Origin of the sequence: Sphingomonas sp. J344 (assembly GCF_024700005.1) — a bacterium.
In the GTDB taxonomy this organism is placed as follows: Bacteria; Pseudomonadota; Alphaproteobacteria; order Sphingomonadales; family Sphingomonadaceae; genus Sphingomonas.
Genome location: NZ_JAJONB010000001.1, coordinates 2,209,297 through 2,266,349 on the forward strand (window position 1 = coordinate 2,209,297; position 57,053 = coordinate 2,266,349).

53 protein-coding genes (2 of these 53 only partly in view) are annotated in these 57,053 nt (G+C 65.3%); 23 read left to right on the top strand and 30 right to left on the bottom strand.

What is annotated here, in order from left to right:
- The 3 genes from LRS12_RS11125 to LRS12_RS11135 form a co-directional block, all read left to right on the top strand.
- A protein-coding gene (locus tag LRS12_RS11125) for a TonB-dependent receptor domain-containing protein (protein ID WP_374580819.1) crosses the window boundary here: on the top strand, window positions 1-597 show its 3' portion. The gene continues 609 nt to the left of window position 1, outside the view; the window shows 597 of its 1,206 coding nt (coding positions 610-1,206); the start codon falls outside the window, past its left edge; it ends in the stop codon at window positions 595-597.
- A 124-nt stretch (window positions 598-721) separates the two neighbouring features.
- Entirely contained in the window at window positions 722-1,570 is an 849-nt protein-coding gene (locus LRS12_RS11130; RefSeq protein WP_257844633.1) for a dienelactone hydrolase family protein, read from the top strand.
- A 156-nt stretch (window positions 1,571-1,726) separates the two neighbouring features.
- Window positions 1,727-3,664 (top strand): DUF5060 domain-containing protein, encoded by a 1,938-nt coding sequence (locus tag LRS12_RS11135; RefSeq protein WP_257844634.1) that lies wholly within the window; start codon window positions 1,727-1,729, stop codon window positions 3,662-3,664.
- A 108-nt stretch (window positions 3,665-3,772) separates the two neighbouring features.
- On the opposite strand, the gene paoC is transcribed toward LRS12_RS11135, so the two are convergent.
- The 14 genes from paoC to LRS12_RS11200 form a co-directional block, all read right to left on the bottom strand.
- Window positions 3,773-5,989, bottom strand: coding sequence for an aldehyde oxidoreductase molybdenum-binding subunit PaoC (gene paoC, locus LRS12_RS11140; protein ID WP_257844635.1), 2,217 nt, complete (start codon window positions 5,987-5,989; stop codon window positions 3,773-3,775).
- Window positions 5,986-6,939 (bottom strand): xanthine dehydrogenase family protein subunit M, encoded by a 954-nt coding sequence (locus tag LRS12_RS11145; RefSeq protein WP_257844636.1) that lies wholly within the window; start codon window positions 6,937-6,939, stop codon window positions 5,986-5,988. Before LRS12_RS11145 ends, paoC begins: the two co-directional genes overlap by 4 nt.
- Entirely contained in the window at window positions 6,936-7,565 is a 630-nt protein-coding gene (gene paoA, locus LRS12_RS11150) for an aldehyde dehydrogenase iron-sulfur subunit PaoA (RefSeq protein ID WP_257844637.1), read from the bottom strand. Before paoA ends, LRS12_RS11145 begins: the two co-directional genes overlap by 4 nt.
- Before the next feature lie 49 nt (window positions 7,566-7,614).
- Window positions 7,615-8,196 carry an MFS transporter gene (locus LRS12_RS11155; protein ID WP_257844638.1) on the bottom strand — a complete coding sequence of 194 codons (582 nt, stop codon included), beginning with the start codon at window positions 8,194-8,196 and terminating at the stop codon, window positions 7,615-7,617.
- Window positions 8,193-8,828 (bottom strand): MFS transporter, encoded by a 636-nt coding sequence (locus LRS12_RS11160; protein WP_257844639.1) that lies wholly within the window; start codon window positions 8,826-8,828, stop codon window positions 8,193-8,195. The genes LRS12_RS11155 and LRS12_RS11160 overlap by 4 nt, the downstream gene beginning before the upstream one ends.
- Window positions 8,829-8,969: 141 nt before the next feature.
- Window positions 8,970-9,518, bottom strand: coding sequence for a 3-dehydroquinate dehydratase (locus tag LRS12_RS11165; RefSeq protein WP_257844640.1), 549 nt, complete (start codon window positions 9,516-9,518; stop codon window positions 8,970-8,972).
- 38 nt (window positions 9,519-9,556) lie between these two features.
- On the bottom strand, window positions 9,557-10,333 hold the full coding sequence (locus tag LRS12_RS11170; RefSeq protein WP_257844641.1) for an SDR family NAD(P)-dependent oxidoreductase: 777 nt from the start codon (window positions 10,331-10,333) through the stop codon (window positions 9,557-9,559).
- Window positions 10,330-11,139, bottom strand: a complete 810-nt coding sequence (locus LRS12_RS11175) for an alpha/beta fold hydrolase (protein ID WP_257844642.1) — start codon at window positions 11,137-11,139, stop codon at window positions 10,330-10,332. The genes LRS12_RS11170 and LRS12_RS11175 overlap by 4 nt, the downstream gene beginning before the upstream one ends.
- On the bottom strand, window positions 11,126-11,932 hold the full coding sequence (locus LRS12_RS11180) for an alpha/beta fold hydrolase (protein WP_257844643.1): 807 nt from the start codon (window positions 11,930-11,932) through the stop codon (window positions 11,126-11,128). The genes LRS12_RS11175 and LRS12_RS11180 overlap by 14 nt, the downstream gene beginning before the upstream one ends.
- On the bottom strand, window positions 11,929-13,143 hold the full coding sequence (locus tag LRS12_RS11185) for a CaiB/BaiF CoA-transferase family protein (RefSeq protein WP_257844644.1): 1,215 nt from the start codon (window positions 13,141-13,143) through the stop codon (window positions 11,929-11,931). The genes LRS12_RS11180 and LRS12_RS11185 overlap by 4 nt, the downstream gene beginning before the upstream one ends.
- Window positions 13,140-13,919 (bottom strand): IclR family transcriptional regulator, encoded by a 780-nt coding sequence (locus LRS12_RS11190; protein WP_257844645.1) that lies wholly within the window; start codon window positions 13,917-13,919, stop codon window positions 13,140-13,142. Before LRS12_RS11190 ends, LRS12_RS11185 begins: the two co-directional genes overlap by 4 nt.
- Window positions 13,916-15,067, bottom strand: coding sequence for a thiolase family protein (locus LRS12_RS11195; RefSeq protein ID WP_257844646.1), 1,152 nt, complete (start codon window positions 15,065-15,067; stop codon window positions 13,916-13,918). The genes LRS12_RS11190 and LRS12_RS11195 overlap by 4 nt, the downstream gene beginning before the upstream one ends.
- A complete protein-coding gene (locus LRS12_RS20365; RefSeq protein ID WP_374580827.1) occupies window positions 15,064-15,351 on the bottom strand; it encodes an OB-fold domain-containing protein in 288 nt (95 codons plus the stop codon). The genes LRS12_RS11195 and LRS12_RS20365 overlap by 4 nt, the downstream gene beginning before the upstream one ends.
- 523 nt (window positions 15,352-15,874) lie before the next feature.
- The gene (locus LRS12_RS11200) at window positions 15,875-17,239 is read right to left on the bottom strand and encodes a sensor histidine kinase KdpD (RefSeq protein WP_257844647.1); all 1,365 of its coding nucleotides are present in this window, start codon (window positions 17,237-17,239) and stop codon (window positions 15,875-15,877) included.
- Between the two features lie 133 nt (window positions 17,240-17,372).
- Between LRS12_RS11200 and LRS12_RS11205 the strand changes: the two genes are divergently transcribed.
- The 5 genes from LRS12_RS11205 to LRS12_RS11225 all read left to right on the top strand — a co-directional run bounded on the left by LRS12_RS11205 (window position 17,373) and on the right by LRS12_RS11225 (window position 21,866).
- On the top strand, window positions 17,373-18,281 hold the full coding sequence (locus LRS12_RS11205) for an Ig-like domain-containing protein (RefSeq protein ID WP_257844648.1): 909 nt from the start codon (window positions 17,373-17,375) through the stop codon (window positions 18,279-18,281).
- A 266-nt stretch (window positions 18,282-18,547) separates the two neighbouring features.
- Window positions 18,548-20,215, top strand: coding sequence for a tetratricopeptide repeat protein (locus tag LRS12_RS11210; protein ID WP_257844649.1), 1,668 nt, complete (start codon window positions 18,548-18,550; stop codon window positions 20,213-20,215).
- A 25-nt stretch (window positions 20,216-20,240) separates the two neighbouring features.
- Window positions 20,241-20,534 carry a hypothetical protein gene (locus LRS12_RS11215; protein ID WP_257844650.1) on the top strand — a complete coding sequence of 98 codons (294 nt, stop codon included), beginning with the start codon at window positions 20,241-20,243 and terminating at the stop codon, window positions 20,532-20,534.
- A complete protein-coding gene (locus LRS12_RS11220) occupies window positions 20,531-20,746 on the top strand; it encodes a hypothetical protein (RefSeq protein WP_257844651.1) in 216 nt (71 codons plus the stop codon). Before LRS12_RS11215 ends, LRS12_RS11220 begins: the two co-directional genes overlap by 4 nt.
- A 28-nt stretch (window positions 20,747-20,774) precedes the next feature.
- Window positions 20,775-21,866, top strand: coding sequence for a hypothetical protein (locus tag LRS12_RS11225; RefSeq protein ID WP_257844652.1), 1,092 nt, complete (start codon window positions 20,775-20,777; stop codon window positions 21,864-21,866).
- A gap of 88 nt (window positions 21,867-21,954) precedes the next feature.
- Here LRS12_RS11225 and LRS12_RS11230 read toward each other — a convergent pair whose 3' ends face one another.
- From LRS12_RS11230 to LRS12_RS11240, 3 genes are all read right to left on the bottom strand, one after another.
- The gene (locus LRS12_RS11230; protein WP_257844653.1) at window positions 21,955-22,608 is read right to left on the bottom strand and encodes a response regulator transcription factor; all 654 of its coding nucleotides are present in this window, start codon (window positions 22,606-22,608) and stop codon (window positions 21,955-21,957) included.
- Between the two features lie 84 nt (window positions 22,609-22,692).
- Window positions 22,693-23,874, bottom strand: coding sequence for a carbohydrate porin (locus LRS12_RS11235; RefSeq protein WP_257844654.1), 1,182 nt, complete (start codon window positions 23,872-23,874; stop codon window positions 22,693-22,695).
- A gap of 29 nt (window positions 23,875-23,903) precedes the next feature.
- On the bottom strand, window positions 23,904-24,980 hold the full coding sequence (locus tag LRS12_RS11240) for a PepSY domain-containing protein (protein WP_257844655.1): 1,077 nt from the start codon (window positions 24,978-24,980) through the stop codon (window positions 23,904-23,906).
- Between the two features lie 163 nt (window positions 24,981-25,143).
- Here LRS12_RS11240 and LRS12_RS11245 point away from each other — a divergent pair, with 163 nt between their 5' ends.
- On the top strand, window positions 25,144-26,337 hold the full coding sequence (locus LRS12_RS11245; RefSeq protein WP_257844656.1) for a CaiB/BaiF CoA-transferase family protein: 1,194 nt from the start codon (window positions 25,144-25,146) through the stop codon (window positions 26,335-26,337).
- Between the two features lie 79 nt (window positions 26,338-26,416).
- Here the strand turns inward: LRS12_RS11245 and LRS12_RS11250 are convergent, their stop codons facing one another.
- From LRS12_RS11250 to LRS12_RS11280, 7 genes are all read right to left on the bottom strand, one after another.
- Window positions 26,417-27,229: an alpha/beta hydrolase fold domain-containing protein gene (locus LRS12_RS11250; RefSeq protein WP_308223007.1), complete on the bottom strand. Its 813-nt coding sequence runs from the start codon at window positions 27,227-27,229 to the stop codon at window positions 26,417-26,419.
- A 132-nt stretch (window positions 27,230-27,361) separates the two neighbouring features.
- Window positions 27,362-30,523: an amidohydrolase family protein gene (locus LRS12_RS11255; RefSeq protein WP_257844658.1), complete on the bottom strand. Its 3,162-nt coding sequence runs from the start codon at window positions 30,521-30,523 to the stop codon at window positions 27,362-27,364.
- A 107-nt stretch (window positions 30,524-30,630) separates the two neighbouring features.
- Window positions 30,631-31,968 carry an MFS transporter gene (locus LRS12_RS11260; protein ID WP_257844659.1) on the bottom strand — a complete coding sequence of 446 codons (1,338 nt, stop codon included), beginning with the start codon at window positions 31,966-31,968 and terminating at the stop codon, window positions 30,631-30,633.
- A 50-nt stretch (window positions 31,969-32,018) separates the two neighbouring features.
- Window positions 32,019-32,795 carry a pyrroline-5-carboxylate reductase gene (proC, locus tag LRS12_RS11265; protein WP_257844660.1) on the bottom strand — a complete coding sequence of 259 codons (777 nt, stop codon included), beginning with the start codon at window positions 32,793-32,795 and terminating at the stop codon, window positions 32,019-32,021.
- Window positions 32,795-34,048: an amidohydrolase family protein gene (locus LRS12_RS11270; RefSeq protein ID WP_257844661.1), complete on the bottom strand. Its 1,254-nt coding sequence runs from the start codon at window positions 34,046-34,048 to the stop codon at window positions 32,795-32,797. Before LRS12_RS11270 ends, proC begins: the two co-directional genes overlap by 1 nt.
- Window positions 34,045-35,373 (bottom strand): amidohydrolase family protein, encoded by a 1,329-nt coding sequence (locus tag LRS12_RS11275; protein ID WP_257844662.1) that lies wholly within the window; start codon window positions 35,371-35,373, stop codon window positions 34,045-34,047. Before LRS12_RS11275 ends, LRS12_RS11270 begins: the two co-directional genes overlap by 4 nt.
- Before the next feature lie 42 nt (window positions 35,374-35,415).
- Complete coding sequence (locus LRS12_RS11280; RefSeq protein ID WP_257844663.1) at window positions 35,416-36,045, bottom strand: FMN-binding negative transcriptional regulator; 630 nt, start codon at window positions 36,043-36,045, stop codon at window positions 35,416-35,418.
- Between the two features lie 167 nt (window positions 36,046-36,212).
- Here LRS12_RS11280 and LRS12_RS11285 point away from each other — a divergent pair, with 167 nt between their 5' ends.
- The 6 genes from LRS12_RS11285 to LRS12_RS11315 all read left to right on the top strand — a co-directional run bounded on the left by LRS12_RS11285 (window position 36,213) and on the right by LRS12_RS11315 (window position 45,529).
- The gene (locus tag LRS12_RS11285) at window positions 36,213-37,676 is read left to right on the top strand and encodes a PLP-dependent aminotransferase family protein (protein WP_257844664.1); all 1,464 of its coding nucleotides are present in this window, start codon (window positions 36,213-36,215) and stop codon (window positions 37,674-37,676) included.
- An 88-nt stretch (window positions 37,677-37,764) separates the two neighbouring features.
- The gene (locus LRS12_RS11290; protein ID WP_257844665.1) at window positions 37,765-38,244 is read left to right on the top strand and encodes a hypothetical protein; all 480 of its coding nucleotides are present in this window, start codon (window positions 37,765-37,767) and stop codon (window positions 38,242-38,244) included.
- Window positions 38,244-39,911 (top strand): amidohydrolase, encoded by a 1,668-nt coding sequence (locus tag LRS12_RS11295; protein WP_257844666.1) that lies wholly within the window; start codon window positions 38,244-38,246, stop codon window positions 39,909-39,911. The genes LRS12_RS11290 and LRS12_RS11295 overlap by 1 nt, the downstream gene beginning before the upstream one ends.
- Before the next feature lie 167 nt (window positions 39,912-40,078).
- The gene (locus LRS12_RS11300) at window positions 40,079-42,277 is read left to right on the top strand and encodes a TonB-dependent siderophore receptor (RefSeq protein ID WP_257844667.1); all 2,199 of its coding nucleotides are present in this window, start codon (window positions 40,079-40,081) and stop codon (window positions 42,275-42,277) included.
- A 331-nt stretch (window positions 42,278-42,608) separates the two neighbouring features.
- Complete coding sequence (locus LRS12_RS11310) at window positions 42,609-44,090, top strand: UxaA family hydrolase (RefSeq protein WP_257844668.1); 1,482 nt, start codon at window positions 42,609-42,611, stop codon at window positions 44,088-44,090.
- Complete coding sequence (locus LRS12_RS11315; RefSeq protein ID WP_257844669.1) at window positions 44,087-45,529, top strand: mannitol dehydrogenase family protein; 1,443 nt, start codon at window positions 44,087-44,089, stop codon at window positions 45,527-45,529. The genes LRS12_RS11310 and LRS12_RS11315 overlap by 4 nt, the downstream gene beginning before the upstream one ends.
- Window positions 45,530-45,985: 456 nt before the next feature.
- Here LRS12_RS11315 and LRS12_RS11320 read toward each other — a convergent pair whose 3' ends face one another.
- Genes LRS12_RS11320 through copC form a run of 6 tightly spaced genes read right to left on the bottom strand, consistent with a single transcriptional unit; the run spans window position 45,986 to window position 50,732 of the window.
- Window positions 45,986-46,159: a hypothetical protein gene (locus LRS12_RS11320; protein WP_257844670.1), complete on the bottom strand. Its 174-nt coding sequence runs from the start codon at window positions 46,157-46,159 to the stop codon at window positions 45,986-45,988.
- Window positions 46,160-46,202: 43 nt separating this feature from the next.
- Complete coding sequence (gene cueR, locus LRS12_RS11325; protein ID WP_257844671.1) at window positions 46,203-46,595, bottom strand: Cu(I)-responsive transcriptional regulator; 393 nt, start codon at window positions 46,593-46,595, stop codon at window positions 46,203-46,205.
- Complete coding sequence (locus LRS12_RS11330) at window positions 46,592-48,943, bottom strand: heavy metal translocating P-type ATPase (protein ID WP_257845491.1); 2,352 nt, start codon at window positions 48,941-48,943, stop codon at window positions 46,592-46,594. Before LRS12_RS11330 ends, cueR begins: the two co-directional genes overlap by 4 nt.
- A gap of 57 nt (window positions 48,944-49,000) precedes the next feature.
- Window positions 49,001-49,405: a DUF305 domain-containing protein gene (locus LRS12_RS11335; protein WP_257844672.1), complete on the bottom strand. Its 405-nt coding sequence runs from the start codon at window positions 49,403-49,405 to the stop codon at window positions 49,001-49,003.
- A gap of 50 nt (window positions 49,406-49,455) precedes the next feature.
- Window positions 49,456-50,343 carry a copper homeostasis membrane protein CopD gene (gene copD, locus LRS12_RS11340; RefSeq protein ID WP_257844673.1) on the bottom strand — a complete coding sequence of 296 codons (888 nt, stop codon included), beginning with the start codon at window positions 50,341-50,343 and terminating at the stop codon, window positions 49,456-49,458.
- 2 nt (window positions 50,344-50,345) lie between these two features.
- Window positions 50,346-50,732, bottom strand: coding sequence for a copper homeostasis periplasmic binding protein CopC (copC, locus tag LRS12_RS11345; RefSeq protein WP_257844674.1), 387 nt, complete (start codon window positions 50,730-50,732; stop codon window positions 50,346-50,348).
- 117 nt (window positions 50,733-50,849) lie between these two features.
- On the opposite strand from copC, the gene LRS12_RS11350 reads away from it, so the two are divergent.
- The 8 genes from LRS12_RS11350 to LRS12_RS11385 all read left to right on the top strand — a co-directional run.
- A complete protein-coding gene (locus LRS12_RS11350; RefSeq protein WP_224921278.1) occupies window positions 50,850-51,128 on the top strand; it encodes a hypothetical protein in 279 nt (92 codons plus the stop codon).
- The gene (locus tag LRS12_RS11355) at window positions 51,125-51,562 is read left to right on the top strand and encodes a periplasmic heavy metal sensor (RefSeq protein ID WP_257844675.1); all 438 of its coding nucleotides are present in this window, start codon (window positions 51,125-51,127) and stop codon (window positions 51,560-51,562) included. Before LRS12_RS11350 ends, LRS12_RS11355 begins: the two co-directional genes overlap by 4 nt.
- Complete coding sequence (locus LRS12_RS11360) at window positions 51,559-52,119, top strand: RNA polymerase sigma factor (RefSeq protein ID WP_257844676.1); 561 nt, start codon at window positions 51,559-51,561, stop codon at window positions 52,117-52,119. Before LRS12_RS11355 ends, LRS12_RS11360 begins: the two co-directional genes overlap by 4 nt.
- Before the next feature lie 154 nt (window positions 52,120-52,273).
- On the top strand, window positions 52,274-53,347 hold the full coding sequence (locus LRS12_RS11365) for an acyltransferase (protein WP_257844677.1): 1,074 nt from the start codon (window positions 52,274-52,276) through the stop codon (window positions 53,345-53,347).
- Window positions 53,348-53,443: 96 nt separating this feature from the next.
- Window positions 53,444-55,255 carry a copper resistance system multicopper oxidase gene (locus tag LRS12_RS11370; RefSeq protein WP_257844678.1) on the top strand — a complete coding sequence of 604 codons (1,812 nt, stop codon included), beginning with the start codon at window positions 53,444-53,446 and terminating at the stop codon, window positions 55,253-55,255.
- Window positions 55,252-56,349: a copper resistance protein B gene (locus LRS12_RS11375; protein WP_257844679.1), complete on the top strand. Its 1,098-nt coding sequence runs from the start codon at window positions 55,252-55,254 to the stop codon at window positions 56,347-56,349. Before LRS12_RS11370 ends, LRS12_RS11375 begins: the two co-directional genes overlap by 4 nt.
- 37 nt (window positions 56,350-56,386) lie before the next feature.
- Window positions 56,387-56,824, top strand: coding sequence for a DUF305 domain-containing protein (locus LRS12_RS11380; RefSeq protein WP_257844680.1), 438 nt, complete (start codon window positions 56,387-56,389; stop codon window positions 56,822-56,824).
- A gap of 12 nt (window positions 56,825-56,836) precedes the next feature.
- Window positions 56,837-57,053, top strand: the 5' end (the start) of a protein-coding gene (locus tag LRS12_RS11385; protein ID WP_257844681.1) for a DUF411 domain-containing protein. The gene runs 218 nt beyond the window's last position; the window shows 217 of its 435 coding nt (coding positions 1-217); it begins with the start codon at window positions 56,837-56,839; the stop codon falls past the right edge of the window.

Here is a 57,053-nt window from a genome sequence, read left to right on the forward strand (position 1 = left end):
ACGCCGCCGGCCATAACCTACTTCATGAATAACAACGATTTTGCCAATGTGCTCAACTTGGACGTCCAGGGGATCGACGCGAGCTTCAACTATCAGCTCAGAACCAAGGATATCGGCAAATTCACGTTCGGCGCGACGGGAACATACTATACCCGCTTTGACCAGAATACCGGCGGCGAGGCGTTCGACATACTCAACACTTCTGGCTTCAATTCCGGCTTCCCCTCGATTCAGACGCGGTTGCGGTTCCAGCTTGGCTGGGATCTGGGCGGTCTCTCGGTCGACGGGTTCGTCACTCATACCGGCTCGTATTTGAACTGGGGTAACGCCGCTGTAACGCCGCTGATCCTTGATTCGAACAACCGGCCGATCGGCGGGGGCGACGTGGTCGAGGCGGATACCAGGCTGGATCTGAACGTCGCATACCGCATGAAAATCGCCAAGGCTGACGCCAGGCTTTTCCTGAACGTCAACAACGTGTTCGACAGTGCGCCCCCGTTCTTCAGCGGCACAATGGGCCGAACCCACGGCATCAACCGCTATGTTTCGAACCCATATGGTCGGACGGTCTCGCTGGGCTTCAGCGTGGAATACTGAGTCCGCGAGGTAGGCATGCCGCCGACACATTGCTGGACATCGTGTCGGCGGCAGGTTGCCCCGCACGCCGGATCTTGAGCAATCGGCGTGGCGCGGCGTGGATACGGCAACGAATGGAAACTCGATGCGCCACCTGATCGCTACAGCCCTCGTCACAATCGCGGCCCCCGCCGTCGCACAGCAAGTGAAGGTTGAGGACGTCACCTTCCTCAGCCGCGACGGAAAGACGCAGGTGAAAGGCTATCTGTTCAAGCCAGCCAAAGCCCGTGCCAAACTCCCTGCGGTGGTGATGATGCATGGTGGTGCGGGCGCTTACTCGTCTATGGCGAAGGGCAAATATGACGCCTCCACCCTGTCCAGCCGCCACAGGGCGTGGGGCGAGCTGCTGGCACGCAACGGTTATGCCGCCCTCATGGTCGATGATTTCGGCGCGATCGGATTCCCTGCCGGGTTTGCCGGCACCCATATCGAGCGCCCCGCAGCCATCGACCCGATCGATTTCCGCCCCCAGCACGCCTATGGCGCGCTCCAATTCTTGCAGTCGCGGGCCGACGTCACCGCAACCCGCGTCGCGCTGTTCGGCTGGTCCCACGGCGCGATCGCCACACTCGCCGCGATGGCCGACGACAAGCCCGGCGACATGCGCAAGACCGGCTTCACGGCGGGCGTCGCAATCTACCCCGGCTGCGCCTTTAAGAAGCGGTTCGAGAAGGACGGCTACAAACCCTATAACCCCATCCGCGTCTTCATGGGAACGGCGGACGAGAAGGTCTCGCCCAAGCTGTGCCAGACCTTGGTCGATCGCAGCAAGGCCGCCGGCAACGACATCGCGATCCGCATGTTCGAAGGTGCCACCCACAGCTACGACACCCCTGCGGAATCCCGCCAGTCGGTCGCGGCCAATGCCGCCGCCAAGGCGGCGACAGAGGCCGATGTGCTGGCGTTTCTGGCAGCGCGATTGAAGGAACAGTAACGCTCCCCGGAGGGGAGGTCGCATCGTACAGCGCGAGAGGATATGGCATGAATTATCTCGGATACTTGTTGTCGGGTCGCACGCTCGGGGGCCTGACGCTGGTCGCCCTGGCCTTTGGCACAACGCTGACGGCACATGCCAATGTCACCGCACGGCATGCGGGGGGGGATTTACGATCCCGTGACGCTCGACATGGAGGGACCGGCGCTCGATCAGGCGTCGGGTCCGAACCCGTTCGCCGATTACCGGATCGACGTTACGTTCAGCCGATCGGGTCGCGACTATACGGTGCCGGGCTATTTCACCGCGTGCGCAGACGCAGCGGATCGCGGATGCACGAGCGGGAAGCTGTGGCGCGCGCATTTCGTGCCCATGGAAGCCGGTGAGTGGACCTATCGCGTCAGCTTCCGCACCGGCAAGGATATCGTGGCGAGCGACGGTGCCGGCGAAGCTGTGGCCGGGATCGACGGAGCGACCGGCAGATTCAAAGTGTCCGCGACACCCAGAAACGATGTCCGCGCGCGCGGGCTGTTGCAGTATCGGAATGCGCAATATTATCGCTGGTCCGGCACCGGCAAACCGTTCTTCAAGTTTGGTGTGGATTCACCGGAGAACATGCTGGCCTATATCGATTTTGACCGCACGCCGAATGCCAGAGGGATGCGGCACGATTGGCAGCCGCATGTCAGGGACTATGCCGCGTCGGCGCAGTCGTTTACCTGGGGCGGCGGACGCGGCAAGGGATTGCTGGGCCGCTTCGCTTATCTGCAAGGGGCCGGCGCGAACAGCGTCAGCATGCTCTTGTTCAACGTGGGCGGCGACGATCAGAACGTCATTCCCCAGGTCATGCGCGTGTCTGCGGACAGCTATGCAAAACTCTCGCCCGCCGACCAGTGGGCAAAGGGCGTGGAACACGACCGCTACGACGTCGTGAAGCTGGCCCAGTGGCAGCGTGCGCTATCCTACGCTGACGAGCTTGGTCTCCAGGTGCATTTCAAGATGCAGGAGGTCGAGAACAACCTGTTCATGGACGGCGGCAAGCTGGGCCGCCAGCGGAAGATTTACATCAGGGAGATGGTTGCGCGCTTCAACCACTTCCTCGCCGTGTCCTGGAACATGGGGGAGGAGAACACGCAGGAGCCGGATGTTGTCCGTGAGCAAGCGAAATATATCGACTCCCTTGATCCCTATGATCATCCGCTCGTGATGGCGACCTATCCGCGCCAGAAGGAGCGCTTCCGGCCCCATCTGGCGAGCGGATCCTCCATGAACGGCCTGGCGATGCAGGGGAACACGATCGATTTCTCCGACATGCGCCCCGATATCGTCAAATGGACCAACGCCGCCATCAAGGCAGGGCGCCGTGTCGTGATCGGCTATGACGAGTCGGGCACGGCGGGTCCCGGTGCGCCGATCGACGCGGGGTTCGACCTGGACACCCTGCCCACCAAGGGCGTCCTGTCGTTCAGCCCGGGCGATATCGCGCCCGGCCAGCCCGGCGCGGAGCCGATGCTGTCCAAAGATGCGCTGGCGGGAACGCCTCCCAAGATTCAGCCCGAGATTGCCCCTACCCGGGAAACGTACCGTCGGCACTCGATCTGGAATGCGCTGCTCGCGGGGGCAGCGGGGATGGAAATGTACTATGGTTGGACCAACAAGTGCCACGATCTGGGGTGCGAGAACGACCGCACGCGCGCGCTGAAGTTCAGCGACGGCAGGAACGCCATCGCATTCTTTAACGAACATGTCGGGGAGCGCGCCTTTGGGATGGTGGCTGATGACGACCTGACACTGACCAGGACCGAATATGTGTTCGCCGATCACGGCAAGACCTATATCGTCTATACCCGCGCCGGGACGCCTGCCGCGCTATCGCTACTCGGCGAGAGCGGACGCTACAGCGTCGACTGGTACGACGCCGTTGCTGGCGGTCCGTTGCGCAAGGGAAGTGTGGTCGAGATCGCGGGCGGTCCAGCCCCGCTGGAAGAGGGCGCCGACCGCGCCATTCGCAACTCGCGCTTCGCCTCGCTCGGGACGCCGCCGTCCGGCGGTTCGGACGATTGGGTCGCGCTGGTTCGCAGGATTGCCGACTAGGATCTCCGGGAAGGCGAGTCAGCGTGCTCGCCTTCACAGTTGCCCCGGTTGATGGAGCGGGAAGGGGGGCGGCCGGTGTTAAATCAGCGAAGCTGAAAACAACTCTGGTCACGCGAGCGGCGGCAGCCGATCCAAATATTTGTCGAGCGTGATCGGGTAATCGCGTACCCGCACCCCGCACGCATTGTAAACCGCATTGGCAACGGCAGCACCAACACCAGTGATGCCGAGCTCGCCCACACCTTTCGCCTTCATCGGATTGGCCATCTCGTCCGCCTCGTCGAGGAACACGACCTCCTGATGCGGGATGTCAGCGTGTACCGGCACCTCGTAACCGGCGAGGTCGTGGTTCACGAAGAATCCAAACCGCTTGTCCACCGCCATCTCTTCCATCAGCGCCGCGCCAACGCCCATCGTCATCGCCCCGATCACCTGGCTGCGCGCCGATACTGGGTTGATGATCCGCCCCGCCGCGCAGACCGCGAGCATTCGGCGCACCCGGATCTCGCCCGTGTAGGCGTGGACCGCAGCCTCCACGAAGTGCGCCCCGAACGTGGCGAGATGGACACTTCTGCTCATGTCGCCGTACTCGATGGCGTCCTCGCCGGAAAGTGCGCCAGCCCGGGAAACGTCTGCGAGCCTGACCCTGCGACCGTCAGCAACGACGTACCCGCTCTCGAACCTGGCTCCGTCAACCGACATGCCCAGCTGCCGAGCTACCGCTTCACGCAGCTTCACGCATGCTGCGTACACGCCAGAGGTCGCGTTCGCCGCTCCGAATTGCCCGCCGGAACCGGCGGCGACCGGGAAGCGTGAGTCGCCGAGCCGCACGTCGATCATGTCGAGCGGTAGGCCCAACATCTCCGCAGCGGTCTGTGCAATGATCGTGTAGCTGCCTGTGCCGATGTCGGTCATATCGGTCTCGACCAGGATGCGGCCCGACGGCTCCAGCCGCACCCGTGCCGCCGACTTCATCGCCGGGCTGTTGTGGAAGGCCGAGGATACACCCAGGCCGACCCACCAATTGCCATCGCGCCGCTGGGCAGGTCGCACTGCGCGTCGGCTCCACCCGAACGTCTTCGCGCCCTCGCGGAGACACCGCACGAGCTGGCGCTCGGAGAAGCGTTTCTCCGGCTTCTCAGGGTCCACCTGGGTGTCGTTGCGGATACGGAACTCGACCGGATCGAGCCGTAGCTTCTCTGCCATCTCGTCCATGGCGATCTCGAGCGCCATCATGCCACCCGCCGCGCCAGGCGCGCGCATCGAATTGCCCTCAGGCAGATCGAGCACCGCCTGCCGCATCGATGTGAGCCGATTGGCACCGGCATAGAGGAGGCGCGTCTGGGCCGTCACGGTCGCCGGCCGTCCGCCCTCCAGATCGCCCCCGACGCTTTCATGGGCGATCGCCGTGATCCGCCCATCCCGATCGCAGCCGATCCGGATGCGCTGAATGGTCGCCGGACGATGTACCGAGTTGTTCATCGTCTGCGGACGAGTGATCGCCAGCTTTACCGGGCGTCCGACCGCACGTGCGCCCAACGCCGCGAGCACGGCGTCGGCGCGGATGCGCAGCTTTGCACCAAACCCGCCGCCGACATAGGGCGACAGCACCTGGATGTTCGACTGCGGGATCAGGAAGGTCTGTGAGAGATCACGAACCGCCCAGGCAACCATCTGGGTAGAGGTCCAGAGGGTGAGTTCATCGCCCGACCATGCCGCGATGGAAGCGTGCGGCTCCATCATCTGGTGGCTCTGGTCCGGTGTCGTGTAGGTTGCGTCCAGTCTGACCGGCGCAGCGGCGAACGCTCCTTCGAAGTCGCCGGTGCGCAATTCGCCGGAGTCGCGTTCCTCGCCGTTGCTCCCGCCGACCAGCGGCGCGCTATCCTCTTGCGCCGCAAGGTCATAGCGCCCTTCCGCGCGGGCGTAGTCAACGCGGATCAGCGCAGCCGCAGCCCGCGCCTGTTCAAAGGTTTCGGCGACGACCAGCGCGATTGCCTGATGGTAATGCTGTATCTCGGGACCGGCCAGCAACCTTGCAGTATTGCTCCGCGAGGTCGCGAATGGTCCTGCGTTGGCGGCGGTCACCACCTTGATCACGCCCGGTGCCCGCTCGGCATCGACGGTATCGATGCGCTTGATCCGCCCTTTCGCGATCGCAGATCCAAGCATGTAGCCATATGCCTGATTCGCCACCACGTCGTGGCGCTCGTAAGCGTATGGCGCAGCGCCCGTGATTTTCAGGGGGCCGTCGATCCTGCGAGCGGCACGGCCAACCACTTTCATGCGGTCTATCGGGTTGGGACCAGCTGGCGTGTCGAACTTCATGCGGCTCTCGCTTCGGCCATGACCGCGGCGAGCGTGCGTTCGACCAGTGGCACCTTGAATGCGTTGTGCTCGGTGGGTCGCGCGTCGGCCATCAGCCTGGCGGCAACTGCGCCGGCGCCATCCGGTATGGCGGCATCGGCTGCAGGAACCCGCCAGGGTTTTGGGGCGACTCCGCCGACCGCAACACGCCCGTTCCCATCGCGCTGGATGACTGCGGCGACGGATATGAGCGCGAAGGCGTAAGACGCGCGGTCGCGTACCTTCTGGTAGATGTGCCGCCCGCCCAGCGGAGGCGGGAGGGTGACCGCAGTGACCAGTTCGCCGGACTTCAGCTCGGTCTCGATGTGAGGGGTGTCGCCCCATAGACGGTGAAAATCGGCAATCGGTATGGCTCGGGTGCTGCCCTGTGGATCGACCGTCTCGATGGTAGCATCGAGTACGCGCAGAGCTACGGCCATGTCGCCCGGATATGTCGCGATGCACGCATTGGAGGTGCCGATCACGCCGAGCTGGCGCGAGAAGCCGCCAATCGCCGCGCACCCGGAACCGGGCCGCCGCTTGTTGCACGGCTGGTTGGGATCATAAAAATATGGACAGCGGGTCCGCTGGAGCAGGTTCCCAGCTGTCGTCGCCTTGTTCCGGAGCTGACCCGATGCGCCAGCAACGATTGCGCGCGCGAGCACGGCGTAGTCGCCGCGGATGCGGGGATCAGATGCGAGCGCGGTGTTCGTCACGAGCGCACCGACCCGCAACCCTCCCGTCGGCGTCTTCTCGATCCGGTCTAGCCCAAGATCCTGCAGGTCGACCAGATGCGTCGGGGTCTCGATCTGGAGCTTCATAAGGTCAAGAAGGTTGGTGCCGCCCGCGAGGAATTTGGCACCCGGCGTGCCGGAGACCGCGGCAGCAGCTTCCGACGGCGACTTGGCACGCTCGTATGTAAATGCCTTCATGAGCGTGCTCCCGCGACTTCCGTCATTGCCTCGGCGATGTTGGAATAGGCACCGCAGCGACAGATATTGCCGCTCATGCGTTCGCGTAACTCAGCATTGCTGGGGCCGAGCTGCGCCGAGATATCGACCTGCGCTTGGCTCGGGATGCCGCGTTTGATCTCGTCGAGCACTGCTATTGCCGAGCAGATCTGCCCAGGGGTGCAGTAACCGCACTGGTAGGCATCGTGCTTGATGAAGGCGGCCTGCATCGGATGCAGATTTTCGATCGTGCCGAGACCCTCGATCGTGGTGACCTTGTCGCCGATATGCTGAATCGCCAGACTGAGGCAGGCGTTGATCCGGTCGCCGTTCACCAGGACGGTGCAGGCTCCGCACTGGCCATGGTCGCAGCCCTTCTTGGTGCCGGTAAGCTTCAGGTGCTCGCACAGCGCATCGAGGAGCGTCGTGCGTGTATCGAGATCCAGTTCGTGATGCGCCCCATTGACCTCGAACGACACCGGCATTGTGACGGGGTTCGTCCGCGTCGCTTGGGCATCGGCACTTGGCAGGCCCGTGGCTGCTGCCGCCGCGGCACCGCCGACTAGTAGCCCCCGCCGCGAAACTTCCAGCTTCCTGTCGTCGCCCATGTTCAATCATCCCTGCGGCACTGAGAGCCCGAGTCGGGAATACCCTGCTCTACGCTGGGCTGGTGGAATCTGTGGGTTCGGCCCGCTTGGCGCGCGGCACGAACGCCCAAAGCGTCGCTGCGCCGAGGTTCAGCGCAACGGCGGTGAGGAAGAACGGGGTCACCGAATTGAAGGCGCTGTACAGATATGGAAAGGCAAGACCGGTCGCAAATGCGCCGAAAGCGCCGACCATGTTCATCTGACCGGTCACAGTCCCTGCCCGCTCGCCGCCCACGTCGATGCAGAATGCCCAGGATGGCGGAAGGGTCATGTCGGCACCGAACACCGTGAGGCTGAGGAACAGCACTGCGACGATTGCGGTATCCGCATTGAGGCTTCCGACAAGCCCGATCGCCGCCAAGGCGAAGCCAAGCATCGCCACATAGCGCAGCGATGCGATGCTCCCTGTCCTGCGTACCGCGAAATCCGAACCCACTCCGCCCAGCCAGTTGCCCGCTGCACCCGCCGCCAAGGGAATGGCGGTCATGAATCCGGTTTCGACGGTGGTTAGGCCATAGGTTTTTTGGAGGTAGGGGAAGAGCCAGGACAGGGCGAAGAAAAAGGTGAAACACGACGCGAAATACTGCGTCACGACGAGCCACAGGCCCCCTGACGCGACGCGCCCTGCTTCGACGTATCGGCCTTCGGAGTGGAAAGTGTTCGCCCGGCGATGATCTGCTGAACTTCCGCCTCGGGCATCCCCCAATGGTCTTCAGGCCGATCCCGGAACAGCGCGTACCAGGCAATGACCCATAGCAAGCCGACCGCGCCCATGATCACAAAGGTCTGCCGCCATCCGAAGGTCGAGAGCATCCAGGCGAGGCCGGGAAGCGCCAGCGCGGCACCGACCCGGGTTCCGGACAGGTTGATGCCGTTGGCGATGCCGCGTTCGGCGGTGGGAAGCCAGCTGTACACCGCCTTGGCACAAGCTGGCATCGCGCCGGCCTCCGCCGCGCCGAACAGGAAGCGGAACAGCAGCAGCGAGAGAAAGCCCCAGGCTGCCCCGGTCAGAGCGGTGAAGCCGGACCAGATGATGACGATTGCGGCGAGCGTCTTGCGCGGCCCGATGCGATCGGCAAGCTGGCCGGACGGCACCTGAAACAGCGCGTAGCCGAGCGCGAACGCGGAGATCACCCAGCCGAACTGCGTGTCGCTAAGCACAAGCTCACCGGTGATCTGCTCCTTCGCCGCTGAGATCACGACGCGGTCCACGTACAGAAGCATAGTGAGGAGAAACGTCCCCACCAACAGGAAATGTCGCCGTCCCATAGTTCAGATACCCCTACCGTTCGCGCGTTGTGGCTGTTCCGGTCGAAGCCCTCGATCGGAGCTATGGGCCGGCATTGGACTGCTCATGCGCAGGACTCAGGCCGTTTCTGCGTCCGCGAGTTCGCCCCCGAGAAAGCCCTTGTCGTCAAGCGCCATCACCAGGCCCACCAGCGCGGCGATGTAGCTGTACTGGCGCAGCCCCATGCACAGGCCGGTCGCCGTGTGGGTGAAGGTCGAAATCAGTTTGCCGCTGGCCAGACCGCGCGGCGTTCCCGGCGCGCCGGAGATGTTTGCGAAATGCACCTCAATGGCCGGCTTGGTCGTATCCTCGAGCGCGTGCCGGACTGCCTCGCCCATCGTCGTCAGGCCCGCCGGGTTGATGATATAGCCATCGACCCGACTGGCCGACCCGTGGATAAACTCAAGAATCTCGCCCATGTGGTTGGAGGAGAATGTCTCGACCTCCACACCGATGTCCGCGCCCGCCGAGGTCACAAATGCCTTGAGGTCGTCCAGCGACCGTATCGTCCCGTAAACCTGCTTGCTGCGGGCACCCAGGCTGGACATGTTCGGCCCGTCGATCAGGGCGATCCGGTGGCGTCGGGAACCGGTGCGGTTCAGGGTGAACGGATGCTGGGTTGTCATCTTGGTCCTCTCGTTTTTTGTCGTTTTGAATTCGTCGGTTAACTCCGCAACGTGCGTAGTGAGGCGAGCCCGCCATCCACCACGACGAATGATCCGGTGACGGAGCCACATGCAGGGTTGATCAGGAACGAAACGGCGTGAGCGACCTCGACCGGATCGACCATCTTTGCAGTGGGTTGCCGCCGCTCATACGCACGACGCTGCGCGGCCGGGTCGCTCGCCCGCTCGATCAGCGCATGCATGAAGGGCGTTTCGACCGTGCCGGGGACGACGCCGTTCACGCGGATGCCTTCGTGCACCAGGTCGGCTGCGATGCTGAGCGTCATGCTGTGGATCGCACCTTTGGATGCCGAATAGGCAGCCCGTTCCGTGATGCCGGAGGTCGCCGAGCATGAAGAGATGTTGACGATTGCGGGGGAGGGCGAAGTTCGCAGCAACGGTAACGCGCAGACCGTGGCCCGCCGGTAGCCCATGAGGTTCACGTTGAGCAGCTCGAGCCATTCTTCGTCGCTGCCGTCCTCGACACCGCCGACGAACGCGATGCCGGCGTTGTTCACCAACGCATCGAGTCCCGCCGCAGCTTGCCCGATCGTCTCAAACGCCTGCCGAACGCTGTCGGACGAGCGCAGATCGGTCTGGATATAGGTTTCGGCACCGTCTGCTGATCCCTGTTTCAGGTCCAGATTGAAGACCGTCGCGCCCTGAGCATTCAGCAGATTGCAGATCGCCTGCCCGATCCCGGCGCTGCCGCCCGTAACTGCGACGCGCAGGCCGCGAGGCAGTGATCCGGTCGGCGCTGTGGCTGAGGCGTTCATGCTTCGCGCACCTTCCAATGTTGTTTGAGATGCCGCGCCAGCGGCTCCGGCCCGGTCAACGGCAACATGTGCCCGCCACGCGGCAGCACTTCGAGTTTCAGGTCCTTGCGCGCCGTCGCGCCGCCGGGGAGCAGGCCATCGAAGGACGAAGCCGGGACCGAGACATCGTCGGCCGCAGCGACGCAGAGCGTTGGCGGCAGTTCGGCGGAATCCAGCGGGAGGCGGCCGAACCCCGCCAGCGATCGCCAGCCATCGGCATATCCATTGGCGGAAATCGCCGAGATCGCTTCTCGCCCATAGGCCAATGCGCTGCGGTAGTCAGGCAGGTCCTGGAGGCCACTGAACCACCGTTTCAGCGATTGCTCGACGGTGTCCGCCATACCGCCCGCTTCGATCTGTCGCGCCCGATCGGCAAAGCTCGGCATGGATTCGAGCGGGGTCGTGACGAGGGTGAGGCTTCGCACTTCACTGCGAAGGGACTTCGCTGCAAGCGTCGCGACGACCCCGCCAAGAGCATGGCCCAGCAGGTGAACCGGACGGTCGATCCAGCGGATCATGTCGAGCGCATCATCGATCAGCGTCTGGAGGGTGAATCCTGCGTCGCTTGCGCGGCTGCCATGGCCGCGATGGTCATAGGAAATCACGTCCAGCGACCCGCCAAGCACATGGCGAAGCGGGTCGAACGCACGCCGGTCCAGCCCCAAAGCGTGGAGGAGCAACACGGCCGGTCCCTCGGGCAGGCCGGATCTGCGAACCACCAGGCTTCGCCCGCCGATACGAACCGTGCGGTCCTCAACGCCGCTCATATACGCCCCTGGCCCGTAGGAGGTTTGCACCTTCAACGGCGACCCAATGCGCCTCGAGCAGGCGGGCGGTGCCGGGTGCCATTGTCAGGGGGAAGAGGTGCCCACCCGCTGGCAGCGTCTCGAGCATGACGCCCGGCCCGGTCGCGCGGCCACTGATCGCAGCGACGATCGCCGACATCGCCGAGGGCGGTGTCGACAGGTCGTCAGCAGCGGCGATGCACAATGTTGCCAGCGGAAAATCTCCGCCGGAGAAGTCGCCGAATGCAGCGAGCGCCCGCCAGGTCGATGCGATGGCGTCCGCGGACAGGGACGTCAGCGCGCGCGATGCATAGTCGATATGCGTCCGCCATTGCGGCGGTGGCGCAACGCCGAACCAGCGCGCGAGGGTCGTTTCCCTGAACTTTTCGATACCGTTGAGGCGCGTCGCATCGGCGCGATCGGCGTAGAGCTTTCCACCCGCCGATGGCGTCGCAAGAAGTGCCAGCGACGCGATACCATGGCCATCCCTGCGAACCCGCTGACACGCCAGCGCCGCGACCACGCCGCCGAACGAGTGTCCCAACACATGTACCGGGCCGTCCGCCACCTGCCGGATATGCGCGGCTGCGTGGGTGACATGATCCTCCAGGCGATCGCTAGCATGGTCGCGCATGCTTCCATGGCCGAGAAGATCGACCGCAACCAGTTGCCGGTCGTCCGTCAGGCTCCCCCTAAGTGGCTCGAACGAATGGCGGTCGATACCCAATGCGTGGAACGCAACCACCGGGATCTTTGGTTGCGCTCCTCCGCTCATGCCGAGCCCTTCCCCAGCACGCCATCGGCTAGCAATTCGTCTGCGGCTGACCGGGGCATGCCCAGCCATGCCGACAGGACAGAGGCATTGTCCTGACCAAGGGCAGGCGGATAGGTCGGGTCCGGGTCCGGGCCACCGGCGAATTTGATGGGATTGCCCACCACCTCGATGCGTCTGCCCCCGGGGGCCTGCATCCCGACGATCATGTCGCGACCCGCGACGCGCGCGTCGTCCAGCGCCTCCGGGACGCGCTTGATCAGTGCGGCAGGGACGTCGTTGGCCTGCAGGCTCTCGACATGTTCGGCCGCGTCTTTCTCAAGAAAGGCGCCCTCCAGCAACCGCCACAGTTGCACGCGATTGGTCAGCCGGTCGGATGCGGTCGCAAAGCGCGCATCGTTCGCCAGCTCCGCCAGGCCGAGGGAATTGCACAGCCCCCGCCACATCTTTTCAGTATTCGCCGTCACGACCAGTTCACGGCCATCCCGCGCCTTGAACGACCGATAGGTGGGGATCGAATCGTGCCGCGCGCCCTGAGGCCCCGGTTCGGTCCCCGCGACGAGCGAATAGGTACCCTGGTAGGAAAGCATCGCGAGCTGGCAATCGAGCATCGCGACGTCGATGATGTCGGCACGGTCGGTTGAATTGCGACGATGCAGCGCCGCGCAAATGGCGATGCAGGCATAGAGGCCCGCAACCGTGTCCCCCGCCGGGATGCCGAGCCGGACGGCTGGCCGGTCAACCTCCCCGGTTATGCTCATCACGCCCGACAGCGCCTGCACGATCATGTCATAGGCGGGCTTTGTGCTGTCCGGTCCGGTCTGCCCGAAACCGCTGATCGACGCCCAGATCAGCCGCGGATGGCTGGCAGCGATCTGCTCAATGTCCAGCCCGATCTTGCGCGCGACGCCGGGCCGGAAATTCTCCACGACAACATCTGCCTTGGCGATCAGTTCCAGCAGCAGCTCCCGTCCGCGATCAGTCTTCAGGTCAATCGAGACGCTGCGCTTGTTACGGTTGATGCCGAGGAAATACAGACTCTGCCCGTCCAGGAAATGCGGGGGAATGTGCCGGCTCGAATCGCCGCCAGGCGGCTCGACCTTGATCACCTCGGCACCCAGGTCCGCAAGAATTTGCGTACAAAAGGGTCCGGACAGAAATGTGGTGAGGTCCAGTACACGTACACCGTGCAGCGGCTGGCCAGGCGAGCTCATCTGGCTGCCCCGAGGAACCGCGAAATCTCGTCGCTCCTTTCCACGATATCCTTCACAATTGCATCGATACTGGCGCTGGGCATCCGCTCCTGCGGGGAGGTCATGCAAAGGCAGCCGAAAACGCCCTTTGAGTCGAAGATCGGAGCGGCGACGCCTCGCGCGCCCGGGAGTTTTTGCCCTTCGCTGATCGCATATCCCCGCTCGCGCACTTCGCGCAGTTCTGCCATTCTCGCACGCATAGACGGGGGCTTTTCTCCCGACGCTGACGCGGTTGCTTCGCGAAGCAGGGTTTGTTCGATTTCATTGTCTGGCAGGAACGCGAGGATCGCCTTGCCCGACGCACCCCAGTACAAAGACAGCGGCCGGTGAAGATTGATCTGGTAGGTCAGCATTTGGCTGCCGTCGGCACGGTACACGAAGTGCATCGTCCGGTCAGCGGCGACATGCCGCCCGAGAAGAACGGTCTCATTGTACTTGGCTGCCAATGCGTCGACGATGGGCTGCGCGATTGTCACCTGGGACATGCCCTGGATCACCCGTGCCGAGATCCGGTAGAAGCGCGGCCCGATGCGATAGATGCCGCTGCCCGACGCGACGACGAACCCTTCCGCGACCAGCGCATTGAGCAGCCGGTGCGCGGTAGACGGAGGCACCTTGAGATCGGCGCTGACCTGCTTGACCGTCACCGGTCCCGGCGCGTCAGCCAGATGTGCCAACAGGTAGAGCGCGCGGCTGATGATGCTTGTGCCCGGCCCTTCGTCATTCCCGTCCGTCATATTTCGTCCAGCACCTTCAAGATGTGGATGGCGCATGCGCCATGATCCAGTTGAGCTATGCCTCCGCCGGTGACGTGCGTCATGCCGATGCGTGCATCGGGTACCTGGCGTCTGCCCGCCTGGCCCGTCAGCTGCCAATATAGTTCGACAATCTGTGCGACACCGCTGCAGCCAACCGGATGTCCCTTGGACAGCAGGCCGCCGCTCGGATTGACGACGACGCTCCCGCCGAACGTACTGTGGCCCGAGGCAAGAAAGGATGCGGATTCCCCATCTTCGCACAGCCCCAATGCCTCGTAGTAGACAAGTTCCGCGATGGAGAATGCGTCGTGAAGTTCGACGACATCCACATCCTGCGGCCCAATTCCCGCTTGCTCGAATGCTTCCCGCGCGGAGTGCCGGGTAATCTCGGGCCGCAGCATGTTGCGAAAGCCGGATGTGGGCGTCCCGGAGTGCAGCACCGACCCGCAAATCTCCACCGTCGGCAGGGCCAGTCGCTTGCGGAGCTTGTCGTTCACCACGATGACGGCAGCCGCGCCGTCGCCGGTCGGACAGCATTGCAGCAGCGTCAGTGGGTCGGAAATCATCCGGGAAGCGAGGACCTCTTCGACACTGGTCAGCTTTTGCAACTGTGCGAACGGATTCATCGCGCCATGCCGCCGGGCCTTTACGCTGACCTGGGCCAGCAATTCGACCGGCTCGCCTCGCTCGTGCAAGTATCGCCGCGCCCGCATCGCATATAGGGCAGGCATCACCATGCCGTTGCGTACCTCGATATCTTCCGCGACGAGCGGCAAAGTGCCGCCACCGAACTGGGTCAGCTTGTCGACTCCGATGACCAGTGCCGCGACATGTTCCCCGCTGCACACGCTCTTCCAGGCGAGGTGCAGCGCGCTGGCCCCGCCCGAGCATGCGTTGTCGACGTTGATGACCGGAACGCCTCCGATCCCTACCTCTTTGACAATACGTTGGCCGGTCAGCATTCCGCCAAAGGCATGACCGCAATACACGGCTTCGATTTCGCTCGGCTCAAGCCCGGCGTCGCGAATTGCCTTGCGGACCGGCGGGACCGCCAATCCGCTGTAGCTTGAATCGCGATGCTTCCCCATCGGGATCATCGCACCGCTCACAATGAAGGCGCGGCTCACTCGCTTTGTCCCGCGACAGGCTCAACAAACCATTCGGAGTTTTCACTGGCGAGGCGAACGACACCGTCACAGCGCAATGCGTGATCGGGGCCTCGGATCTTGGCCAGTACGCGGACATCTCCGGGAAAATCTACATAGCCGATCGTGTAAGGTGCGGGCTGCGACGAAGACACGTGTACCGTCGAGAAGCTGTAAAGCACGCCTTCCGGCCCGACTTCGATGCACTTTTCGCCCGGCCTGTGGGGGAAACTGCGCTGACCTTCAGCTGTCAGGGAGCAGCGCAAAATGTCGCACCATTGAGCACGACAAAGGCGGGCAGGGCGGTAACATCCAAATCCGAAACCGGATATCCCTCGATGGGTACGGTCTCACCAGGGGGATGTTGGCTGAAACTCATGTCGTTATTCCAATGAACGGAATTGCTTTCCGTCAGAAGAAACGATTAGCAGCGCCGTCACGCTAGTTCAACCCTGAAGATTGCTGTGGATTCCGAATTTGGTTGTCATACGGAATCGATGCGCGATGGCCCACCGGCATCCGCGCGGTCCCTTGCTCAGCCCAGGCAGCAGATGAAGGCTCAGGAGAAGACGGCCATGGCGCACGCCCTGTTCCATTGCTTCGGGCCCTCCATCCGCGTGAGCGTTTCCAGCACAGTCGCTCACTGTGTTGCCACAGGCACTGGCCCCGTGTGGGCTACCCGCAAACGCCGCTCCTGGCGTCGTGGCGACGAGCCCGTCGTGATGTCTCCTCGACACTGGGCGTCCAGTCCCGCCTGCGCATGGCGTGACCTGAATGCTGGTCTCAAGATCAGCCCGGGCCGGGCAATTCCAGATACAGCGCCGCACCGCGCCGCCAGCGTGGATCATGTGCGACCGTTCCGCCGATCAATTGCGCCATCCGGCGGGAAGACGGGAGGCCAAGGCCAACGCCTCTACCAGTTGCTGGCCCGTCGCCGTAGCCGGCAAATTCGATGAACATCCGCCCCGCCTGATCGCTGGATATCCCCCGCCCGTTATCGAGGACATAGACTCGCACAAATTTTCCCACCCGCCGTGTACCGATCAGCACCCGCGTGCCTCGCGAATGCCGCACCGCGTTGTGGATGAGGTTGCGAAGCGCGCGCAGCACCAGATGAGGATCACCCGTCGCATGGCGTCGGCCAGGAATGCAGCGCAGGTCAAAGTCGCTTGCCCCGCAGACCGGTGCGGTTTCGGTGCAGATGCGCTTCAGGAGCTCAGCCAGGTCCAGCCGCTCGATCGTCGGCTGGATGATACCGCTGTCGAGCCGCAAATGATCGAGCAGTCGGTCAAGCAAATGCGCTGCCTCGTCGAACGCCAGCCGCGCCTTGGCCACTGCATCCTGCCGATCGCGGCCCTTGCCGACGGCGACGCGGTTGAAGAACAGGGCAGCCGCCTGAAGCGGCTGGCGCAGATCGTGGGTCGCAGCTGCGATGAAGCGGGTCTTGCTGGTGCGCGCCTCGGTCACCTCGGTCAGCGCGGCGGCGAGCTCGTCCGACACCCGCTCCGCCCGCAGCCGCGCCTCGATGGTCGACCGGATCGCGACCTTCAGCACCACCGCCACGCCGATCATCAGCGCCCCGAACGCGACCAGAAACAAGGCGAGCGGCACGGAATAGGGGCCGGGATTGATCAGGAAGAAGACCGCCGCCGAGCCGAAGATCGACACGACGCCGAAGACGATATTTTCGATCGCTTCGGCCGTGGAAATCACCTGCCCTGAAATCGTCGCGGCGTAGAACACGACCATCAGCAATTGCAGCGCTTCCGAGGCATAGGGCAGCAACGCCCAGACGCTGGAAGCGACCGCCAAGTCGAACAGCACGGCAACCACTTTGCCAAGTGGCGCAAACACTCGCACCACCGTCGCGTCATCGGGCTTCAGCAGATAGACCGACAGCGGCAGGCCGATCATCGATGCGACCACCAATGCGGTAAAGATCGTCCACCCCCAAAGCGGACCCGGAGGCGCAATCGGCGCAAACAGCAGGTGGACATAGGCCAGCGTGCCGCCGACCAGCAGCGAGAAGGCACCGGCCAGAAAAAACTCGATCCGCGATTCAGTCGCGCGGATCGTGACGCGGTCAGAGACGGCACCGGGCTGCATTTCCCGGTTGAACGCCCAATCGCCCGCCTGTGCAAGAGGGCTAGCCATCTGGCTAGCCCATCCGGGCGATGCGCGGTGCCGGGCGATGGGACAGTGTTTCACCACGGGGCCGAAGGGCGCTGCGGGGAGACGGGCGATGCTGCGAACGATCGCGATTGTAGCTTTGGCAGGAACCGGCGCCATGCTGCTCCTTCCGCATGGCGCGGGGCTGGCGCAGGCCAGCCGCACGGTGACCGTAAGCGTGCTCGACAGCGCCGGACGACCGGTTCCGAATGCAGTGGTCTGCGCCGGATCCAGCGCCACAGCACGGGGCGACCTGGGCAGCGGGCGGACCGACGCGAATGGGCGGGCGACATTTGCGGTCGCGGCCGCGCCGCCGCCACGTATTGGCCAGGGCAGCCCGGCGACGCCGCCCATTTCCTATACCAGCCACAACGCGACCAGTGGCGCTTCGGTTGTGACGCCGACCCTGACGGTGACGCTGCGGCTGGCCACGGGTGGTCCGCGCTGCCCGCAGACCAGCCATGTCGTGGCGACGCCGGGCCAGATCATCCCGCCAATCGCGCCGGGGGCTGTGCCGGTTCGACCCGTCCCGCCAGCGCCCATCGTCCTCAACCTCGGCAAGCGCTGCTTCGGTGCCGCCGGAGCCAATTGCAGTGACGAGGGGACGGAACTGGGCACCTGTGACGACGGCAGCTGCAAGATCAACCGGGGCAGCTGGGAGCATGACGAATGCTGCTTCGCCAATCCCGAGGGCGGGGTTTGCGACGACAAACCATGGGAGGTCATCACCGCCCAGGGCATCGCTGGACGACCGCAGATCTGCACGGCGGAATTCAACCTCGCCTTCGCCCGATTGAATGGCCCCTACACCTGGAAACGCCGAGTCGATTTCGCCGCGCGCAACAACACCGGGCGCGTCGTACATGGCGATTATTGCGCGCCACGCGATGCCTTTGTGCCAGTCGGTGAGGAACGCTTCTGCTGCTCGCGCGCCACCCGTGCGCCCAATGCAGGCGACATCGCCCGGTTCACCCTGACCGCGGGCGGCAATATCGGGGCGCTGCCGGCACCCCGCATCTGCACCTAGTGCGCGCAGGAGAGCCCGGATGCTGATGCTCATGCTGCTGATGATGATCCGCACTGCGGCTCAGCCCGCCATCGTCCTCCCGGTTTGCACCGTGGCCAGCCACGATGTGCTGATGGTGCGGACGGGGCGCGATGTTTGTGCTGCGCCGAGAAACGCACAGGGCCGCCCACGCGCCATGGGCTTTCTGCCGACGCAGTGCGCCCGCGCCGAAGCGACCTATCGGATCGATGCGCGGGGCCGAAACGATCTTTGCCTGGGGGAAGATGATGCGCCGATTTGCCAAGCTGATGACTGGGGTCGCGTCAGCGATGCTGCTGTGCGCGTGCGGCGGGCTTCCGGGTGGCGTCGAGAGCGCGTCGAGTCAGGCAGCGCCCGCCTTGCCGGCGGACAGTGCGGCGCTGAAGGCGCAGGGGCTGGCGGCGCTCAACGTCGGCGATCACCGCGCTGCCATCGCGGTCTTGTCCGAAGCCACCGCGCGATCCCCGCGCGATTCGGAACTCCAGACGCTGCTTGGCCTCGCCTACCACAAGGCCGGTGCCAGCGACCCCGAGGCGATCGAACTGGCGCTGGCAGGCTATGACCTTGCGCTGAAGGCGCAGCCCGGCAACTTCTGGGCCGCCGCGCTGGCTGGCCGCGCAGCCTATGACCGGGGGCGCTTTGACGAGGCAACCCGCCGCTTTGGCCAGGCGGTACTCGCCCAGCCCGACGATCCCCGCGGATTGATGGCGCTGGCGCAGGCGGCGTACATGAACGGTGACGCCGTGCTGGCCGCCGTTGCGGCGAGTCGCGCGGCCGAGCGCTTTGCCACTGCGCCGGAACGTGCCGAGGCGCTGAAGCTTGCGGCGATGGCGGAAGCCGGGTCGGGCAATGCCGTGCGCGGCAATGCGCTGGTCGATGCCGTCGCCATCCTCGATCCCGCAGGTGCCCGCGCTCTCGCGCCGCGCGTCGCACAGCTGGCGCAGACCGCTCCGGTGGACGGTGTCGGCGCGGGTGCCGGAGCCACCACCGCGCCCGTCGCGCCCAGCCAGATTTCGGTCGATGTCGCCATCGTCCTGGCGCAGAACACGTCGCGCGAGCGCATCGGCATCAACCTGCTGGACGGCCTCAGCCTCCAATATGGGTATAATCGCGCCGATAGCCGACGGATCGCCCGCAGCGATGCTGGCAGCACCAACACGCTCGATCGCGTCATCACCGAGGCGATCGGCATTCCGCAGCTGACCTACAACCTCAACCTGTTCAATCGGGGCGGGCAGAATTACCAGGTCGTCGCGCGTCCGACGCTGACCGCCTATTCGGGGGAGACCAGCGAATTCTTCGTCGGCCGCACGCTCAAGGTCGCAGTCAGCGGCATCAACGCGGGCCAGCTCGAAACCATCGACATCGGTATCGAGCTAAAGGTGACGCCGGTCGCGATCACCCCCGACGGCACACGGGTGAAGATCGAAACGGGGCGCTCGTTCCTGACCGCCGATCCGGCCGGCAATTTCAATGAAGCGCTGACCACCTTTCGCCAGCGGGTCGCCGCGACAGCCGAACTGCGCTTTGGGGAAACGCTGGTCCTGTCGGGGCTGTCGGAAAGCGTCGACGACGCCACATTCTCCAAGACGCCGGTGCTGGGCGAGGTGCCGCTCATCGGGTCGCTGTTCAATGAGCGTGCCAGACAATCGCGGCGCGACGCCGTCCTGATCCTCGTGACGCCATCGCGCCCGGCGGCGCTGCCCGGTCGCGCCTGGGCGCGGGCGGAGGCGGTGGAACGGCTGGCCGAACTGTGGACGCAGATCGTCGATCCGTCCTCCAACGGCGTCGATGCCGCCGGACGACTGAAATCAATGCGCATGTTCACCCGGATGGCACCGGGCGATTCCCCCCTGTCCTGGCCCAATCCAGGCCGGGTTAGCGCCGAGATGCTTGGCAACTTGCTGGTGCCTTGACCGATTTCGAGAGGGAGACTGAACGATGCTGAGCCTGATCCTTGCCATCGCCATGGCCGCGCAGAGCGGCGACCCGGAAGTGGGGAGCGGCTTTCACGGCTGCGCAACCGATGCCGAGCTGCAACTGGCGCTCGACCCCCGGCCGCGCACGACAATCCCCGGCAATGTCGTCGCGAGCGAGCCACGCTATGTCGTGCGCTGCGTGCGCCGACGGATCGACGGTCCCATCCAATGCCCCCGGGCCAGGGCGTGCTGGCGCACGCCGGGCGCGACCGCTGCGTTGCCGCAAGCGGTAGCGGCGGTACTACTGTCGTCATGACCGACGGTTCGGTCCGCCGGACCACCGATGGCGTCAGCAATACGATCATGTTCGGCGAAACTACCTCGCCTTGCCCGAGCGGAAAGACACTGTTGATCGACGCCGAAGGGAAGATCGATCGCTGCGGGATCCAGGCTCAGCACCCGCCGAGCCAGATGGTCCCGCAATCACTGAAGGTGCTGCGCCGCATCACCGCATCGCCGATGTTCTGAAGCCCCCAAGACATTCAGGAGAAACGCCATGACCCCGATCAAACTTGCACTGTGCCTGGGTGCCGCCGGCATTGCGACATTGAGCTCCGCGCCGGCCAAAGCCGAGTGGGAATCGATCAAGCGTTACGAGCATCTCGGCAGCCAGTTCCAGAATCCGGATCGCTGCCGACAAACGCACGACCGCGAAGCCGCCCTGCGCCGCAGCCAGGGAACCGTGCTGCGATTGCCCGCCGGCTTTCAGGACCGGATCGAGGTGTTTGGCCACCTGATCGACATGAGTCCGTCGGCCGGGATCGAGGGCGGGTCGGGCAGCGTGCAGCTGTACCACAAATATAGCGGTTTTGCGAATAACGGGCGTGGCTGCGGTGCGATCGGGTCCGTCATCCTGACGGTCAATCTCCCGCGTGACGCCACCGGTCGCCGTACCTTTGTCGTCGGCAGCGAGCGGATCACAGTGGATATCGTCCGCCCGACGTTGAGCGCGCTCAACTGGTCCAGCCGCACCAATACGGGGCGACCCACGGTCAGCACGCCGGCACCCGCGCCGACATCTGGCCCGACACCGACGCCGCTGCCCGGTCGCAATCCGGTGACCATCGTCAGTGGCAATTGCCCGCCGGGCTCGGGGTGCGGCAGCGGCACCGGGAGCGGCGTCATTGTGACCGGGCCGAGCGGCAGCACCGCTATAACGCCGGGCGGCGGCGTGAACCTGCCCGACGCAATGGGTAGTTGCATCCGTCAGATCGGCGGCGACATCAATTTTGCGAGCCGCTCCATGACCGTGACGCTGCCGCGCAACCGAAGCGGTGCCGGTGTGCGGGAGTGCCTGCTGCGGCCACTCTATATCGAGGCCGATGTGACATCGGCGGCACTGCATATCGACCATGACGGCAGCATCGGCGAGCGCGACCGCAAGCGCGCTGCGAGTTATGTCCCGCCCACATATGGAACTTATGCATTGTTGGGAGGACCGACCGTTCTTCCCATCGACCGTGATTTCTTCCGTCTGACGCTGTTGCCGGCGATGGTCGACAGCTTTCGCGGGGAGCGGAGTTACACCATCAGCCCGCTGACCAGCGGTGGTAATCCGCTGACCCTTATCGTGCGGGCACCGAACTAAGCCCCTCTTGCCCCGGCTTGGATGTGCCCAAGCCGGGGCAGATTGGGATCTGAACTCGACTAGAACTGGGTCGACTTCAGACCCTAGGTCACACCAGCCCGCGATCCCGGGCGCGTGCCACCGCCTCGGTGCGGTTGGCCGCGCCCAGTACCGCAAAGATATGCGCCAGATGCGACTTGATCGTGGCCGGCGACAGGCCGAGGAGACGGGCAATTTCCTTGTTCGAGCGACCCCGTGCCAGTTGATCCAGCACGTCAACGTGCCGCTGACTGAGTCGCTCGAAGCTCGGCATGTTGGTGGCGGGAGGCGGCATATCGGCCTCGCATGCCGGCGGCGCGTCGCCCGTCGCCAGCGCGGCCACCCGATCGGGCAAATACCGCCCGCCGGCCAATACCAGCCGCAGTGCCGCTTCCACCACGCCGGGCTCCACCGTCTTGGGGACGAAGCCGTCGACCCCGATCGACAGCGCCGTCAACAGATCCTCGTCGGATTGGGAGCCGGTAATCACCACGATCCGCGCTGCCGGTGCCCGCATCTTCAGCCCGCGCAAACCCTCGCTCGCGCCGGTGCCGGGCATGTGCAGGTCGACGACGCACAGCGACAAGTCGCGACACGACTCCGCGAGTACCCAGGCATCGGCGAAATTGGCCGCGGTCAGCACCGGTGCGTCAACAAGCTCGGCTAGCGTCATTGCCAACGCCGAGCGCACCAGCGGATGATCGTCGCAAACCAGTGTCGTCATCGGACGCCCCCTTCGGCACCGTAACGAACATGCAAGTGATGACAAGCGATTCAGCCCCGACAGGAGGCGGCCAGCTGAGCGCACCTAATCGAGCAGCGTGTGTAGGCTCCACTCGGTTCGCACGCCCAGCACCAGCGCGTCGGCCACGCCGGGATCGGCAGAGGGACGACGGACATAATGGGCGCTTGGCTGGATCGCGAGCCAGGGCGTGACCTCTGCGCGATAGGTCAGTTCAAGCGCCACTTCCGATGCCGCAGTCCCGTTCGTTGCGCGATGGGAATCGGCGGTGAAGGCGGCGGCGATGGCGATGCCGAACGAGTCCGCCTCGCGGCCCTTGACCCAGCCGGCAAAGCTGAGCCCGCCGCTCAGGAAACGGTCGAACATGTTGAAGCGACTGCTTGCGACACCGGCACGGATGAAGCCGTCCAGCGTCCCGTCGTCGCGCCGCGCAAGCGGCAGCTGTGCGCGGATATAGCTTCCCGAATTTCCGGTCTCCGCCCCGGTCCCGTCGCTACGTTCGAACGCAGCCGTATAACGCCAATGGCCGAGCAGCAGCTTGCCCCCGGCGAGCGGTGCCTCGACCTCGCCGACCAGCAGCGCACCATCGCCACGACCCAGCTTCACTGCGGTCCGTCGGGGCCGCGCGGGATCGCCGGGAACGCCGTCGAGTATCGCCGCGCGGACAGTCCACCCCTCCGCCGGCGCAAAGACGACGCGCGCGGCGAGCGAGGTCGATGGGAAGATCGACGGCCCATTCTGTCCGCTCTGGGCGAAATCGGTGCCGATGCCGTGCGGGCTGCTCACGAACAGCCCCGATGCATCGAGCGCATCGAATTCCGAATTGAGGTCGTACAGGCCGACACGGAGCGAAACGCTGTCGCCGAATTTCTGGTCGATCCACGCTTCGTACAGCCGGATCGCGCGCGTGCCGGTTTCGATGTTGCTCACCGCCTGCGCGTCGCCGACCAGATCGCTGATCGAATTGCCGTTATTGTAGAGGCCGTAGAGCCACATTTGCGCGCCAGTCCAGCCGACCATCCGCTCGAGATCGGCGTCGAACACGATGTCGAGATTGTCGAGGTAGCGCGCGCCCCGCTCGACCCCGCCTGCGACATTGCCCATCAGTTCGGCGGTATAGACCAGCTCAAAATTCCACGGCTTGTTGTCGCCTTCCTTCGCGGGGAGTTCGCGATGGGTGTGCGTCTGCCCCTCGCTTTCGTCACGCGGGGCGTCGAGCGCAGTCAGGGCAAGGAGGGGAAGCAGCATGGACATCGCCTTGGTACAAGATCGGGGGTTCAGGTCGCGCGGCGCGGCTTGCGGCGCTTGAGCCAGAGCAGCACGCCCGCGACGATCATCGTGATCAGCCACAGGCCGATCGCGATCGACAGGATGCGTCCCACCGTCCCGCCGGCTTCGCCGGTGTGGATCGCGAACAGCGCGCTCATGAACTGGTTCGCCGCGCTCGCCTCGCCGATCGGGAAGATGCCGCGCACCTGCCCGTTGTTCGCATCGACGAGCACGTAGCTCCCTCCATACGCCCGGCGGAGTTCGCCCGGAGCACGCAACCGCACGCGGTATGTGGCATCGTCGGGCTTCGGCCAGACGACCTGTGTCAGCGTGCTGCCCGGCAGCGCGGCAAGACCCGCGCGCGCCGCGGCGGCAAAGCCGATCGGTGCACCTGTCGGCGTGACTGTGGGCATCGCGACGGGCTTTGCACCGACCAGATCGCCGACGCCGTCCTCGAACTTGAGCATCGTTCCGGTCGCGGCGATGACGAGCGCCGGGATGCCGACCCACAGCCCCAGCGCACGGTGCCAGCTATACAGCCGCGCGGCTGCCGGTCCGCGCGTCGCGGGTCGCAATGCGCGCCCCCACGTTCCACGCTTCGGCCAGGCGGCGGCGATTCCAAGGATCAGGTTGGTACACAGCAGCACGCCGCTGATCGACACCAGCCAGCCGCCCCATTCGCCCAACAGGTCGTGGTGAAATCCGACCAGAAAGCCCATCAGGCTCTCCTCATCGGGCTTTGGCGCATGCAGGACGGTGCCGTCGCCGGCGATGCGCGTCGAGGCGCTGGTCCCCTCAGCATCCACGACATAGACATTGTACCGATCCGGTGCCCCCGCAGCGGTCCAGATCGACGCAGCCTTGCCCCCCTCCGGCACCAGCGCGTCGATCCGCCGCTCGATCGCGGCAAGGTCGGTCGGGCGGTGGATGGACGATATGCCCGCGTCGGTGATCTCCCAGTGAAAGACGATCAGCACGCCGGTCAGCGCCTGCAGCAGCCAGAACACCGCCGCACCCAGGCTGAGCCAGCGGTGCAGCGTGAGGATCGGCCGACGGTGCGGCGGCGCAGGAGTCGAAACGGTCATGCGACCCTGTCTGGCCGAAGGAGGTGGACCGCCAAACCTCCACTTTCTGGAAGTGTCGGGGACCAATACGCGACCTCCAACGGTCCCGCAGCCTGTCGGGTCTTGGCCCCTGCGGCATCGTGAAGAAGCGGCTAATTGCCGATCAAACACTGGAGGAAGGCAGATGCTGCCGTTGCTGGAGAGGATCAGGGTCGTCGAGGTCGGCGCGGTCGTGCTTGGCCCCTATGCGGGTCAGATCCTCGCGGATCTGGGCGCAGAGGTGATCAAGGTCGAGCCGCTGGAAGGCGACATTGCTCGGCACGCGCATCCCGCGGGTGCGGGCGGCGGGGCGCTGTTCGTCAACAACAACCGTAACAAGAAGATGCTCGCGCTCGACCTTAAATCACCGGACGGACGCGCGGCGCTGGCCAAGCTGCTCGAACGCGCGGATGTGCTGTTCCACAATATGCGCGTGGATGCGGCGGAGCGACTGGGGCTTGGCTTCGAGACGGTTGCCGCGATCAACCCGCGCATCGTCCATTGCGCAGCGATCGGCTTCGGCCAGCGCGGGCGCTATCGCGACCGGCCCGCCTTCGACGACGTCATCCAGGCGGCGAGCGGCATAGCGGGCCTTGGTACCGCGACCGGTGGCGATCCGCGCTTCGTGCCGACGATATTGGCGGACAAGGTGGCGGCGCTGCACGCGGTATATGGCATCCTCGCCGCGCTCGTGGCGCGGGCGAATGGGCGCGCTGGGCCGTTCAAGGTCGAAGTGCCGATGTTCGAGGCATTGGCCGCATTCCTCCTCAACGAGCATCTTGCGGCGGCGACCTTCGATGCCGGTGGCGCGGTCGGCTACCCGCGCATCCTGTCCCCCAACCGTCGCCCGTTCCGCACGGCCGACGGGTGGATCGCGGTGCTCCCCTATACTGACCGGCAATGGCGCGCATTCCTGGGAGAGGTGGGGCGTGAAGACGTGATCGCGCAGGATTGGTTCGCTGATCCGCGGCAGCGCCCCGCGCATATCGACCAACTCTACGCGCTGGTCGCCGAAACGCTGCCCGCGCGCACGACCGACGCGTGGATTGCGGCGCTTGGGGAGCGCGACGTGCCCTGTTCGCGCGTCGCCAGGCTGGGCGATCTGCTGACCGATCCGCATCTCGAAGAGATTGGTTTTTTCGATGTGCCGGCGGGGTATCCCGAGGGGGTTGCACGGGCCCTGCCGCAGCCAGTGTTGTTCGAGGGGGTGGCAATCCAACCCGACATGCCGCCCCGCCCGCTGGGGGCCGACAGTCGTCAACTACTGCGTGATTGTGGGCTGGAGGAGGAGCAGATCGACAAGCTGATCGCGGCAGGGGTGGTGGGATGCCGTTCCTAGCCTGTCACTCCCACCCCTCCGGGACATCGCGCCTCCCTCCCTCTCCGATTGGAAGGCGCGAGGGAGGGGGGGGTGAGCATCAGCCCAGCTTCTCCGCCACGAACCTCGCCCCGTCGGCGATCGCCTCCCGCGCCACCGCCGCCACCGACATCGCCTCCAGAAAACTGTGCGTCGCACCCGGATAGAGCTTGTCCGCAGTCTCCACCCCCGCCGCGCGCAGCAGGGCGGCCATCGCCACCGATTGTTCGGTCAGCAAGTCGCATTGCGGGATGACGAGGAACACCGGCGGCATCCCGGCCATGTCCGCAAGCAGCGGGCAGACCAGCGGATTGGCGCACTCACGCGCCATGTCGGTCAGGTAGTTGGCATAGTAGGCGATGGCCTCGTCGCGATCGAGGTTGGAGGCCGGGCCGCCAAAATCGCGCTCTGCATCGTCGGAAATCAAGTTCGAGAAATAGCCGTAATTGGACAGGATCGCCCCGACCAGCCCGTCCGCGCCCCGGTCGCGCAGGCGCAGCGCAGTGGCGAAGCTCAGATTTGCGCCCGCCGAATCCCCACCCATCGCCAGGCGGCTGCCGTCGATGCCCAGTTCGTCGCCATGATCGCGCAGCCACAGCATCAGCGCTTCGATCCGGTCGAGCGCGACGGGATATTTGTGCTCGGGCGACAGCGGGTAGTCGACGCCAACTACCGCGAACCCGCCCGCCGCAGCATATTCGCGCATCAGTCGGTCGTGGGTGTCGATGCTGAACAGCGTGAACCCGCCGCCATGCAGATAGACCAGGGCGGGCGCGGGGGGCCGACGCGCCTTCCGGCAGATAGACCCGGATATGGAGCGACCCGGCACCCGGATCGAATACCCGCTCCACCGTCCGCGCCATCGCCGGCCCACCCTCGGCCCAGCGCGACCGCACCGCTTCGCAGACCGCGCGCTGGCCGGGATAGTCGAGCGATGCGAGGGGCGGGTGCGCTGCCCAGCGCGCAGACATTTCGTCGAGGAAAGCGCGGATCTCGGGGTCGATCGTCACGGGTTGGGCAGCCACTGGGTTTCCTTCTCTTCGCCCGCAAACCAGGGCGCGGGCAGTTTCCGCCGCTGCGGCCAGAGTTCGTCGAGCGTGTCGGCGTCGAACAACTGCCCGCCGCGCATCACAAGGCTGACCGAGCGCGTGTTGCGGATATCGGCCAGCGGGTCGCGGTCGAACACCACCAGATCGGCATATTTGCCGACCTCCAGCGTGCCCATGTCGTTGAGCCGCCCGATGACCTCGGCCGCGCCCGCAGTCGCCGCATGGAGCACCGCCATCGGCGTCATCCCGCCGAGCACATGGGCCTCCATTTCGTAATGATAGCCAATGCCCGGATCGTCGCCATGTGCCCCCATCCCGACCGGCGCCCCCGCTTCGGCCAGGCGCGCCGTATCCCGCGCCAGCGCCGGCGCGCGGCTGGCGGCGAGCGAAGACCAGTCGCGTTGCGCCAGCTTCGACGCGATCGTCGCGGGGGGCCAGAAACGGCGGACTTTGGGATCGAGCGCGGGGTCGTATTTCGCGACGAAATGATGTCGAGCCGCCGGGCCGCTGGTGTTGACGAGCAGGGTCGCGACATAGCTGGTGCGGGTCAGCGCGAACAGCTTGATGACATCCTCCTGCAGTGGCGCGACAGGAAGCGCATGCTCGCTGCCCGCATAGCCGTCGAGCAATTGCGTCAGGATCAGCTTGGGATTGTGGCTCCCCTCGGTGGTCGGGATCAGCCCCTGCGCACGCGCCTCCATCGCAATCCACTGGCGCACCGTCCGGCTCTCGCCGCGATATTGCTTGATGTTGGTCAGACCCCAGGCTTCGCTATAGCGGCGCAATACCGCGCGGACCTGTTCCTGCGACGTGAACCGTTCGCGTGCGAAGATACCGGGGCCGGTCGAACGCAGTCGTGGCGCGACCATCAGCCCGGCGTCGATCAGATCCTGATACGCAATCTGGTCGATGCTCAGCGTCGAAGGGTCGAACGCAGTGGTTACGCCAAAGGCGAGCCGCGCGCGCATCGACGTATCTTCATAGGCAATCGCATAGCGGCGGATCGAGCCGATATGGTCGTGATCGTCGATCAGTCCCGGCGCGACCGTCTTGCCGCCCAGCTCACGCTCCGGCGTTCCGGCGGTCACGGCGAAGCTGTTGCGCGGACCGATCGCCGCGATCCGGTCACCGGTGATCAGGATGTCGGCATCCTCGATGATGCGGTCGCCCCCAGCCATCGTCAGTGCGCGCGCACCGCGCAGCAGGATGCTGCCCTGCGGTTGGGCGCGCGGCAGTTCGGCGATCAGTTCGATATGGGTCGTTGGCACCGCCGCGGTCGCACCGGGCAGCGTCTGCAGGAAATTGCCCACCGACCAGACCAGCGCGCCATCGCCGCGCCAGTCATAATAATTGGCCCCGATATCGGTGACCTGTCGCGCGGGGCTGTCCACTGCAGCGAGATCGACCGGCTTCTCCGGATCGGCGGGGACGGGCAGCAGATACAACTGCTCGCGCGCCTGCGCCGCCAGCCATTTGCCGTCCGGGCTGATCCGGATATCGTCCATCTTCGCTGGCGCTTCGGTGAAATAATAGTTCTGGGTCAGCAGCCTGGCCACGTCGCGCTTCGTACCGGTGGTGAGGTCGATGGCGACGAGCCCGTCGTCGCTGATCAGATGCACGACACCCGGCGCAGCGCGGGTGAAGTGCGGGCGCTGGCCGAGATTGCCGCGCGCGACGACCCGCGCCGCGCCGCCGCTCGCGGGGATCGCGACCAGCTCGCCGGGCCGGATCGGCGACACGATATAGCCGCTCAGCTGTCGCGCCGCCGCCGCCGAGCGTACCGCCACCACGCTCCGCCCGTCGGGGGTGAAGGCGGGCCAGGTGTAGAAAGCGGACAGCGTACTCAGCTTCACCGGCGCGCTCCTGCCGTCCGCCGCGACGGTCCATATCGCCCCGCCGTCACGTTCGCTCCAGGTGACATAGGCGATGCGCTTGCCATCGGGGCTCCAGCCGGGCTGGGACGCAGGGTCGCCGGTGATCGGCAGGCGTAGCGACGACCCGCCCGTAACCGGCTGAACATAGATGCTGCCGAGCGCGGCGAAGGCGACACGCTTTCCGTCCGGCGACGGGCTCGTCCCCATCGGCAGCCTGGCGCGCACCGGCCCGGTCGGCTCGCGCACCGCGATGCGGGTCGGCATTCCGACCTCAAGGTCCAGCTTAGCGGTGAACGGGATGCGCGATGCCGTCGAACCATCGACCGGACGGCGCTCGATCCGGCCATCGACCGCGATCAGGATCGCTTTGCCATCGGGCGTAAAGGTGTAGCGCGGGATCAGGTCCATCCACGCCGCGCCGTTCATCAGGTCGAGCGGTGCCGGGCCGAGATCGCGGTCGAGCCCGGTGGTCAGGTCGCGCACCCGCAACCGCGTCTCCGCCATCCGCCGCGTCGCATAGGCGAGCAGCCTTCCGTCGGGGGAGATTGCAGGGCGGAAGAAGGTTTCCTTCGCCGCCTCGCGCGCGCCCGAACTGGTGATGACCGGCTGTTCCGCGCCGGTTGCGATATCGCGTCGCACGATCGTCCACGCGACCGGCTGATCGAACGACATATCGGCGACGGTGCGCGCGTAGTAGAGATATTTCCCGTCGCGCGACGGCGATACGCCGAGCGTGCTCTGTTCGCCGCGCGCGGTCTTGATCGGCGCGACCAGCTCGCCCGGCCCGCCATCGACAGGGTGCCGCCACAGCTCGTAATGGCCCAGGCGGATGCGGTTGCGGCTGACATAGACCGACTTGCCATCCGCGCTCCATTCGGGCGAGGTGCGCACCGCGCCCTCGTCCTCGGACGTGATCCGCCGCGCGTCGCTGCCATCGGTGCGAGAAATCCAGACATTGTCGCCGCCCGACCGGTCGCTGACATAGGCGATCCATTGGCCGTCTGGGGAGAAGCTCGGCTGAACCTCGAACGCGATCCCCTGTGCGATCGGGGTCGCGCGGCCGCCAGTGATGGGCATGGCGTAGAGTTCGCCCAGCATGTCGAACAGGATCGTCTTGCCGTCGGGCGACACCGCCAGCGACATGAAGGTGCCGCTCGACACCTCATAGCTGAGGGTCCGGCGTTCCTTCATCGGCAGATCGTCCTTCGCCAGCGCCGGCACTGCCAGCGCGAGCAGCGAGACCACAGCCAACGCACCCCGAACCATGAGCTTCCCCCGCAACCGACCTGCCGATCCTAACCCGCCCATCGTCGGGCCGAAACGGGCCAAGTCCGGATTTTCGTGCGCGCCAATCACGTCAAATGCCCATGCGCGCGCGGCTCACGCATCCGCAGCGCGACGATGAAGGCGACCGCGCAGATGGCGGAGACATACCAGGCAAATGCCTGTTCATGCCCCTGTTGCTTCAGCAGCAGCGCCGCCCATTCGGCAGTCCCGCCGAAGATCGCCGAGGCGATGGCATGGCCAAGCCCGACCCCCAATGCGCGGACGCTGGCGGGGAACAGTTCGGCTTTGAACAGCCCGGAGACCGAGGTGTAGAACGACATGATGAACAGCGCGGCGAACACCAGCAGCCCCGCGCTCCACATCGACTGCGCGGTCGCGATCCCGCCGAGCAGGGGCACCGCGAACAGCGTCATGCCCCCTGTAAAGATCAGCAGGTTGGTCCGCCGCCCGATGCGGTCCGACAGGGTGCCGAGGATCGGCTGGAGCAGCAGGAAGACGAAGGTAACGACCAGCATCGTTCGGCTGGCGTCGGTCACGCTCATCCCCGCGGTATTGACCAGATATTTCTGCATATAGGTGGTGAAGGTGTAGAGGCTGACCGCTCCCGCAGCGCTCAGCGCCATCACCACCAGCATCGCGCGCGGGTGCCTGAGCAGCGCTCTGAGCGATCCGGCATCCTCGCCTTTGCCCGCCGGCTCGGCGGTCTCATGCATCAGGTTGCGCAACAGCAGGAAGCCGCCCGCGAGCACCGCGCCGAGCAGGAAGGGCAACCGCCAGCCCCATTCGCGGATCGCCTCCTCGCTCATCGCCGCCTGAAGCCCGAAGATGACCAGCAATGCGAAGAGCTGCCCGCCGATCAGCGTGACGAACTGGAACGAGGCATAGAAGCCGCGCTTCCCGGGTTCCGCGATCTCCGACAGATAGGTCGCCGCCGCGCCATATTGGCCGCCGGTAGAAAATCCCTGCATCAGCCGCGCGACCAGAAGCAGGGCGGGTGCCGCGGCGCCGATCGTCGCATAGGTGGGCAGGATGCCGACGAGCAGCGATCCAGCGCCCATCAGGACCACCGACGCGATCATCGCCGCGCGCCGTCCGCGCCGGTCGGCATAACGACCGAAGAACCAGCCCCCCAAAGGCCGGATCAGGAATCCGGCAGCATAGATTGCGGCGACGTTGATGAGTTGCGCCGTTCTGTCTCCCTCGGGAAAAAAGGCCGAGGCGAAGTAGAGCGCGGTATAGGCGTACGCGTAAAAGTCATACCATTCGATCAGATTGCCGACCGATCCCGCGACAGCGGCGCGCGCGCGCGTCCTGCGGTCGAGCGGCAGCGGGTGCGCGGGGCGCGTGTCGAGCGGGGCGTCCCCGTCAGCGGGCACGCCGATCATTCCGGGAATTCCGGCCATCTTTCCTCTCCTGAACGGGCGCGCGGCGAACACCGGCCTGCCCGTGGCTGTTATCCGGCGAGTTCGCGCGAGCGCGCCGCTGCCGCATCGACGACCGACTGGACGAGCCGGTCGATCGCATCGTCCTGATCCATCTGCACAAGGCCTGCAGCGGTGGTGCCGCCGGGACTGGTCACCTGCCGCCGCAACTCGGCCAGCTCGGCCGGGTCCGCGCCTGCCAGCGCCGCCGCGCCGGTAAAGGTCGCACGCGCGAGCTGCATCGCCAGATCGGCAGGAAGCCCCGCCTGCGCCCCCGCCTTCGCCAGCGCTTCTGTGAAGCGGAAGAAATAGGCCGGACCGCTCCCCGATACCGCGGTCACCGCGTCGATCTGACGCTCGTCGTCGAGCCACACCACCGGGCCGGTCGGCGCGAGCAGTGCGTTGACGGTGGCAAAATCGCTCATCCGCACATCGCGCCCCACGACCGCCGCCGTAATCCCCTGCCCGATCGCGGCGGGGGTGTTCGGCATGGTCCGCACCAGCCGCCCGCTGTTCAGTGCGTCGCCGAGCCCCTGCAACGTGATCCCGGCCATGATCGACACGAACAACGCATCGCGCGCCGCCAGCGAATGCAGCGCTCCCCCGATCGCGGGAAAGACCTGCGGCTTGACCGCCAGCACCACGGCAAGATCGCTACTGGCTTCGACATCGGCCAACGCATCGACCCGCTCCGCGCCCTCGGGCAGATCAGCAGCCAGCGGATCGAACACCAGGACGCGATGCGCGCCCGCCCAGCCGCGCGCCATCGCGCCGCCCATCCGTCCGCACCCGACCAGCAGCACATCCATCAGCGCGCATCCCTGTAGCGTTCGGCGAGGACGTCCTGGCGCGACCGGTTCGATACCTCGCGCCCCTCGATAATCACCCGCACCGCGATGCTCGACGGCTCGAGCGGGTCGCCGTCCCACACCACCAGATCGGCGTCGGCACCGGGGATGAGCGTGCCGCCGCCCCGTCCCCAGATCGCCAGCGGCGCAGTGGTGACTGCGCGCAGCCCCTCGATCCAGCTCAGGCCGTTTGAGACCGCAAGTCCCGCGCCCTCGCGCAGTGCCATGCCCGCATTATAGTTGCTGTGGATCGCGCCGCCCGCCTGACCGATCGCGATCGCCACGCCCGCACGGCGGAGCAGGATCGCATTGTCCTGACGCGCGCCGAGCTGGTCGAAGCTGCCAGGCAGATTGACCTGCGGGTCGAGCACTACCGCGACCTTCGCTGCCGCGAGTTCGTCCGCTGCGCGCCATGCTTCGGTTCCGCCCACGATCACCACCCGGATGCCGAACTCCCGCGCCAGCGCCGCCGCCTGACGGATGTCGCTCTCGCGATGCGTCTGGATCGCGAGCGGGACATCGCCGCGCAGCACCGCGCGGATCAGCTGCTCGCCGGCGCGCTTGCCCGGCGGCGGGCCGCCCCCTTTGCCCTTCCTGCCCTTGCCCTTTTGCGGGGTTGGCTCCGGGCGCGCGTCGAGCAGCGCCTTGCGCAGCGCGGTCCATTGCACTGCGCGAGATCCCAGCCTGTCCCACGCGCCGCCGCCGATCACTGCATAGACGCCGACATCGGCGGCGTCGCGGATATCGACCCCGTCGCGCAGCCGGACCATGCTCGCCTCGCCGCTGAACGGGGCGAAGCGCGAGGGCGACGGGTAAACCAGCGCGCGGGTGATGCCGTCGGCCCGCGCGAGGCTGACCAGCGTCGAATTTCCGTTGAGCGCGCTGCTCATGTCGAACCCGGCATTGCGCTCGTCCGCCGACGCCATGTCGCGGGTGTCGCCCGATCCGGACACTTCGACCAGCCCGATCTGGGTCGCGGCGTTGACGAAACCGGGCGTCACCGGCCTGCCGCGCGCGTCGATGACGCTCGCGCCTTCGGGCACCGCGCCACCCGGCGTGACCGAGACGATCTTGCCACCCGCAATCACGATTGTCGCGTCGCGGACCGGGGCATCGCCCTCCAGCGTCCACGCCTCGGCATGGGTCACGGCGATCGTCTGGGCCGAAACCGGCGCGGCGATTGCCAGCGCGATCAGCGATGCGGCAATTCTCATGGCTTCACACCCCCGCGCCCCGCCTCGAAGTCGGAGACCGGCCCCGTCGGCGGGCGGTTGCGATCATAGGCGACCGCGCCGTCGATCAGCACCAGATCGGCCTTGCTGTAGATGCTGAACGGATTGCCCGACCACAACACCACATCTGCCCGATAGCCCGGCGCGAGCGTACCGACGCTTTTGTCGAGCCCGAGCAGCTTTGCCGGATTGCTGGTCGTCCATTTGATCATCACTTCAGGCGGGGTTTCGATCCCGATGCGTCGCCCCGCCGCCGCCGCCTTTGCCGCGGCGATGTTGAGCCGCTGGCCATCGGCGGGCGAGTCCGAATGCATCATCACGCACACCCCGGCGCGCTCCAGCAGCGGGGCTTCGGCGCGCACTGCGTCCTGGGCCTCCATCTTGAAGCCCCACCAATCGGCCCAGACCGCAGCGCAGGTTCCCGCCTCACGCAACAGGCCGGGGATCTTGTACGCTTCGGTCGCGTGATGGATCGCGCCGATGGTGAAGCCGAACTCCTTCGCCACCGCCATCACCGACGCGATGTCGTTGGCGCGATAGCAATGGAAATTGACCCGGATATCACCCGCCAAAATCCCGGCCAGCGTCTCGAGCTTGAGGTCGCGCTCGACCGCCGCGCCGCGCTCCACCGCGCGCTTGTACGCCTGCGCGTCGAGGAAGGACTGGCGCATGAATGCGACTACGCCCTGGCGGCTGGTCGGGCCATCATTCTTGTCGTCGGCACCCCAGCTCTTGGGGTTCTCGCCGCACGCCATCTTGAATCCCTGGACACTGCCCACGGCCTTCATGCCCCACACGGTCGGCGCACGCACCGGCTTCACCACCACCGATCGCCCGGCAAAGATCGGGGTCGATCCGGGAAGGATCTGGATCGTCGTCACCCCCGCCGCCAGTGCGCGGTCGAACGCCATGTCCTGCGGGTTCACCGCCGTCTCGATCCAGGTGTCGGCGCTGTCGGGCGTCGCCACCTCCGACACGTCGCTCGCTTCGCGGTCGATCGCGGTAAGCGGGAGTACCCAGGTGCCGCCATGGCTGTGGACGTCGATCACGCCGGGCGTGACCCAACGGCCGTTGGCATCGACTTCACGCACGCCGGGATTGGCGATTCCCTTGCCCACAGCGACGATCCTGCCGCCGCGCACCAGCACGTCGCCGCCGTCGATCCGCCCGCCCGCGCCGTCGAGTATGGTCGCGCCGCGCAGCAGCATGTCGTCGGGCGCCGGGGTCTGATACCGGCTGGGGAACGGGTCGAGCGTCCAGGGTGCCACCGATTGCGCCCCCGCAATGGGCGCAGCAAGCAGCGCCATGGCCGCAACGCCGCACCCGATCCTGTTCCCCCGCCGCATCGCTCACCGCCCCCGGTTGAACCGGCGCATCCACGCCGCAATGTCGCCATCAGGCAGCGCATCGAGAATCGCGTCCAGCGTCGCCGAATCCTCGTCCTGCCCCAGCTTGAACTTGCCCGAGACACGGGTCACCCGTGCGCGAAACCCGATGATCCGGTCGAGCATCGCATGATAGCGCGGCCCCAGCTCCTCCACGCCCCAGGCCGCAGGTCTCCCCGCCTCCATCGCATCGACCAAAACCTTGAGAGACATTTCGGTCAAGGCGCTGTCGAATTCGACCTCCGCACCGATCGTCAGCTGCGCATAGTTCCAGGTCGGTGCCCAGTCGCGCCGTCCCGCATGTTCGGGACTGACATAGGCGTGCGGGCCGGTGAACAGCATCGTCGCCTGCGGATCAACGACCAGCGCGGCATGGAGCGGGTTGGAGCGCATCAGATGTCCGATCAGCTCGACCAGCCGCCCGGCATCGTCGAACACGCCGATCAGCGGCAGCAGGCTCGCTTCCATGGCTGCGGCCGGACCGCCGCAGACCCAGGCGAGCGGATGCGCCTCGACCAGCGCGCGAACATCGGCATCGCCGAACCGTTCGAACAGCGGAACCCCTGCCCCCGTCATGCCGTCCGCTTCACTCATCTGCCCCGTTACCCGTATCGAATGGCCCCCCTTGTTTCCGATGACTGGGGTAGGGACAAGCACCAATTCATAAAAGGTCGATGGTCCACCGCCCGGTTGCGTGACCGTTTTATTGCGGTTAGCATTGGACCCGACATAGGCCAATTTATTGCAATGGAGATGGTCCAATGCTGCGACCGTGGCAAGTCAGCCTGGGGGATCGCATCGATCCGTCCCGCGACGTTCCCATCTATATGCAGATCATTCAGGCGTTGATCCGCGACATCGAGCGCGGACGGCTGACGTCGGGCACCTATCTTCCCAGCAGCCGCGAACTGGCGACCATATTGCGGGTCAACCGCAAGACAGTGGTGCTGGCCTATGAGGATCTGATCGCGCAGGGCTGGCTCGATTCGGCGGGAACGCGCGGGACGATGGTCTCCGCCTCGCTGCCCGAACCGGTCAACCGCCAGCGCGCCGGGGTCGAGGCGACGATGAGCGACGCGCCTATCGACTATCGCTACGCGCCGCCGCCCGAACGCCCCCTGGCGCTGCCGTCCGGCCCCGGCCTCAAGCTGGACGAAGGCGCACCCGACGGCCGCCTGTTCCCCGCCGACCTGCTCGCCCGCGCCTATCGCGCCGCCGCCCAGCGCGCATCGCGCGAAAACCTGTTCCAGTACGGCAACCCACGCGGATCCTTGCCGCTGCGGGAAAGCATCGCGACGATGCTGAAGAGCCAGCGCGGCCTTCCCGTCACCGCAGAAAACATCTGCATCACCCGAGGCAGCCAGAACGGCATCTTCCTCGCCGCCCATGTGCTGGTTCGCCCCGGCGATTCGGTGATCGTCGAGGCGCTGACCTATGAACCGGCGGTTGCCGCCTGCCGATCATTGGGCGCGAACATCGTGTCGGTCGGGCTGGACGAAGACGGGATCGACGTCGAGGCGGTCGAGCGTGCCTGTCGCCGCAACGCGGTGCGTGCGGTATTCCTGACCCCGCATCACCAGTTCCCTACGACCGTGTCGCTGCGCCCCGAGCGGCGGCTGCGGCTGCTGGAACTCGCCCACCAGTTCGGTTTCGCGATCATCGAGGATGATTACGACCATGAGTTCCATTTCGAATCGCAACCGCTGCTGCCGATGGCCGGCTATGGCCCCGGCCATGTCATCTATGTCGGGTCGATGTCCAAGCTGCTGCTGCCGGCATTGCGCATCGGCTATGTCGCTGCGCCGCCGCCGGTGATCGACGCGATCGCGCACATGGTGTCGCTGACCGACGGCATGGGTAACACGCTCACCGAAAATGCCGCCGCCGAACTGATCGAGAATGGCGAGTTGCGCCGCCATGCGCGCAAGGTGCGACAGGTCTATGCGAAACGGCGGGAGAATTTCGCGCGGGAAATCGACCGCGGCCTGGGCGACCTGGTGGAATACAGGATGCCCGATGGCGGGCTCGCCTTCTGGCTGCGCTTTCCGAACACCGATCTCGATACGATGGAGGCGCGCGCCGCCGCGATGGGGCTGCGCTTTGCCGCGTCGCGATCGTTCATGACCCGCGACGATGCGCCGCGTGGCCTGCGCATCGGCTTTGCCAGCCTGAATGAGCATGAGGCGCGCACCGCCATCGCCGCGCTGCGTGAGGCAGCGGGATGAACCGCACTGGTCCCGCGAACTCCCTCAACTTGGATGTTTTCCGATCCACTGCTTGGGCAGAGCTTGTACGGAAACGGGAGGAAACCAGATGAACTATCCGATGCTCGCCCTCGCCCTGCTCGCCGCCCCGCCGGTGCTCGCCCAGGACGCCCCGCCACCGGCAGCCGAGTCCGAACAATGGCCCGAAGCGTGGTTCGAGATCTTCAAGCTCGCCCCGGGCAAGCAGGAGGATTTCATCCGCCGCATCGCGCAGGTGGACGAGGTCGCGGCGGCGGGTGGGCAGCCGCCGATCCAGCTGTTCTTTCATGAAAATGGCGCGGATTTCGACGTCATCATCTTCAAGCCGGTGACGGGGCGCAAACCGACCGCCGAGCAACAGGCGGCGATGGCGAAGAAGCGCAAGGAGCTGGGAATGGAGAGCGGCCCGGCCTATTTTGTCGGCATCCGCGAGCTGATCGCCGAACATACCGATTCAAAGACCTATGGCCCGCTGTCCGCTGCAACTTGGCTGGCCAAGCTCGACAAATGGCGCGCCGAGAACCCACCGCGCGTCAAGGGAGGCAAGTGATGATCGGTCGCCGTAGCGTCGTCGCCCTTGGTGTCGGCAGTGCCGTCGCCGCCATCAGCCATCGCGCATTGGCCGGCAGCGATGATCTGCTCGACACCGCCTATATCAATGCAAAGGTCTGGACAGGGGCGGGGCCGGATGTCCGCACCGACGCGATCGGCGTGAAGGGCGACCGCATTGCGGCGATCGGGGCCGATGCGGTGCGCGCGCGGACCGGCAAGCGCACCCGTGTCGTCGACCTGCAAGGGGCGTTCGTGACCCCTGGCTTCATCGACCCGCATGTTCATTTCGTGAAGGCGTCGATCATGCTGTCGCAGGCGTCGTTGCGCGACGCCGCCAATCCGAAGGAATTCGTCGAGCGCGTCGCCGCTGCCGCAAAGGCACTGCCCAAGGGGCAATGGCTGGAGGGCGGCAATTGGGATCAGGACCGCTGGGGCGGCGAAATGCCGCACCGCAAATGGATCGACGCGGTCACTCCCGACACGCCGGTCGCGGTGATCCGCTATGATCTGCACATGCTGTTGCTGAACTCGCTGGCGCTCAAGCTGGTGGGGATCGACCGCAATTCGGTCGCCCCGCCTGGGGGCGTGATCGAACGCGATCCCGACGGCGAGCCGACTGGCATCGTCAAGGACGCCTCAAAGGACATGGTGCTGCGCGCAATCGGGCAAAAGAGCGATGCGCAGATCGATGCCGCCGCGCGCAGCGGCATTGCGCTCGCGCTCAGCAAGGGGGTGACACAGGTCCATCCGACCGAGAAGGAATCGGTCAGCTTCGATTGCACCCGCCGCCTGCATGCGCGGGGCGAAGCGGGCATCCGCTTCCGTCATTATCTGCCGCTTCAGGACTGGGAGGCGCAGGCTGCGCTGATTGCACGCGAAGGGCGCGGCGACGACTGGGTGCAATGGGGCGGGTGCAAGGTCGCGTTCGACGGATCGCTGGGCTCGCGCACCGCGAAGTTCTACGAACCCTATCTCGATGATCCGACCACGCGCGGGATTATCGTCACCGATCCCGCCGACCTGCGCCGCTGGACCGAGGGCGCGGACAAGGCCGGACTTCAGGTCACCGCCCATGCGATCGGGGACGAGGCAAACGACATCGTCCTCGACACGCTCGCCGCCGTTGCCAGGGCCAATGGGCCGCGCGACCGCCGCTTTCGGGTCGAGCATGTCCAGCACATGAAGCCGCACGCCATCCCGCGCTTCAAGGCGCAGGATATCGTGGCGTCGGTTCAGCCCTATCATGCGATCGACGATGGCCGCTGGGCGGTGCGCCGGATCGGCGAAGAACGGCTGGAGACGAGCTTTGCCTTTGGATCGCTGGTCCGGTCCGGCGCGCATGTCTGCATGGGGTCGGACTGGCCGGTCGCGCCGATGGACCCGTTCACCGGCCTCGACGCCGCGGTCAACCGCGAAACGCTGGACGGCAAGCATCCCGATGGCTGGCATCCCGCGCAGCGGGTGACGCTGGCCCAGGCACTGCGCTGCTACACCAGTGAGGGTGCCTATGCCGGGTTCAACGACATGAAAATGGGGCTGATCGCGCCCGGCTATCTCGCCGACTTCGCGGTCATGGATCAGGATCTATTCGCGATTGATTCGCATTTGCTTAAGCGAACGACAGTGCTACGGACCATTGTCGGCGGCGTTCAGCGTTTCGGCTGAATGCTTTACCGGGGGGCATCGCAATCTTGCCGATTGGACCCCCGCATGTGTGGGAACTGGATGTTTCAAGGGCCAGTTCCGGCGGACATGTTGATCCTGCGATAACAGGCTTGGACCCAGATCCAGCCGTGTCGGGAGGGAACACACAACCAGTTCGGGGAAGTATCATGGTTTCCAGGAAGAATGCACTGCGCGGAACCGGCCTTGCGGCGATGGCTGCGGCCATGCTGGCCAGCGTGCCGGCCCTCGCGCAGGATACGCAGAGCGATGACGAAGTGCTCATCACCGCCCAGCGCGACAACCAGAGCCAGGTCAGCCGCAGCGGCAAGCTCGGCGCGCTGGGCGATCAGGACGCGATGGACACGCCCTTCTCGGTCAAGAGCTACAATTCCGCGCTGATCCTCAACCAGCAGCCCCAGACGCTCGGACAGGTACTCGAGAACGATCCTGCGATCCGCGTCAGCACCGCGTTCGGCACGCCCGCCGAGCTGTTCGTGGTGCGCGGGTTCAACCTCGCCTCGGACGATATCGCGTTCAATGGCATGTATGGCCTGACGCCGCGCCAGCTGGTCGCACCGGAGCTGTACGATCAGGTCCAGGTGCTCAACGGTGCCAGTGCCTTCCTCAACGGTGCGGCGCCGGGCGGCTCGGGCCTGGGCGGCGGCATCAACCTCATCTCGAAGCGCGCAGCTGCGAAGGATCTGAACCGCGCGACGCTCAACTATTCGGGCACGGCGCATTTCGGTGGTGCATTCGATTTCGGACGGCGCTTCGGCAATGGCGAATTCGGTGTCCGCCTCAACGGCGCGTTCCGTGCGGGCGACACGGCGGTGGACGACGAGTTCCGCCGAGCCACCGTGTTGGGTGCGAGTTTCGACTGGAACTCGGGCGACCTGCGCCTGACCGCCGACTTCGCCTATCAGCGGCTGTTCGTGCGCGGTTTGCGCCACAAGGTCGCGATCCCGACCACAACCACCGTGATCCCGGTCGTGCCGCGCGGCGACGTCAATTATTCGCAGCAATGGCAGACCTATGAGCAGCGCGACGTGTTCGGCATCGTCGGCCTGGAATATGACTTTGCCGAAAACGCGATGTTCTACGCCTCGTTCGGCGCGCGCGACGGAATGGAAGAGGGCGTTTCGCTCAATGCGGTCACCCTCACCAACCTGACGACGGGCGCCGCGGTCAGCGGCAACGCACAATTCACGCCCCGCACCGACAATAACGAAGCCGCGCAGGCCGGCTTCCGCGTGAAGGGCAACACGTTCGGCATTTCGCACCAGCTCAATCTGGGCGGATCGCTCAGCTGGCAGGTCAACCGCAACGCCTATCAGCGCTATGGCACCTACACGACCAACATATACAACCCGGTCCAGGTCGCGCGCCCTGCCGAAACGACGGTGCGGGGCGGCAATCTGACCAATCCCTTCCCGGTCGCGCGGACCCGCTATCACAGCTTCTACGTGTCCGACACGCTGGGCTTTGCCGACGATATGGTGTTCCTGACCGTCGGTCTGCGCCACCAGATCATCGAGGATCGCCGCTACGCCTATAACCAGACCGGCGCGATCCCGCCGGGCGGCCAGACCAGCCGGTACAAGAAGGGCACCACCACGCCTGTCGTCGGCCTGGTCATCAAGCCGAGCGAAAGCATCTCGCTCTATGCCAACCGGATCGAAGGGCTGGTCGCCGGCAGCGTCGCGCCGGTCGATGCCGCGCTGATCAACTCGGGCGAAGTGTTCGCGCCGTTCAAGACCACGCAATATGAGTTTGGCGGCAAGGCGGCGATCGGCGATTTCAACGCATCGCTCGCATTCTACCAGCTCAAGCGCCCGAATGCATTCACGCGCGACATTTCGCCGCTGCCCGCGACGGGGCCGACCCGCATCTTCGTCGTCGAGGGCGAGCAGCGCAATCGGGGCGTCGAACTCGCGCTCGACGGCGAACTGACCACGGGGCTGCGCCTCATCGCCGGTGCCGCGATCAACGACGCAAAGCTGACCCGGAACGCGGATGCGACGCTGAACGGCATGAAGGCGGTCGGCGTGCCCGACTATACCGCCAACGCGAATGTCGAATGGGACGTGGTGGGCGGCCTTACCGTCACCGGGCGGGTGATGCACACCGGGCCGCAGATGGTGACGATGCGCAACACGCTGGAACTGGGCGCATGGACCCGCTTCGACCTCGGCGCGCGGTTCGTGACGGTGATGGGCGGCAGCCCGGTCACCTTCCGCGCCAATGTCGATAATGTGCTCAACGATCGCTATTGGGCGGCTTCGTTCACCAGCTTCCCGACCTTCGATGCGTCGCTGCTGCAAGGCTTGCCGCGCACCTTCAAACTGTCGGTGACCGCCGACTTCTGACGGAAGGAGGGCGCAGCGCGACGCTGCGCCCTCCCTCACGACTATGCGCTCGCGCTGCGCGCGCGCGTCCTTCGGTCGGGTTATGCCCGGGCAGCCGGGCTAGCGACCTTATGCGCCTTGCGCACCGGCCCGTTGGTCAGTTCATAGACGAGTATCGCCGCTTCCCAGTCCGGTACGTGACGTTCCGCAACCAGACGGGCAAGGAACGCGCCGTCAGACCGTCGCGCAACATCGTGCCGCGCAACGGTCTGTAGATGGGCGACCTGGGTATATTGTATGATGAACGATGTTTCGCCTAAGGCATGTGTTGCGGACTCCCGGAGTTTCTAGAATGCCCAAGGCGCTGAAGGTCGTCCCGCATGACGATGTGCTGACGATGCTGGAGTCCGGCGCGGCGGGCGACCTTGTCGAGTATGACGGCGGCAGCCTGAGGCTGGTGGATGTCGTGGAGCGCGGGCACAAGGTGGCGTTGCGCCCGATCGAGCGCGGCGCGCCGGTGCGCAAGTTTGGATTTCCGATCGGGCGGGCGAGCCAGTCGATTGCTCCGGGAGCGCATGTTCATTCGCATAATCTGGCGACTGCGCTGGGCGGGCAGGGCAGCTATGCCTATGCGCCCGGAAACGCGACGACGCCGGAACATGCGGCAGGGGCTGCGACGTTCATGGGCTATCGCCGCGCCGACGGCCGGGTCGGGACACGCAACGAAATCTGGATTCTGCCGACGGTTGGCTGCGTCGCGCGGACGGCGGAACGCATCGCGCGACAGGCGGGGGAGCGGGTCGCGCATCTGGTCGATGGTGTGCATGCCTTTGCGCATCCGCATGGCTGTTCGCAGCTTGGCCATGACCTTGACGGCACGCGCGCGATCCTGGCGAGCCTCGCATGCCATCCCAATGCTGGCGGCGCGGTGATCATCGGGCTGGGGTGCGAGGAAAATCAGGTCGCGGCGCTGCTCGACGAAATCCCCGAAGCGCGGCGCGGATCGGTGCGGTTCCTCGTTGCCCAGATGAGCATGGACGAGGTGGCCGAGGGGGTCGCGCTGGTCGAGGAACTCGCACAGGCGGCGACCGCAGAGCGTAGCCCGGTCGGACTCCAAGCGCTTGTTCTGGGGGTCAAGTGCGGAGGCTCCGACGGACTGTCGGGCCTGACCGCGAACCCGCTGGTGGGGCGGATGGCCGATCATGTGACCGCGGCGGGCGGTAGTGCGATCCTGACCGAGATTCCCGAGATTTTCGGGGCCGAACATCTGCTGATGGATCGCGCAGCGTCAAGCGACGTCTTTGATGCGATCGTGGAACTGGTAAACGGCTTCAAGCAGCATTTCATCGACCATGGCGAACCCGTGTCGGAAAACCCCTCGCCCGGAAATGTCGCGGGCGGGATCACCACGCTCGAGGAGAAATCGCTCGGCGCGGTGCAAAAGGGCGGCACGAGCCCGGTCGCCGATGTGATCAACTATGGCGCGCGGATCACGGCGCGGGGGCTGACCCTGCTGGAGGCACCCGGCAACGACGCGGTGTCGTCGACGGCGCTGGCGGCTGCCGGGGCGACGGCGATCCTGTTCACCACCGGGCGCGGGACGCCACTCGGCTTTCCGGTGCCGACGATCAAGATTGCGTCCAATCACGACCTTGCCGCGCGCAAGTCTGGCTGGATCGACTTCGATGCAGGAATGGTGCTCGACGCGGGGATGGACGCGGCCGACTCTGCATTGCTTCAGGCGATCGTCGCGATTGCTTCCGGTCAGGAAACCGCCGCAGAACGCAACGGCGAGCGCGAGATTGCTATCTGGAAACGTGGAGTAACGCTGTGACCGTTCTTTGCCGCGCCACCTTGTCCAGCCTGCCCGCGAGCGTGGAGACGCCAGCAGGGCGGCCTGCGCTGTCCACCGGCATCGTCCATTTCGGTCCCGGCGCGTTTCACCGCGCGCATCAGGCGGCCTATATCGATCGCCTGCTGGCCGATGACCCGCGCTGGGGGATTGCGGCGGTGTCGATGCGGACGCGCGGCACAGTCGATGCGCTGGCGGCGCAGGATGGGCTGTACACGCTGGCAATCCGCGACGCGGCGCCGTCGCTGCGGGTGATCGGCGCACACAGCGCGTTCCTTGGCCCAGAGGATGCGGCGCATACCAGCGCCTTGCTGGCCGATCCGGGCGTGCGGCTGGTCACTTCGACCGTCACCGAAAAGGGCTATTGCCTTGCGCCCGACGGGACGCTTGATTTGGCCCACCCCGACATCGTCCACGATCTGGCAGGGGCAGCGATGCCGCGCTCGGTTGTGGGCTGGATCGTCCAGGGGCTTGCCGCGCGACGATCAGCGAGAGTCGCGCCGTTCACGGTCATGCCGTGCGACAATCTGGCGGACAATGGGCGCAAGCTGCACGCGGCGTTGGTCGCCTATGCGGGGCAGATCGATGCCGAACTGGCGGCATGGATCGCGACGGAGGTCGCGGTGCCGTGCACGATGGTCGATTCGATCACGCCGGCGAGCGATGCCTGCTTCCTGTCGGACCTGGCCGCGCAACTCGGTGTCGAGGATGCGGCGGCGGTCCAGCGCGAATCCTTCGCACAATGGGTGGTCGAGGATCGCGGCATCGACTTCGGCCCCGACCTCGAGGCTGTGGGCGTCATCCTGACCAGCGACGTGGCGGCATGGGAACGGGCCAAGCTCCGCATCCTCAACGGCGCGCACTCGAGCATCGCCTATCTTGGCCTGCTGCGCGGGGCGGGGTCGGTGGCGGAAGCCATGTGCGACGTCGCGCTGGCACGCTTCGCCGACGATATGGTGCGCGACGAAATTCAGCCCTTTGTCGGTACCGTGCCGGGGCTCGACCTGGATCAGTATCGCGCCGACGTGATGCAGCGCTTCCGCAATCCGGCGATCGTCCATCGGCTGGAGCAGATCGCGATCGATGGGTCGCAGAAGATTCCCTATCGGCTAGGGGACTCGCTGGCGGCGAACCGCGCTGCTGGCGTGTTGCCTGGACATATCGTCACGGCGTTGGCGGGGTGGATCGTGTTCCTGCACGAACGCGCGCGCTCTGGCACGCCGATCGCCGATCCGCATGCGGCGGCGATGGCTGAGCTTGCCGGGGGCACAGACGCGGCGGGCTTCGCGCGGGCACTGGCAGAGCGGGATATCGGCCTCACCCGCGCACTGCTCGTGGACGCGGCGCTGATGCGCGCGCTGGAACGGGCGGTATGCGCTGTCGCCGCCCGCGATTGGGATGCGACGCCGCTGGCCGGCTGAGTTCCGCTGGCGCGTCGCGATCGCCCGGTGGCAATTTGCGCCGATCGTCGGGACGCCGTCCAAGGGCTGTTCGCCGTCCAGTTGCACGCAAATCATCAATTCGGAGACGAACTACTGGCTCCCCCGACGGCGCCAATCTGGGCGAACTGGTCGAACGGTTGCTGCGCATATGACCGCGCTCGCGGCGCGGGTCTTCGATGTTGAACCGTCGCAAAGGACGCGATTTCGCAGTCCGCGAAACAGCCCCCGTCACAGCCCCGGATTAGACGTGAATGATTGCGGACGTGCCGGGACCCTGATCGGGAAAAAATCTAGGTTTTCCGGGGCTTTAGCTCATTCGCGCGAGGTGCTGCGAATGGGTGGCTGGTGCCAGAAGAACACTCCCATCGGCACCCAAGTAGCTGATTTCCTACGCGAATTGGCAGTGGGAAATCACCAACACCATCAATAGCACCATCATATCTTCTGGAAAAGGCTGGATTTCCACGGACCAAGCATGTTTTCCGCCGGAACGAAGGCGTGCCGGTTGATGCGGCCCTTGATCATCAAGAAAGGCCTGCCCAGGCCCCAGCACACCCCACCGAGCAACACGAGACTGTCGCCTAGAGCAAATCGCGCGTAGTTGATCATGCGCCCTGATCGTTCACGAACGCAATGCGACCAAAGAAGAACATCAGGCCGGTCGTTCAAGCGAGTCTATGATCGGGCAGTCGGGGCGGTCGTCACCGCAGCAGCGTGCCGCCAGATCAAGCAGCGCTCGCCGCATTTTTTCGAGCGCCTCTGCCTTGCGGTGTAGTTCCTCGGCGCGCGCGGTCGCCAGCGACTTAACGTCGGCCGACGACCGTGCGCCGTCGTCCCACAAATCAAGCAGCGTTCTGATCTCTTCGATAGGGAAGCCAAGGTCGCGGGCGTTGGCGATGAAGCGCAACCGATGCATGTCGGCGTCGGAATAATCGCGGTAGCCGCTGTCCCGGCGCGGCGGTGCCGGGACGAGGCCGATCTTCTCGTAGTGCCGGATCATCCGCTGCGAGACACCGCTCGCCTCCGACGCGGGTCCGATTTTCATAGTTTCACCTGGTTTAAGCGCAGGGCATTGAGGACGACGGTGAAGGAAGACAGCGCCATCGCCGCGCCCGCGAACATCGGCGACATCAGGATGCCGAACGGGGGATAGAGCACGCCCGCCGCAATCGGTACGCCGAGCCCGTTGAAGAGGAACGAGAAGAATAGATTCTGGCGGATGTTGCGCATCGTCGCATCGGCCAGTCTGCGTGCTCGGACGATCGCGGTCAAATCTCCACGGGTCAGCGTCATCCCCGCACTCTCGATCGCCACATCGGTACCCGTTCCCATCGCCAGCCCCACGTCCGCCGCCGCCAGTGCGGGCGCGTCGTTGATGCCGTCGCCGGCCATTGCGACCTTCGCCCCAGCCGCCTTCAGTTCGTCAACGATACGCGCCTTGTCCTCTGGCCTGAGATCGGCACGAACATCGTCAAGGCCGCCTACCGCGTGCGCGACCGCGTCGGCAGTGGCCTGGTTGTCGCCCGTAAGCATGATGACTTTCAGACCCTCGGCGCGCAGCGCGGCGATCGCCTCGCGGGCATTGGCGCGGACCGGATCGGCGACCGCGAGCAGTCCTGCCGGCGACCCGTCGATAGCGATGAACATGACCCCGGCTCCAGTCTTCCGGTGCGGGTCGGCAGCAGCCTCCAGCGCGGACGGATCGGCGCCGACGCGGGTCATCTGCGCAGCGTTGCCGATCGCGACGATGCGGCCATCGATCACTCCGCTGACACCCAGACCGGTCTGGGATTCGAAGTTCTCCACCTTTCCAACGATGGCACCGCGTTCCGTCGCGGCCGTCACGATGGCGTGTGCGAGCGGATGCTCGGATTGTGCCTCGACCGCAGCGGCTAGGCCAAGCAAATCGTCTTGGTCGAATCCCGGCAGGGCTTGGGTGGCAACGAGCCTCGGCTTGCCTTCGGTGATCGTGCCGGTCTTGTCGATCACGAGCGTATCGACCTTTTCCAGTGCCTGTAGCGCTTCAGCATTCTTGACGAGGACGCCAGCATGTGCGCCGCGACCCGTGCCGACCATGATCGACATTGGGGTGGCGAGGCCAAGCGCACACGGACAGGCGATGATCAGGACCGCGATGGCATTGAGCAGTGCGTGGCCGAAGCGCGGCTCCGGTCCAACGAAATTCCATACGATGAACGCCGCGATCGCGATTGCGACCACCAGCGGCACGAACCAGCCCGAAATGCGGTCGGCAACCGCCTGGATCGGGGCGCGGCTGCGCTGTGCCTCGGCAACCATCCGCACGATCCGTGCAAGCATCGTGTCCGCGCCCACCGCACGGGCTTCCATGACGAGGCTGCCAGTACCGTTAACGGTTCCGCCGGTCAGCGCATCGCCTGCCGACTTCCCGACTGCTAACGACTCACCGGTGAGCATCGATTCATCGACCGACGAACGCCCTTCGATAACTATGCCGTCAACCGGAACCGCATCGCCCGGCCGGATGCGCAGCTTGTCGCCCGCCGCCACGTCACCGAGTGACACTTCTTCCTCCGAGCCGTCACCGCGGATGCGGCGCGCGGTCTTGGGCGCAAGATCCATCAGCGCGCGGATCGCGCGTCCCGTCGCCGCGCGGGCGCGCAGTTCCAGCACTTGCCCGAGCAACACCAGCGTCACCACGACGCCCGCTGCCTCGTAGTAGACTGGCACCATGCCGCCGTGCATGCGGAACGTGGGCGGGAACAGGCCAGGCGCGAAAGTCGCGACCAGACTGTAGAGGAAAGCGGCACCGACGCCGATCGCGATCAGCGTGAACATGTTGAGGCGCCGCGTCCGGATCGATATCCAGCCACGCTCGAAGAAAGGCTTGCCCGCCCACAACACGATCGGCGCAGAAAGCGCGAGTTGAACCCAGGGCGACGCGGCGGGGCTGACGATCTCGATGCCCAGCATCTCGGCGACCATCGACACGATTAGCAGTGGTACTGCGAGCGCGGCGGATACCCAGAAGCGGCGGGTGAAATCGACCAGCTCCGGATTGGGCGCATCGTCGAGTGAAGGCTCCTCCGGTTCGAGCGCCATGCCGCAAATCGGGCAGGTGCCCGGACCCTCCTGACGGACTTCAGGATGCATCGGACAGGTCCAGATCGCGCCCGGCATTGCCTTGGGTTCCGGACGCGGGGCATTGCTCAGATATTTGTCAGGGTCGGCGACAAATTTGGTCCGACAGCCAGCGCTGCAAAAGTGGTAATCTTCGCCGTCGTGCGCGGCATGATGCGCCGTTGTCGCGGGGTCGACGGTCATGCCACATACGGGATCTCTGACTGCCGACGTTGAGGGCTGGGTCGCGCAACAGCTGTGTTTGTTATGAGCGTTATGGTCGGCATGGGTCATCGAGTCGTCCTCCATGACCCGGCAATAATGTCTGACATCATGTCAGGGTCAAGCTGCTTATTTCTGGGCCGCCAGCCAAGTGTCGATTTCGGCGATCTCCGCGCGCTGGTCTCTGATGATCTTCTCCGCCAACGCCCGCGCCTCTGGATCGTCACCGTGACGCAGTTCGGTTTCGGCCATGGCGATCGCCGCCTGATGATGCCCCTTCATCTGCCGCATGAAATCCGTGTCGGCCTCGCCAGTGTACTTTGGCATGTTGGCGATCATGTCGTTCATCGACTTCTTGTACCCCTGGGTCGCCGGCGGGTCGCCGGGGCTGGCGGCTGACATGTCCATCGGCATCGTTCCGTTGGCGGCCGACGTGGCGGCCATATCGTGCGCGCTATTCTGCTGCGCATTGTCAGAACAACCTGCCACCGTCAGCGACCCGGCGAGCAATAGCGGGATTGCAAGATTCTTCATGGCTTTCTCCTAAGATCCACCACAACGCCCGGACGGACGATCCGTGCCAGTCAGTCGACCGGTGACAAAGTTCCAAGGATCGCCACAATAGCGAGGATGAGCACCGCCGCCACCGTCTCGACCAGGATCGCCAGCCGCAATCGGTGCTGCGCGATGGCCTGCCTATCGCCGCCCAATGCCATCTCCAGGGTCGGCACGAGCCGCCAGCGGTTGAATCCGGCCAGAGCAAGCATGACGCCAAACAGGGTGAGCTTCAGCACAAGTAGCTGTCCGTATGGTGTTCCAAATGTCGTGGAGAGACCGTCGACCCCGACGATTGCGACAAGGTTGATCGCTCCGCTGACGACGATCGCCGCGACGATGATCCCACCGATGCCGGAGAAGCGTGCCAGTGCGGCGAGCGCCGTTGTCGCCGCGCCCGGCGTCGCAAAGTCTAACAGCAGGAGCCGCACGAACATCGCCAGCGCTGCAATCCACAGCGCGCCCGCAACCAGATGAACAATATCGCTGCTGCGGTGCGCCCAGCCCAGCGCCGCTTCGGATGCGCCGGCATGACCGGTCCAGGCTAGCGAACCCAGCGCAACGAGCGCCAGCGCGGCCGCAACCGGCCTGCTCGCCCGCCCGGCGAGCTGGAACGCCGCTAGCAATCCGAGCGCTGCGGCGCGCACGATATGGGAGATGCCCATCGGCGTTTCAAACGCCATGAACGTGAGCATTTCCCGATCCAGTATGGCCAGGTCGTAGCCAGTCATGGCCAAGGACGTCGCAGCAAGCTGGGCGATTGTGATGACTACGCCTAGTATGGCCAGCCAGCCTATTACACGTCCGCCAATCGCCGGCGCATGTCGACCGAGACCGCCACCCATGGCGAGGCCCGCCAACAGCATGAGATCGGCATAGGCGGCGAAGCGCAGGCCGACCGCCACCCAGTCGCTCATGATCAGCGGACGCTGAAGCTGTGCTGGCCGGTGATGCGATGCGTGTCCGCGCCAATCACGACCCAGTCAGCGCGGTAGCTGCCAGCGGGCAACGGCTTGGCCGAGGTGAGGATGATCGACTTGCCATCGGCGGAAACGGCGCTGGTGACGCCCGCCATCTTCATTTCGGGGTGGTTCGCCATTCCCGGCATCCCGGTCATGATCAGCGTGGCAGTGGAAAGCTTGGGCGTCAGGCGCTCGCTGAAGGTCAGCGTGATCGTCGTCGTGCGCGCGACCGTTGCGTTCGCGGCGGGCGTCGCCGCGACCAGCTTGGGATGTGCGAACGCGGTTGCCGGGATCAGCACCATGGCGAGGGCGGCGATGACGGCGGCGAATGGATTGAACTTCATCTCGAACTCCTATGATATGCCCCCAATACGCAGTACCGGTTTTTACCCCTCAAACCGGCGTAGTTGAGGGATCGTGCATTCTCATACGTATGGGAAGCAGCGGATTACGAGGCAGTCATGCAAACCAATATCGACGATGCCCTTCAGCGGCTGGCGACAGGAACGCCGCATCGGGGACTGGCGGGTCTGGAAGACCGAGTCCTGAATGCGATCGCGCAACAGCCGGTTGCGGGCTTTGGTGCCGGCACCACGTTGGGGGCGATGGGCCTGGCACTGGCGCTCGGCGTTTTCAGCAATGTCGTTCCATCGACCGATGCGCAGGCCGCGCCGGTGCTGTCGCCTTTGGGCGCGTCCAGCCCGCTCGCCCCATCGACACTGCTGGGCGCGACCCGATGAACACACGGCGCACCGGGATCATCGTGATACTGGTTTTCCTCGCCGCATTGCTCGGGGTGGTCGCCGGACGATATCTTGTCGAACCGGCGGCACAGCCCGGGGCTGAGCTCCATGCGGTTCTTCACGACCAATTGAGTCTGGACCCGGCTCAGGAACGGCAGCTGCATGTACTTGAGGAAGCGTTTGCCGTGCGCCGTCGCGCGCTCGAACTGGAAATGAAGGCCGAGAACGCCCGGCTTGCCGAAGCGATCGCCGCCGAGCACGGCAACGGCCCGCGCGTCGCCGCCGCGGTCGATGCTTCGCACCGCACGATGGGGGAGCTTCAGAAGGAAACGCTGGCGCATATCTTCGCGATGCGGGCGCTGCTCAAACCCGATCAGGCGGCGAAGTTTGACGCCGCAGTGACCAAGGCACTGACCGAAGACGCACGGTGACCGACGCACTTGCCGACCGCACGGACGGCGAACTGGTCGCCCTGTGCCTTGGTGGAAGTCAGCTGGCGTTCGCCGAAATCGTGCGCCGCCATAAGGATCCACTGCACCGGCTCGTCGCGCGTATCGTCGGTGACGACGACGAAGCGCTCGACATCGTGCAGGAAGCTTTCGTCGCCGCGCATCGCGCGCTGCGGCGCTACGACATGGCGCGGTCGATGCGCCCCTGGCTTTCGCGCATCGCGATCAACAAGGCCCGCGACTGGCGCCGCCGCCGGGCGATACGCCGCCTGATCGCGGTCGTGTTGCCGATCGATCATGCCGCCGACACCGCCGACGCGACGCCGTCGATCGAAACCGCGACCGCCGATCGCCAGGAATTGCGGCATGTCACGGCCGCCATCGCCGAACTGCCGGGCAATCTGCGCGAGACGCTGGTGCTCCGCACGATCGAGGGGCTGAGCCAGGCTGAGACCGCCGAGACGCTTGGGATCAGCGAAAAGGCGGTCGAGACGCGCCTGTATCGCGCACGTCAGCGGCTGACTGCGTCGCTGTCATAGAGCGTCGCCGTAGAAATCTTGTAGATGGCGCAAGGGATGCGCGCCCGGGCGTCGTATTATCCGCATGGGGGCGGTGGACCAAACAGACGGGGGCGGCGATCCGCAGGCGCGCGACTGCGGTGTAGAGACGCGGGCAAGCGGGGCTTTCATCGTCATGGACGCCCTCCGGTGCGTACTGGCGGTGACAGTGGCGTTCGCCCACGCTTGGTATTTGCTCATTGCCGACTATCCGGGACAGGCTTCGACGATAGCGTCGGCAGGCTATTTTCTGGCCGGTTTCGCCCATGCCAGCGTTATCCTGTTCTTCGTCCTCAGCGGTTACTGGATCGCAAAGAGCGTCGACCGGCGAATGACGGCAGGTTGGGTCTGGACAGGCTATATGATCGACCGGCTGGCGCGGTTGCTGGTCGTCTTGCTCCCCGCGCTTGCGATCGGGGGCATCCTAGACGCAATTGGTCTCTACGGCCTTGAATCCTCGACCCACACCGGCGCGACCGACACTTATGTGCTGAACAACAACCTCGCGGAGCGGCTGGGATGGCAGACGCTGCTCGGCAACATCCTGTTTCTCCAGAGTATTGCCGTGGCTCCGTTCGGCACCAACGGTCCGTTGTGGAGCCTGGCGTATGAATTCTGGTTCTATATCTGGTTTCCGGCACTGTGGGTCAGCTGGCGCAGTCGACGCCCGTCGCCGCTGCTCGCCACCCTGCTCCTTGCCTGGATCGTGCCGAATATGCTGGTTGGCTTTGCCTGCTGGCTTTGCGGGGCGGCATTGTTCTGGGTGACCCGCCGTTCCGGGGGTCAGAGCTTGCAGCCATTACGCCGCCTGTGGCTGATCGTTGCAAGTGTCCCGTTCCTCGGAACCCTGATCTATTCGCGACTCTTCGGGTTAGGTGATGTCGAGCTGCCGCTGGCGTTTACGTTCGCAGTGCTTCTCTACGCGTTGCTGCGCGTCGAATTGCGCGCGCCGCGCTGGCTGAGGCCGTTCGCCGGCTATGGCGCGCAGGCGAGCTTCTCGCTCTATATCCTGCATTTCCCGGTCATCGCCTTTGCCGCTGCGTTGTTGCTCGACGACAAGCGTTTGCCCGCGACCGGAGCGAGCGTCATGCTTGTCGTCGTGGTGCTTGTGGTAGCGATCTTGCTGTCGGCGCTGTTCGCGCGGTACACCGAACGGCACACGGCCAGGGTCCGCGCGTTCTTCTCCAACGGACGGCCTGCCCGGATTTGATACACGGGTTGATCCGTGCAGTCTTTTGCCGATCGGGATGAGGGTCAAACCGATCTTCTGCGTAAAGCGGGTAACGTCATCGGAGCCTTACATCACATGTCGCTGTTGCTAAGCCGTCGTAATCTGCTGCGCGGAGCCACACTTGGCGGTGGCTCGCTTGCCCTCGCCCCGTGGTTTCCGGCGTGGGCGCAACCGGTGTCGGCCGGCATCGTGCAGGCGCTGCCGAGCGTATCCGGCGAGGATATCCGCCTACGCATCGCGCACCAGATGATGACGATCGACGGGCGCGAAAGCCACGCGATTGGCATCAACGGGACCATCCCGGGTCCGCTGATCCGGCTGCGCGAGGGGCAGAACGTCCGGCTGCACGTCGAGAATGCGCTTGACGAGGACAGCTCGATCCACTGGCACGGTCTGATCCTGCCGTTTCATATGGACGGCGTACCGGGCGTCAGCTTTCCGGGCATCAAGCCGCGCTCGACCTTCATGTACGAGTTTCCGGTCAAGCAGGCCGGCACCTATTGGTATCACAGCCATTCGGGATTGCAGGAGCAGCTTGGCCATTACGGCCCGATCGTGATCGATCCGGCAGGCACGGACCCGATAGCTTCCGACCGCGAGCATGTCGTCGTGCTGTCCGACCATAGCGAGATGCACCCGCACATCATCTTCAAGAAGCTCAAACAGCAGGGCGGCTATTTCAACTATCAGAAGCAGACGCTGGCCGATCATCTGCGCGGCGAGGGCCAGCCGGCGAAGGATCGCCTCGATTGGGGCAAGATGCGGATGGACCCGACCGACGTGTCCGACGTGACCGGTTCGACCTATAGCTATCTCGTCAACGGTCATGGCCCCCGCGACAACTGGACCGCCTTGTTCATGCCCGGCGAGCGGGTGCGGCTGCGCGTCGTCAACGCCTCGGCGATGACCACCTTCAACGTCCGCATTCCGGGGTTGAAGCTGACGATCGTCCAGGCCGACGGGTTGAATGTGCGCCCGGTGCAGGTGGACGAGTTCCAGATCGCCGTCGCGGAAACCTATGATGTCATCGTCGAGCCGTCCGACGACCGCGCCTATACGCTGGTTGGCGAAAGCGTCGATCGCTCGGGCATGGCACGCGCCACACTCGCCCCGCGCGCGGGAATGGCGGCGGAGGTGCCGCCTTTACGCAAACGGCCGATCGCCACCATGAAGGATATGGGCATGGGCGGCATGGATCACGGTGCGATGGCGGGCGCGGCCGCGACGCCGGGTGCAGACGATTGTCCGCCCGAACATGCCGCGATGGGCCATTGCACGCCCGCAGCGGGCGGTGCGGCAGAAGCTGGTGGCGGCATGGCCGGTATGGACCATTCGATGCGCGATTTCGCCGTCGCGCCTGGCGTAAAGAAGACGCCGACGGTCCAGACGATCTCACCGATGCCGATGGACCGCACCGGCGAGCCCGGACAGGGGCTGGCGGATGTCGGGCACAAGGTGCTGGTCTATCGTGATTTGATCGCAGTCGATCGCAACCCCGATGTGCGAGCACCCGACCGGGCGATGCGCATCCACCTCACCGGCAATATGGAACGCTATATGTGGGCGTTCGACGGCGAGAAGCTGAACGAGGTCAAGGATCCGATCCCGTTCCTGCAGGACGAGCGGGTGCGCGTGACGCTCGTCAACGACACGATGATGGGCCATCCGATCCATCTCCACGGCCATTTCTTCGAGCTGGTGACGGGACATGGCGAATATGCGCCGCGCAAGCATACGGTGCAGGTGCAGCCGGGCGGCACGGTGACCTTCGACGTCACCACCGACGCGGTCGGCGACTGGGCGTTCCACTGCCACATGCTCTATCACATGCATGCCGGGATGATGCAGGTCGTCACTGTCCGCCCGCGCGGGGGAGAGGGCGCATGAAGATGCTGCTCCTCGCCACCGCCGCCATCGCACTGGCCGCCCCCGTCGCCGCGCAGACGATGGATCACTCGAAAATGCCCGGCATGAAAATGCCGGCGAAAACCGCGCCCAAGCCACAGCCGGTAGCGAAGCCGCGTCCGGCGCCGAAACCGGCGGCGAAGGCGACACCCACCAAACCGGCGCAGGCGGCACCGGCCATCGATCCGGCCTGCCCACCTGAACATGCGGCAATGGGGCATTGCACACCCGCGGGTGCAGCCCCCGCTACGCCCGAGAAAGCCGATGGCGATAGCTCGGCAATACCTGACATGGCCGCCGATGCACCGAGCACCGGCAGCGGCGGGACCGCGCTCCCCGCCGGAAACGCTCCGGCACCCGCCGCGCCCGAGCCGAACTATGCCGACCGTGTCTGGGGTCGCGAGGCGATGACCGGCGCGCGCAAAGCGCTGCGCAGCGAGCATGGCGGCGGCACCTTTAGCCAGGTCATGCTGGACATCGCCGAGCTGCAAATCCGCAAGGGGCGCGAGGGCTATCGCTGGGAAGGCGAAGGCTGGTTCGGCGGCGACATCGACCGGCTGGTCGTCAAGAGCGAAGGCGAAGGCAGTTTCGGCGAGGCGGTCGAAAGCGCCGAGGTGCAGGCGCTCTACAGCCGCGCCATCGGCCCATATTTCAACCTGCAGGCCGGCGTCCGTCACGATTTCGAGCCCAAGGCGCGTAGTTATGCCGCGTTCGGCATCGAGGGGCTTGCCCCCTATTGGTTTGAAGTCGAGGCTCATGCGTTCATATCGACCAAGGGCGATGTGCTGGGACGCCTCGCCGCCAGCTACGATCAGCGCATTACCCAGCGGCTGATCCTGCAACCGCGCATCGAGTTCAATCTGGCGGCGCAGGATGTGATCGAGAGCGGAATCGGCGCGGGACTCTCCGACGCCGAGTTCGATCTTCGTCTGCGCTATGAGATCGTGCGCGAGTTCGCGCCCTATATCGGCATCTCGCATTCATCGAAATTCGGTCGCACCGCGCGCTTCGCTCGCGCTGACGGTGAAGACCCTTCTGCAACCACCTTCGTCGTCGGGATCAGGGCCTGGTTCTAAGCGTCGGAGACTGTCGAAAACGGCAAAGGAGAATGCAATGACTTCCTATCGCAGCCTTGCACTGCAGACCGCGATCAGCGGGGTCATCATGTATCTGGTGATGTTCGTGATGATCGACCAGCTGTCGAGCTTCTACAACAACCTCAACATGCTCTACATGACGCTGATGATGGTCGCACCGATGGTTGTGCTGATGATCGTGGCGATGCGAGACATGTTTCCGTCCAAGCGCCTCAATGTGTTGCTGCTTGCCGGATCAGCCGTCGCGTTCTTCGGCAGCTTCGCATTGATCCGAACTCAAACTACGATCGACGACACCGCATTTCTCCGCTCCATGATTCCGCACCATTCAGGCGCGATCCTGATGTGCGAACAGGCATCGCTCAGCGATCCCGAACTGGTATCATTGTGCCGACAGATCATCAAATCACAGCGCGAGGAGATCGCGCAGATGAAAACCATGTTGGAAGGTTAGGAAACAACGACGATGATTTTGAAGCCATTGTCCACGACGGTTCTGCTGTTGGTGGCCACTTCGGCGTTTGCCGCCGACGTCGTGGTGCATCGTGATCCGGGTTGCGGTTGTTGCACAAAATGGGCGGCGATCGCGCAACGCGAAATCAAGCGACCAGTGCGGATGATCGATAATCCGCAGCGCGCTGCCTTCGCACAAAAGGCTGGCGTGCCTGCGGCGTTGTCGTCCT

Excerpts from the sequence above, each read along its gene's own strand:
- LRS12_RS11365 (WP_257844677.1), top strand. The coding sequence starts at position 52,274 with ATGGACGCCCTCCGGTGCGTACTGGCGGTGACAGTGGCGTTCGCCCAC.
- LRS12_RS11260 (WP_257844659.1), bottom strand. The coding sequence starts at position 31,968 with ATGGCCGGAATTCCCGGAATGATCGGCGTGCCCGCTGACGGGGACGCC.
- LRS12_RS11230 (WP_257844653.1), bottom strand. The coding sequence starts at position 22,608 with ATGACGACACTGGTTTGCGACGATCATCCGCTGGTGCGCTCGGCGTTG.
- LRS12_RS11290 (WP_257844665.1), top strand. The coding sequence starts at position 37,765 with ATGAACTATCCGATGCTCGCCCTCGCCCTGCTCGCCGCCCCGCCGGTG.
- copD (WP_257844673.1), bottom strand. The coding sequence starts at position 50,343 with ATGAGCGACTGGGTGGCGGTCGGCCTGCGCTTCGCCGCCTATGCCGAT.
- LRS12_RS11350 (WP_224921278.1), top strand. The coding sequence starts at position 50,850 with ATGCAAACCAATATCGACGATGCCCTTCAGCGGCTGGCGACAGGAACG.
- LRS12_RS11285 (WP_257844664.1), top strand. The coding sequence starts at position 36,213 with ATGCTGCGACCGTGGCAAGTCAGCCTGGGGGATCGCATCGATCCGTCC.
- LRS12_RS11220 (WP_257844651.1), top strand. The coding sequence starts at position 20,531 with ATGACCGACGGTTCGGTCCGCCGGACCACCGATGGCGTCAGCAATACG.
- LRS12_RS11130 (WP_257844633.1), top strand. The coding sequence starts at position 722 with ATGCGCCACCTGATCGCTACAGCCCTCGTCACAATCGCGGCCCCCGCC.
- LRS12_RS11320 (WP_257844670.1), bottom strand. The coding sequence starts at position 46,159 with ATGATCAACTACGCGCGATTTGCTCTAGGCGACAGTCTCGTGTTGCTC.
- LRS12_RS11225 (WP_257844652.1), top strand. The coding sequence starts at position 20,775 with ATGACCCCGATCAAACTTGCACTGTGCCTGGGTGCCGCCGGCATTGCG.
- LRS12_RS11180 (WP_257844643.1), bottom strand. The coding sequence starts at position 11,932 with ATGAGCGGAGGAGCGCAACCAAAGATCCCGGTGGTTGCGTTCCACGCA.
- paoA (WP_257844637.1), bottom strand. The coding sequence starts at position 7,565 with ATGGGCGACGACAGGAAGCTGGAAGTTTCGCGGCGGGGGCTACTAGTC.
- LRS12_RS11275 (WP_257844662.1), bottom strand. The coding sequence starts at position 35,373 with ATGGCGCTGCTTGCTGCGCCCATTGCGGGGGCGCAATCGGTGGCACCC.
- proC (WP_257844660.1), bottom strand. The coding sequence starts at position 32,795 with ATGGATGTGCTGCTGGTCGGGTGCGGACGGATGGGCGGCGCGATGGCG.
- LRS12_RS11200 (WP_257844647.1), bottom strand. The coding sequence starts at position 17,239 with ATGGCTAGCCCTCTTGCACAGGCGGGCGATTGGGCGTTCAACCGGGAA.
- LRS12_RS11165 (WP_257844640.1), bottom strand. The coding sequence starts at position 9,518 with ATGACAACCCAGCATCCGTTCACCCTGAACCGCACCGGTTCCCGACGC.
- LRS12_RS11330 (WP_257845491.1), bottom strand. The coding sequence starts at position 48,943 with ATGACCCATGCCGACCATAACGCTCATAACAAACACAGCTGTTGCGCG.
- LRS12_RS11210 (WP_257844649.1), top strand. The coding sequence starts at position 18,548 with ATGCGCCGATTTGCCAAGCTGATGACTGGGGTCGCGTCAGCGATGCTG.
- LRS12_RS11160 (WP_257844639.1), bottom strand. The coding sequence starts at position 8,828 with ATGCTTCTGTACGTGGACCGCGTCGTGATCTCAGCGGCGAAGGAGCAG.
- LRS12_RS11240 (WP_257844655.1), bottom strand. The coding sequence starts at position 24,980 with ATGACCGTTTCGACTCCTGCGCCGCCGCACCGTCGGCCGATCCTCACG.
- LRS12_RS11185 (WP_257844644.1), bottom strand. The coding sequence starts at position 13,143 with ATGAGCTCGCCTGGCCAGCCGCTGCACGGTGTACGTGTACTGGACCTC.
- cueR (WP_257844671.1), bottom strand. The coding sequence starts at position 46,595 with ATGAAAATCGGACCCGCGTCGGAGGCGAGCGGTGTCTCGCAGCGGATG.
- LRS12_RS11310 (WP_257844668.1), top strand. The coding sequence starts at position 42,609 with ATGCCCAAGGCGCTGAAGGTCGTCCCGCATGACGATGTGCTGACGATG.
- LRS12_RS11270 (WP_257844661.1), bottom strand. The coding sequence starts at position 34,048 with ATGAGAATTGCCGCATCGCTGATCGCGCTGGCAATCGCCGCGCCGGTT.
- LRS12_RS11245 (WP_257844656.1), top strand. The coding sequence starts at position 25,144 with ATGCTGCCGTTGCTGGAGAGGATCAGGGTCGTCGAGGTCGGCGCGGTC.
- LRS12_RS11295 (WP_257844666.1), top strand. The coding sequence starts at position 38,244 with ATGATCGGTCGCCGTAGCGTCGTCGCCCTTGGTGTCGGCAGTGCCGTC.
- LRS12_RS11235 (WP_257844654.1), bottom strand. The coding sequence starts at position 23,874 with ATGCTGCTTCCCCTCCTTGCCCTGACTGCGCTCGACGCCCCGCGTGAC.
- LRS12_RS11380 (WP_257844680.1), top strand. The coding sequence starts at position 56,387 with ATGACTTCCTATCGCAGCCTTGCACTGCAGACCGCGATCAGCGGGGTC.
- LRS12_RS11170 (WP_257844641.1), bottom strand. The coding sequence starts at position 10,333 with ATGAACGCCTCAGCCACAGCGCCGACCGGATCACTGCCTCGCGGCCTG.
- LRS12_RS11355 (WP_257844675.1), top strand. The coding sequence starts at position 51,125 with ATGAACACACGGCGCACCGGGATCATCGTGATACTGGTTTTCCTCGCC.
- LRS12_RS11370 (WP_257844678.1), top strand. The coding sequence starts at position 53,444 with ATGTCGCTGTTGCTAAGCCGTCGTAATCTGCTGCGCGGAGCCACACTT.
- LRS12_RS11280 (WP_257844663.1), bottom strand. The coding sequence starts at position 36,045 with ATGAGTGAAGCGGACGGCATGACGGGGGCAGGGGTTCCGCTGTTCGAA.
- LRS12_RS11300 (WP_257844667.1), top strand. The coding sequence starts at position 40,079 with ATGGTTTCCAGGAAGAATGCACTGCGCGGAACCGGCCTTGCGGCGATG.
- LRS12_RS11335 (WP_257844672.1), bottom strand. The coding sequence starts at position 49,405 with ATGAAGAATCTTGCAATCCCGCTATTGCTCGCCGGGTCGCTGACGGTG.
- LRS12_RS11205 (WP_257844648.1), top strand. The coding sequence starts at position 17,373 with ATGCTGCTCCTTCCGCATGGCGCGGGGCTGGCGCAGGCCAGCCGCACG.
- LRS12_RS11215 (WP_257844650.1), top strand. The coding sequence starts at position 20,241 with ATGCTGAGCCTGATCCTTGCCATCGCCATGGCCGCGCAGAGCGGCGAC.
- LRS12_RS11135 (WP_257844634.1), top strand. The coding sequence starts at position 1,727 with ATGCGGGGGGGGATTTACGATCCCGTGACGCTCGACATGGAGGGACCG.
- LRS12_RS11145 (WP_257844636.1), bottom strand. The coding sequence starts at position 6,939 with ATGAAGGCATTTACATACGAGCGTGCCAAGTCGCCGTCGGAAGCTGCT.
- LRS12_RS11375 (WP_257844679.1), top strand. The coding sequence starts at position 55,252 with ATGAAGATGCTGCTCCTCGCCACCGCCGCCATCGCACTGGCCGCCCCC.
- copC (WP_257844674.1), bottom strand. The coding sequence starts at position 50,732 with ATGAAGTTCAATCCATTCGCCGCCGTCATCGCCGCCCTCGCCATGGTG.
- LRS12_RS11190 (WP_257844645.1), bottom strand. The coding sequence starts at position 13,919 with ATGACGGACGGGAATGACGAAGGGCCGGGCACAAGCATCATCAGCCGC.
- LRS12_RS11175 (WP_257844642.1), bottom strand. The coding sequence starts at position 11,139 with ATGAGCGGCGTTGAGGACCGCACGGTTCGTATCGGCGGGCGAAGCCTG.
- paoC (WP_257844635.1), bottom strand. The coding sequence starts at position 5,989 with ATGAAGTTCGACACGCCAGCTGGTCCCAACCCGATAGACCGCATGAAA.